Here is a 54,443-nt window from a genome sequence, read left to right on the forward strand (position 1 = left end):
ACGCGAGGAGAATACGACCATTCGCAGACCTTTTAAAACCGACGCGCCCGTGAAGGACGGACCGCGCTCGAACCGTGAAATCCGCATTCCCAAAGTTCAGCTGATCGGGGCTGACGGCGAGAATATGGGCGTCGTGCCTACCGACCAGGCCTTGAGAATGGCGGAAGAAGCCGGCCTCGATCTCGTCGAAATTTCCCCCAATGTCGAACCGCCTGTGTGCAAGATCCTCGATCTGGGCAAGCTGAAATATGCCAACCAGAAGAAGGCCGCCGAAGCGCGCAAGAAGCAGAAGATCGTCGAAGTCAAAGAAATCAAGATGCGCCCGAACATCGACACCCATGATTATGAGGTGAAGATGAAGGCGATGGGTCGCTTCTTCGACGAAGGCGACAAGGTCAAGGTGACGCTGAAGTTCCGCGGCCGTGAAATGGCTCACCAGGAACTCGGCATGAAGCTTCTGCAGCAGGTCAAGGCCGATACGACCGAGTTCGCCAAGGTCGAAGCCGAACCAAAGCTCGAAGGCCGCCAGATGATGATGGTGCTGGCGCCGAAATAAGCGCCAGGCAGTTTTTCGCCCCAAGGCCGTCCGCAAGGGCGGCTTTTGTGCTTTGGGCGCATGTGTTTCCGACCCTTGTGCTTCGAGGGCGAAGATTCCTCCGCGGCCCCGTTGCACTTTCAGGACGCTGCGGTTATAAGCGCGCGTCCGAACTGACCGGCAGGGCATGCCGTGGCAGTTTCGAATGCTTGCGGAACGGTTCGTCGCCGATGCCGCAGATCAACAACAAACGCTCCCGCACCTTGTTGCGACGGCCGGAGAACCGGACTTCGCGAGAGGGCTTTTTTGATAAAGCGCGCAGGGAGGACAGAAGGAGTAGCAAAATGCCCAAGATGAAGACGAAGTCCTCTGCCAAGAAGCGGTTCAAGATCACCGCGACCGGCAAGGTCAAGGCTGCCGCTGCCGGCAAGCGCCATGGCATGATCAAGCGTACCAACAAGTTCATTCGCGATGCACGTGGCACCATGGTTCTCGCAGAACCGGATGGCCGCAAGGTTATCAAGAATTACCTGCCGAACGGTCTCTGAGACTCGTCCGCGAACGCTAGATTTAAGGAGATCATGATATGGCACGTGTAAAAAGGGGCGTCGCTGCCCATGCCAAGCACAAGAAGGTTCTAAAGGCCGCCAAGGGCTTTTACGGCCGCCGCAAGAACACCATCCGTACCGCCAAGGCTGCCGTCGATCGTTCGAAGCAGTACGCCTACCGCGACCGCAAGGTCAACAAGCGCAACTTCCGTGCGCTTTGGATCCAGCGCATCAACGCCGCTGTCCGCGAATTCGGCCTGACCTACGGCCGCTTCATCGACGGCCTGAACAAGGCCGGCATCGAAGTCGACCGCAAGGTCCTCTCCGACATGGCGATCCACGAGCCGGAAGCATTCGGCGCGCTGGTCAACGCTGCCAAGAAGGCTCTTGAATACCTCAAGGAAGCCGGCACGGCGAACGAGTTTGAAGGCGCGGTCAAGTAACCAGCGCTTCCCAAGCTTTGAATTTATGATTTTGGGAAACCCGCGCTGGTTTGGGCTAGCGCGGGTTTTTCTTTCTTTATATTCCTGGCGCCGGCCGGCGCCGCCTGCCTCCCGATCGCCCGCCTGATACTGGACGGAAAGAAGTGACAATGTCAGATATCGACCAGCTCAACGCATCGCTGCTCGCCGAAATCGCCGCCGCCAATGACGAGACGGCGCTCGAAGCCGTGCGCGTTTCCGCCCTCGGCAAGAAGGGCTCGATCTCCGAACTCCTGAAGACGCTCGGCGCCATGACGCCGGAAGAACGCCAGACCAAGGGCGCGGCGATCAACGTTCTGAAGAACGCGGTGACCGAGGCTCTCGCCACCCGCAAGACGACGCTCAAGCAAGCGGCGATCAATGCCCGGCTGAAAGCCGAGACGGTTGATGTCAGCCTGCCGGTGCGCTCTTCGCCGGCCGAACGCGGTCGTATCCATCCGATCAGCCAGATCGTCGACGAAATCACCGCGATCTTCGCCGACATGGGCTTCTCGATCGCCGAAGGTCCCGACATCGAGACCGATTATTACAATTTCACCGCGCTGAACTTCCCGGAAGGCCATCCGGCCCGCGAGATGCACGACACCTTCTTCTTCAACCCGGATGAGAATGGCGAGCGCAAGGTGTTGCGCACCCATACCTCGCCGGTGCAGGTGCGCACCATGGAGGCGCAGAAACCGCCGATTCGCATCATCATTCCCGGCAAGACCTACCGCCAGGACAGCGATGCCACGCATTCGCCGATGTTTCATCAGGTCGAGGGCCTGGTCATCGACAAGAAGGCCAATGTCGCCAACATCCGCTGGGTGCTGGAGGAATTCTGCAAGACCTTCTTCGAGGTCGACAGCGTGACGATGCGTTTCCGCCCGTCCTTCTTCCCCTTCACCGAGCCATCCTTCGAGGTCGATATCCAATGCGACCGCTCCGGCCCGATCGTCAAGTTCGGCGAAGGAACCGATTGGATGGAGATCCTCGGCTGCGGCATGGTTCACCCGAACGTGCTGCGTTATGGCGGCCTGGATCCGGACGAATATCAGGGTTTTGCCTGGGGCATGGGCCTCGACCGCATCGCCATGCTGAAATACGGCATGCCCGACCTGCGCGACTTCTTCAACGCCGACGTCCGTTGGATGACGCATTACGGCTTCCGCCCGCTCGACATGCCGACGCTGTTCGGCGGTTTGAGCGCTTGAACGGAGAATTGAGACGATGAAATTCACGCTCTCCTGGCTGAAAGAGCATCTGGAAACGGATGCCGGCCTCGATGAAATTTGCACGCGCCTCACCGAAATCGGGCTGGAGGTCGAGGATGTCGACGACAAGGCGGCGTTCCAGCCCTTCGTCATCGCCAGAATTGTCTCGGCGGAAAAACATCCGCAGGCCGATCGCCTGAAGGTGCTGATGGTCGATACCGGCTCGGGCGCGCCGGTCCAGGTCGTCTGCGGCGCCCCGAATGCGCGTGCCGGTCTCCTCGGCGCCTTCGCCGCGCCCGGAACCTATGTTCCCGGCATCGGTGTGACGCTTGCCGTCGGCAATATCCGCGGCGTCGAAAGCCATGGCATGATGTGCTCCGAAAAGGAGCTTGAGATTTCCGACAGTCACGATGGCATCATCGACCTGCCCGAGGATGCGCCTGTCGGAAAGAGTTATGCTGCGTATGCTCATCTCGATGATCCGGTCATCGAGATCAACCTGACCCCGAACCGTCCGGACTGCACCTCGATCCACGGCATCGCTCGCGATCTCGCCGCCTCCGGCCTCGGCACGCTGAAGACGCGGCCCGCGCCGTCTTTCGCGGTCGAAGGCGAGACTCCGGTGAAGCTGGCGCTCGATCTCGACGATCAAAAACTCTGCCCGGGCTTTGCGCTGCGCCTCGTACGCGGCGTCAGGAACGGCCCCAGCCCGCGCTGGATGCAGCAGCGGCTGATCGCCATCGGCCTACGCCCGATCAACGCGCTTGTCGATGTCACCAATTACATGACCTTCGATCAGGGCCGGCCGATCCACGTCTTCGATGCCGCCAAGATCAAGGGCAATCTGACGGTGCGCCGCGCCGCCGAAGGCGAGACCGTGCTGGCGCTCGACCAGCGCGAATACAAGCTCTCGCCGAACAACGTCGTCATCGCCGATGAAGACGGCATCGAATCGATCGGCGGCATCATGGGCGGCGAACATTCCGGCTGCGACGAGAACACCGTCGACGTGCTGATCGAATCGGCCCTCTGGGATCCGATGAACATCGCCAAGTCAGGCCGCAGCCTCGGCATTATCACCGATGCCCGCTACCGCTTCGAACGCGGCGTCGATCCGGAATATATGCTGCCCGGTCTCGAACGCACGACGGAACTGGTGCTGGAACTCTGCGGCGGCAAGGCCGCCAAGGCCGAGATCGTCGGTTACCAAGGTTACGAACCGAAGATCGTCGATTTCCCCTATTCCGAGGTCAAGCGCCTGACCGGCCTCGACATCTCGAATGAGGAAAGCAACACGATTCTGACGCGTCTCGGCTTCACGGTTTCCGGTTCCGGCGAGCGTGTTTCCGTCGCTGTTCCCTCCTGGCGTCCCGATGTCGATGGCAAGGCCGATCTCGTCGAAGAGGTCATGCGCATTCACGGCGTCGACAATATCAAGCCGGCACCGCTCGAAAGGCATGCTGATGTCAACGGCAAGATCCTGACGACGCTGCAAATCCGCACCCGCCTTGCCAAGCGGGCGCTGGCCGCCCGCGGCATGCTCGAAGCCGTCACCTGGTCCTTCATTCCGGAAGACCAGGCAAAGCTGTTTGGCGGCGGCTCGCCGGCCCTCAAGCTTGCCAACCCGATCGCCGCCGAAATGTCGGATATGCGCCCCTCGCTTCTGCCGGGCCTGCTGACCGCAGCCCAGCGCAATGCCGACAAGGGCTATGCCGACGTCGCCCTCTTCGAGGTCTCAGGCACTTATGAGAACGACAGGCCTGAGGGTCAGCGCCGCGTGGCCGGCGGCATTCGCCGCGGCACGGCCTCGCTTGCCGGCGCCGGTCGCGCCTGGTCGAACGCCGCCAAGGGCGGCGGCAAGCCGGTCGACGTCTTCGACGCCAAGGCCGATGCGCTCACCGTCATCGAAGCCTGCGGTCTGCCGATGGGCAATATCCAGATCGAGCAGGGCGGACCGGAATGGTATCATCCCGGCCGCTCCGGCACGATCAAGATGGGGCCGAAGGTTGTGCTCGGCTATTTCGGCGAATTCCATCCGCTGACGCTGGAGGCGCTCGACGTCTCCGGCGCGCTCTGCGGCTTCGAGGTCTATGTCGACGCCATGCCGGACGCCAAGCGCAAGGCAACGCGCACCAAACCGGCGCTCGAGCTGTCGCCCTTCCAGATGGTGCGGCGCGACTTCGCCTTCGTCGTCGACAAGACGGTCGAAGCCGGCGCCATCGTCAAGGCGGCCACCGGCGCCGACCGCAAGCTGGTGACCGGCGTCAACGTCTTCGACATTTTCGAGGGCGCATCGGTCGGCGAGGGCAAGAAGTCGGTGGCGATCGAGGTTCAGATCCAGCCGGTCGAGCGCACGCTGACGGACGAGGATTTTGAGGCGCTGACGCAGAAGATCGTCGCCAGCGTTGCGAAATTCACCGGCGGCGTTCTCAGAAGCTGAACTCTCCCTGCCTTCCCGCGAAAACAATGGACCGGTCGCGAAAGCGGCCGGTCTTTTCACAGATGCAGATGGTAGAGTTTGCTGACGATCGTCCAGCGGCCGTCGATCTTCAGCAGCGAGAGATAGTCGGTAAAGCGCATGCCGGCGAAATCGTCGGTGACCTTGACGCTTGCCGCATCGCCTTCGACATCGACGTTCTGGATGTCCATGTAGGGCTGCGTGCCGGGCGGCGCCGGCTCTTCCGCCAGGATCGCCGTGATGAATTCGTCGCGCGTCAGCCATTCGACGGCATTTTCGTAATGGCCGATGATCGAGCTTTTTGGATGAAAGGCCTTTTTCAAGGCCGCCTCATTGCCGAAGGCCATGCCTTCGACATAGAGATGAACCGTCTGTTCGACTGCCTGCCTGTCTGACATGTTTTCATCCCGTTCTCCGAGATGGCGTTAGATAGTTTCGCCGGATGCGAAGGCAAGCCCGGCCGGTTGCATCGGGCCGGGCTTTTCCTGTCTCAGAGGTTCGTCATGGCAAGCGAGGCATCCGAGTAACGTTTGCCGGCAACCTGCCCGGCCGGAATGATTTCTTCAAGCCTTCCGAGTTCCGCCGGGCTCAGCGCGATATCGGCAGCAGCGGCGTTCTGTTCGAGATGGTGAAGCTTGCGGGCGCCGGGGATCGGCACGATGTCGTCGCCTTGGCTCAATACCCAGGCCAGCGCCAGCTGCGCGGCCGTCACGCCTTTCTCGGCGGCAAGCCGCTCGAGTGTCGCGACGAGGGCGGCATTGGCATCGAAATTTTCCGCCTGAAACCGCGGCACCTGCCGGCGGAAGTCGTCGGCGCCGAGATCCTCCGCTTTGCGGATCGCGCCGGTCAGGAAGCCGCGGCCGAGCGGGCTGTAGGGCACGAAGCCGATGCCGAGTTCGCGGCAGGTGGCAAGCACCTCCTCTTCGGGGTCGCGGGTCCAGAGTGAATATTCGCTCTGCAGGGCCGCGATCGGATGGACCGCGTGTGCGCGGCGAATGGTGGCGCTGCCGGCTTCCGACAGCCCGAGCGTGCGGACTTTGCCTTCCCTGACCAGTTCCGCCATGACGCCGACCGTTTCTTCGATCGGCACATTGGGATCGACCCGGTGCTGGTAGAAGAGGTCGATGGTCTCGATGCCGAGCCGTTTCAGCGAGGCCTCGGCGACCGCACGCACATGTTCGGGACGGCTGTCGACGCCGGCGATGGCGGCAATACCCGGCTTGCTGGCATCGATCTTGAAGCCGAATTTGGTGGCGATCACGACGCGGTCGCGGAACGGCTTCAGCGCTTTGCCGAGAAGAACCTCGTTGGTAAAGGGGCCATAGACTTCGGCAGTGTCGAAAAAGGTGACGCCGAGATCGATGGCGCGATGCAGCGTCCGGATCGATTCCGCATCGTCGCTGGCGCCATAGGCAAAGCTCATCCCCATGCAGCCGAGGCCGACGGCAGAGACGGTCAGATCGTTTCCGAGTTTCCGGGTTTTCATGATGTGCTCCTTTTCTGAGCCACCGCTTGAGGGATCGTTGCGGTGTGGATAGACCATATCGCCGCTGCATCAGTCAGAAAATACATGCGGTTTCTAACAGGCTGTTCTATAAATTCGATCAATGAACAGAACTCAGCTTTCGCAACTTGCCGTTCTCGCCGCCGTCTCGGAGCATCGCAGCTTCCGCGCCGCCGCCAAGGAACTCCTCGTCGCGCCCTCGGCCATCAGCCATGCGATCTCGAGCCTGGAGGAAAGCCTGGGTGTCAGGCTTCTGGCGCGGACCACCCGCAGTGTCGCGCCGACGGAAGAGGGCCGACTGCTTCTCGAAAGACTGCGTCCGGCGCTGGAGGAGATCGATATTGCCCTGGAGGCGGTCCGCGATACCCGCAGTAAGCCCGCCGGCAATCTGCGCGTCACTGCGCCGCGCTTTGCCTCCGACCTGCTGCTTGCCCCGCGCCTCGGCGACTTTCTCAACCTTTATCCCGATATCACTTTGGAGATCGCCAATGAGGACGGCTTCACCGATATCGTCAGGGAAGGTTTTGACGCCGGCATAAGGCTGGAGGAGAGTCTGGAGGCCGATATGATCGCGGTCAGGTTCTCGCCTAATCTGACGACGGTGATCGCCGCGTCGCCCGAATATTTCGAGTGCTATCCGAAACCGGAACACCCCCGCGATCTCGTCCATCACCGTTGCATCAAGCGGCGCTTCACCAATGGCTCGATCTATCGCTGGGAATTCGAAAAGGACGGGCAGGAACTCGTTGTAGCGGTCGACGGGCCGCTGATCGTCAGCGAAGACAGGCTGGCTCTGTTGGCGGCGCTGAACGGCGCCGGGCTTGCCTATCTCTTCGATATGCGGGTCTATGCCGAACTGGCGGCCGGTAGGCTGGTGCGGGTGCTGGAAGATTGGTGCGCGCCCTATTCCGGGCCGTTTCTCTATTATCCCACCCGGCGGCAGATGCGGCCGGCGCTGCGCGCCTTCATTGATTTCTTCCGATATGTCGAGACGGATACGGGCGGCCGCTAGGACTGAAGCCGCCGCCCGTTCTCAATCCGTCAGGCGGCCTTAGCCTTCTGGTTTGCTGCTGTGGTGGCGAGCTGCGAAAGCGTCTTGTCGGTCGCCGTTTCTTCCTGCAGCGTCTGGTCGAGCAGGCGGACGGCATCCTTGAGGCCGAGTGTCGCGGCCCAGGTCTTCAGCGTGCCGTAACGGGCGATTTCGTAGTGCTCGACCGCCTGGGCAGCCGAGATCAGACCGGCATCGAGGGCTGACGTGCCCTTGAATTCTTCCATGATTTCCTCGCCCTCGGCCAGAATGCCCTGGATCGCCTCGCAGGTCTTGCCCTGGGCGCGTTTGCCGATCAGTTCGAAAACCTGCTGCAGGCGCTCGACCTGAGCTTCGGTTTCCTCGCGGTGCTTTTCGAAGCCCGCCTTCAGTTCGGAGGACTGGGCGGCGCGCGCCATCTTCGGCAGGGCGCGCAAAATCTGCCGTTCGGCAAAGTAGATGTCCTTGAGTGTGTCGTGGAATAGATCTTCCAACGTCTTTTCCTTGGCCATTTTCTCGATCCTTGTTCTGGGAAAGGCCGCGAATGCGGCGACACACTAAGAAGCGAGGATCGCGCTAATTGTTCCCGATCGATTTCGGGTGGACGGGAAATCTGCGCCGGGTGATGATTCCGGCCGTCGATACAGGAGGAAGATAAACTCATGCGAAAGCCGAATTCGATGAAGGGGCTGGAGGATCTTGGCCGCGTAAGGTTGTCGCAGAATTTCTTCCTCCGTGATTTCCTGCATTCCGAGATCGCCGATTTCTACCGCATCCCCAATATCCCCGAAGATCCCGATCTGGCGGTCGAGGCGGGCAGGAGACTCTGCAAGGAGTTGCTGGAGCCGCTGCAGGCGACGTTCGGGCGCCTGCATATCCGTTCCGGCTATCGTTCGCCTGGGGTGAACAGGTTCGGCAACGAGAACAATCTGAACTGCTCGACCAATGCCGCCACATCAGCGCATCACATCTGGGATATGAGGGATTTTGACGGCTGCATGGGCGCCGCGGTCTGCATTGCCGTGCCATGGATGCTCGACCATTTCAGCGATGAAAGCGACTGGCAGCGGCTCGCCTGGTGGATTCACGACCACCTGCCTTACGCCTCGCTCTGCTTCTTCCCGAAGCTCTGGGCCTTCAATATCCAGTGGCACGAACGGCCGAAGCGGGTGATCCAGAGTTATGTCAGGCCACGCGGCATCCTGACCAAACCGGGCATGGCGAACTGGGAGGGCAATCACGCCGCTTTCTATGAAGGCTTTCCCCCGCTCAGAAACTGATGCCCATCTCAGAAACTGATGCGGTAGCGGATGTGGCCGTCGCTTTCGACATAGCTGTCGTAGAGCGCCCGGGCGGTCTTGTTCTCTTCGCTCGTATGCCAATAGAGCCGCGACCAGCCTTTGGCTTTGCAGATGGCGATGAGATCATCGATCAGCGCCCGCCCGACGCCCATGCCGCGCGCATCGGCATCGACGAACAGGTCTTCGAGATAGCAGTCCCTGCTGCGGATCCACGTGCCCTCATGGGTGAGATAGAGCGCAAAACCCATCATCCTGCCATCGACTTCGGCGATGCGCATTGAAATTGCCGAGGCCGGATCGAAGACCCGGCGCCATGTGGAATCGGTGATATCGGCATCGACCGTGACCTCGTAAAAAGCGAGATAGGCCGCCCAGAGTTGGCGCCAGCGCGCTTCGTCCTCGGGGCGGGCATCGCGGATCGTCACTGTCATGGGTGTTCCTTTCAGGCGCCGGCTTCGTCGAGCAGCGCCATCGCCTCATCGGAAAGCGCCAGTGTCGCCGATTTCACCAGGCTTTCAAGCTGCGAAAGGCTGGTGGCGCTGGCGATCGGCGCCGTCACGCCCTTCTTGCGCAAGAGCCAGGCGAGCGAGATTTCCGCAGGGCTGGCGCCGGTTTCGGCCGAGACCTTGTCGAGCACGGCAAGGATACGCAGGCCCTTGTCGTCGAGATATTGCGAGACGCGGCCTTCGCGGGCGCGGCCTTCAGTATCGGCCTTGCTGCGGTATTTGCCGGTGAGGAAGCCGGCGGCGAGGCTGAAATAGGTGATGACGCCGATATCCTGGGTAACGCAGAGCTCGGCGAGAGGCCCTTCGAAGCTTGCGCGCTCATAGAGATTATATTCCGGCTGCAGCACATCGTAACGCGGCAGCCCGGCTTTTTCGGCGGCGTCGAATGAGGCCTGGAGGAGGTCAGCATCATAGTTCGAGCAGCCGATGGCGCGGATCTTGCCCTGCTGCTTCAGCTTGGCATAGGCACCAAGCGTTTCCTCGTGCGGCGTATCGGCATCCGGCCAGTGCGAGAGATAGAGGTCGATATAATCCGTCTGCAGCCGACGCAGCGAATCCTCGACCGCCTTCAGGATATAGCTCGCCTTCAGCGTCTTTCCCTGTCCCATGTCCGAGCCGACCTTGGTGACGATGACGGCCTTGTCGCGGGAAATCTTGGCCTGTTTCAGCCAGCGCCTATGATCTCCTCGGAATCGCCGCCCTTGTTGCCGGGAACCCATGCCGAATAGACATCCGCCGTATCGATCGTGTTCAGGCCGGCATCGAAGAAGGCGTCGAGAATGGCGAAGGATGTTTTCTCGTCGGCCGTCCAGCCGAAGACATTGCCGCCGATGACGATCGGCGCGACCGAAAGACCTGTTTTTCCAAGCCGGCGCATTTCCATGACGCTCTCCAAAATCGTAAATTGATTGAAATCGCGGATACGGCAGAACGCCGCCCTCACGCAAACTTAGCGCGATCGACGCGTGAGGGAAACCAAACTTCCGTGATTTCGGGTCGCGCCATTGCGCCGCAGCGGCGGCCTGAATATGGTTCGCGGACATCAGTTTGGGGAGGCTTGGATCATGCTGCGTTTCGGTATCATTTCAACGGCGAAGATCGGCCGCGACAATGTCGTTCCCGCGATCCAGGATGCGGAAAATTGCGTTGTCACGGCGATTGCCAGCCGTGATCTCACCCGCGCAAGGGAGATGGCCGACCGTTTCTCGGTGCCGCATGCCTTCGGTTCCTACGAGGAGATGCTGGCCTCCGACGTCATCGACGCCGTCTATATCCCGCTGCCGACCGCCCAGCATATCGAGTGGTCGATCAAGGCAGCCGATGCCGGCAAGCACGTGCTCTGCGAAAAACCGCTCGCCTTGAAATCCGGCGATATCGACGAGGTGATTGCCGCCCGCGACCGTAACCGCGTGGTGGTCACCGAAGCCTATATGATCACCTATTCCCCGGTTTGGCAGAAGGTGCGTGCACTGATCGACGAGGGGGCGATCGGTTCGCTCCGGCATGTGCAGGGCGCCTTCACCTATTTCAACCGCGACGCCACCAACATGCGCAACATTCCCGAGCTCGGCGGCGGCGGCCTTCCCGATATCGGGGTTTACCCCGTCATGAGCACCCGTTTTTCCACCGGCAAGGAGCCGCTCTGGATCCAGGCGACCACCGAGCGCGATCCGGATTTCGGCACGGATATCTATTCGAGCGTCAAGGCCGATTTCGGCGATTTCGAGCTGAGCTTCTATATCTCGACGCAGATGGCCAATCGCCAGGTCATGGTGTTCCACGGCAGCGACGGCTATATCGAGGTCAAGTCGCCGTTCAACGCCAATCGCTGGGGGCCGGAGGAGATCGAGCTTGCCGATCGCAGCCACAATGAATCGCGCATCTTCCGCTTCCAGGACAGCCGCCAGTACAGGCGTGAGGTCGAGGCCTTCGCCCGGGCGGTGAAGGACGGCAAGGAAGAGATCGTCACGCTCGAAAATTCGAAGCTGAACCAGAAGGTGATCGACGCGATCTACCGGGCCAGCGAGAAGGACGGCTGGGAGGCAGTCTAGCGCATAACCCTGAAAATCGGGATCGATCTTCGGAAAGGATTGTGCGCCAATTTAAAGTGTTAGAGCGTCTTTCGCGCGTCCTTATGGACGCGCGGCGCTCTAAATCACTCGGCGCGGAAGACGAAGCGCGAATAGCCGAAGAAGCTGAAGACCATCGAGGCGACGCTGGCGATCACCATGGCCGCAAGCGGCTGAAGGGACGGCAGCGATAGCAGCAGCGCGGAATAGAGCCCGTAATTGACCAGCGCCGCCGTCACCCCGACCGAGCCGTAGCGGAAGCCTTCGGCGGCCAGCGAACGGCCGGAGCGATCGAAGGTGAAGCTCCGGTTGAAAGCCCAGGTCGCCGCCATCGCGAAGGCGATAGCGATGAGCCGCGCCAGAAATGGCCCGAGCGGTGTCAGGTCGAGCAGCGCCGACAGGATGCCGGCATCGACGAGGAAGCCGATGCCGCCGGCGATCGCGAAGCGGATGAGCTTTCTCATGCCGCATCCACCTTGCCGCGGCCGGCGCGCGACATCGGCCCTGTGTCGCTCAGCGGCGCCTTCATCGCGCTCGGCGTCTCCAGGCTCATATAATGGATACGAAGCTGTTCGGCGCGGGCGCGTGCGACGGAATCCAGGATGACGCCGGCGGTGAACAGCATGAAGGAGATCATCATCAGCGCCATCGACAGCACCCAGGTCGGCATGCGGCTGACCAGGCCCGTCTCGAAATATTCCGCCAGCACCGGCGCCATGAAGCCGAGGCTCGCCAGCATGAAGGCGGCGCTGATCGCGCTGAAGAAGGCGAAGGGCCGCGTCTCCTTCATCAGCATCGCGAACATCCAGAGGATCCTGGCGCCGTCACGGAACGTCGACAGTTTGGAATGCGAGCCCTCCGGCCGGCGGCCATAGTCGAGCTCCAGCTCGCCGACCGGCAGCTTCAGCCGGGAGGCGTGCACGGACATTTCGGTTTCGATCTCGAAGCCGCCCGATACCGCCGGAAAGCTTTTGACGAAGCGGCGCGAAAAAGCACGGTAACCGGAAAAAATATCGGTGAACTCAGGGCCGAAGATCATCCGATAGAGCAGGTTGAATAGCCGGTTGCCGAGCGCATGGCCCTGACGTCCGGCATCGTCATGAACGCCGCGCCTTGTGCCCACAACCATGTCGGCGCGTTCCAGCAGAAGCGTGCGCACCAGTTCCTCGGCATCGTCAGGCGCGTAGGTTCCGTCGCCATCGGCGACGATGTAGATGTCGGCCTCGATATCGGCGAACATGCGGCGCACCACATGGCCTTTGCCTTGGCGCCGCTCGCGCACCACATGCGCGCCGGCCAGCATCGCCTGCAGCGTGGTTCCGTCGGTGGAATTATTGTCATAGACGTGGATTGCAGCGTCCGGCAGCACCGCCCGGAAGCCCCGCACGACAGCGCCGATCGTCGCCGCCTCGTTATAGCAGGGAAGCAGAACGGCAATGTCCGGATGATGGGTACGCGATCGGGCCATGACTCCACTCGTTACTCTTAAAGCCGCGCCCAGCCTAAATGACCCGACTTAACAAGACCCCTATGGCGCCGGCGAAATCGGCGGCCGCGCAGATAGCTTTACACTTTCTTGATCGGCGGCGGCTAAGCTTCGGCCGTCCGGAAACGAACCGCTAACCACGATGAACGCCTTGCAGCCGATCGCTCATTCATCATCCGTGACCGCCGCACCCGGCGGCGGAATACGCGGCCTGCTGACATCTCTCCGGCCAACCGTCATCGCCTACAGCGTCGTTGTTGCTGCCGTCATCCTGGTGATCAATCTCACCGAGGCTGTTGATTACGTCGGTCCCGACAATGACGACGGAATGCGCCTCGTCGAGGTTCGCGATTTTCTCGCCGGGCAGGGCTGGTTCGATCTGATGCAATACCGCCTCGGCCTCGACGGCGGCACGCTGATGCACTGGTCCCGGCTGATCGATTTGCCGATCGCGTCGCTGATCTGGTTCTTCGGCCTGTTTGCGCCCCGCGAGACGGCCGAGGCGCTGGCGCTTGGCCTCTGGCCGATATCGCTCATCCTGCCAACCATGCTCGCCATGGCCGTTGCCGGCCGGCGCATCGGCGGCGTTGCCGGCATGCACATCAGCCTCGGCATGACCGGCCTAGCCATCTACACCGGCAGCCGTTTCGCTCCCGGCGCCATCGATCATCACAATGCGCAGCTGGCGCTGGTCGCGACGATGGTAGCGATGCTGCTCGATCCCAAGCGGCGCGGCTGGAACTATGCGGTCGCCGGCATCGCGGCGGCTGTCGCCATTGCCATCGGCGCCGAGACGACGCCATTTGTCGCTTCCGTCTGCCTGACCGTCGCCCTGCTCTGGGCATGGGAGGGCGAAAATTACGCCGCTGCCGCAAAGGCCTTCGGGCTGGGGCTGGCGATTGCGATCAGCATTCTCTTTTTCGCAACGGTGCCGCCCCGGCTCTATTCGACCGTCACCTCGGACAATCTCTCGCTCGGTTATTACAGCCTGGCGGCAATCGGCGGCGGGTTGCTGCTGTTTTCGGCGGTCTTTGCGAGCGGCCTGCACCGACCGTTTCGCTTTGCGGCGCTCGCCGTCGTCGGCGCCGGCGTTCTCGGTTCGGCGATGGTGATCGCGCCGCAATGCCTGAGCAATCCGCTGGCCGATCTCGATCCGATGCTGGTCGAACTCTGGTTGAGAAACGTCCCCGAAGCGAAGTCAATCTTCGCTCTCGGCCGCACCGACCCCTTCTCGATCGGCGCCTTCCATGCCGCCGGCCTCTTCGGCATCGCCGTCTGCATCTTCCGCATCATCAAGCGCGACCGCATGCAGATCCATCTGGTTCTGCTCTTCCTGCTGGCGACCAGCTGGGCAATCGCGTTGATCCAGGTGCGTGGCGCGGCTTTCTCGAACCTGCTCTCCATCCTGCCGCTTGCCTTGCTGATCATCGACGTCAGGCGCATCTCCAACGGCGACAGCGAAAATGTCGCGGCAGCCTTCGTCTATATCGTGACCGTGCTCGCAAGTGTTCCGGCCGCCTGGGCCGCCGCTGGCGGTTTTGTCTCGCTGCAGATGGAGAATGCCGCGCAGACGAAAACGGCCGAGCCGGCAAAAGAGATGTCCTGCACATCGAAGGAGGCACTGGCGCCGCTCGCCGGGCTTCCGGCGGGGCTGGTCTCCGCGCCGTCGGAAATGGGCGTGCCGATCCTCCGCTTCACGGAAAATCGGGTTCTCTCGGCGCCCTATCACCGCAACCAGGGCGGCATGCTGACGGAGCTGCATATCGGGCTGGCCGAGCCACGGGAGGCGGAAGCCTTCCTGAAGGGGGCTGGGGTGACGATGCTTGGGTTCTGCGCCGGTGACCTGCAGACGCGTGAGATCGCCAAGCTGAAGCCGGATGGCCTCTATGCCGAGCTTGGTAAGGGCAATATCCCGCCCTATCTGCAACCGCTTCCGAAGACCGCGGGCACGGGCGTTCAGTTCTTTCGCTATCGGCCGGCGGCGAATTGACGCCGTCGGCTGTTGGGCAATCTTTGGTGAGAAGCGCTTTAGTGAGAAACGCGCGTCGCGCGACGAAGACGCGTATTGGCATAGAGCCCGAGAACGAAGAGCATGAGGCCGGCATTATAGCCGAGGACGGCATAGGCGAATGCCAGGATCGACACCGGTCCGGGCGAGGTGATCGCCGCCACCGCGAATGTCATTCCGATCAGCGCGGCGATCAACGCGATCGCGGCGGCCGAGCGCGTTTGTCCGGCGCTGATGCCCAATGCTGCTGCTGTGAGAATAATCATTTTCAGCACCCTTCCCGAAGAACGAGGGGAAGCATAGGAAGCGCCAGCTAACAAAGATTTACCGGCCATCTCGGCAGAAAAGCCTTTGTATTGCGGTGGTTAGCAATCCCTTTCAGGTAAAACGCGAATTGTAACTATCTGTTCCGCAACCAAACGAATTTCAGTGAATTCGCTGTCGGCCGCCAAGCCGACCGAGCTAAATGGCGCGACGACGGCGTCGGCCCGTTGCTGATTTCAATAGCCGGGAAAACGGCCTCTGCATCGATGCCGACCTTCCCGTTTGCTGCCGATGCGCTAGAAAGAAGGAATGAGCAACGTCTTCGACAGCGATTCGCCGACCAACCTTACCGAATATTCGGTTTCGGAGCTTTCCGGCTCGATCAAGCGCACCGTCGAAACTGCCTTCGACCAGGTTCGCGTGCGCGGCGAAATATCAGGTTATCGTGGGCCGCACTCCTCGGGCCATGCCTATTTCGCGCTGAAGGATGATCGCGCCCGCATCGACGCCGTCATCTGGAAGGGCACTTTCTCGCGGCTGAAGTTCCGCCCCGAGGAAGGCATGGAAGTCATTGCTATCGGCAAGGTCACCACCTTTCCCGGCTCTTCCAAATATCAGATCGTCATCGAGACGCTGGAGCCGGCCGGCGCCGGCGCGCTGATGGCGCTGATCGAGGAGCGCAAGCGCAAGCTTTCCGCCGAGGGCCTGTTCGATGCCGCCCGCAAGAAGCGGCTGCCCTTCATGCCCCGCGTGATCGGCGTCGTCACCTCGCCGACCGGCGCCGTGATCCGCGATATCCTTCACCGCATCTCCGATCGTTTTCCCGTGCATGTGCTCGTCTGGCCGGTGAAGGTGCAGGGCGAGGGGTCCGGCGAGGAAGTGGCGAACGCCATTCGCGGCTTCAATGCGCTGGAGCCGGGCGGTGCCATCCCGCGCCCGGATGTGCTGATTGTCGCGCGCGGCGGCGGCAGCCTGGAAGATCTCTGGAGTTTCAACGACGAGATCGTCGTGCGCGCCGCCGCTGAAAGCCGGATACCGCTGATCTCGGCTGTCGGACACGAAACCGATTGGACGCTGATTGATTATGCCGCCGATGTCCGCGCCCCGACGCCGACGGGGGCTGCGGAAATGGCGGTACCGGTCAAGGCGGAGCTCGAGGCGCAGGCCGCCGCTCTTGCCGCGCGCCTGCAGGGCTGCATGAACCGCCAGATGGATCAGCGCCGCCAGTCGGTCCGTGCTTTGATGCGGGCCTTGCCGTCGCTCGATCAGCTTCTCGCCTTGCCGCGCCGCCGCTTCGACGAGGCGGCGGCCGGCCTTGGGCGTGGGCTGGAACTCAATACGATCAACAAGCGACGTGGTTTCGAGCGTGTCGCCTCGCATCTTCGCCCTGATGTGCTCTCCAATCGCATCGTCGAGCGGCGCCAGCTTCTGAACGAGCGGATGGCGCGGGCCGAACGCACCATCGAGCGCCTGCTTGACCGTTCGAAGTCTCGCATCGACCGCGCCGAGGCAGTCCTCACCTCGCTGCCCGGCCGGCTGAAGATCCAGACCGATCGCGGCCGCGAGCGGCTCGGCAATCTTTCGCGCCATGCCGATACGGCGATCCGCCATCAGGTGACTCGTGCTCGTGCCGAGCTTTCCGCGCAAGACCGTGTTCTCCAGTCGCTCTCCTATAAAAATGTGCTGAAGCGCGGCTACGCCGTCATCCGCGACGAGGACAATAGACCGGTCTCGCAGGCTTCAGCACTCTCCGCCGGCATGGGGATCGCCATCGAGTTTGCCGACGGCCGCGTTGGCGCCCTGACGACCGAAGGCGGTTCGGTGCCTGCCAGCGCCAGAAAGCGCAGTACGCAAACCGCAGAGCCGCCGAAGCAGGGAAGCCTGTTCTGACGATGCGAATCCTGCTGGTGCTGGCCCATCCGCTGCCGGAAAGCTTTGCCGCCTCGGTGGCGCGCACCGCTCGCGAAGCGCTGGAAGCCTCCGGTAATGTCGTCGATCTCATCGATCTCTACGCTGAGGATTTCGATCCGCGCCTCTCCGAGGCCGAGCGCCGTGGTTACTTCGACACGCCCTACGACACCTCGGCCGTTGCCGATATCGTTGCCCGGCTGAAGGCGGCCGAAGGTCTCGTTCTCGTCTTTCCGCAATGGTGGTTCAATTTCCCGGCCGTGCTGAAGGGCTTCTTCGATCGCATCTTTGCACCGGGCGTGGCCTTTACCCATGATGCCGCCGGCGGCCGCATCGTGCCTCAGCTCACCAATATCCGGCTGCTCTACGCGCTGACGACGACGGGCTCGCCCTGGTGGCTGGTGCAGCTCTATATGGGCAATCCCGTCCGTCGCCTGCTGAAGCGCGGCATTGCCGCTTTCTGCTCGAAGAAGCTCGTCTTCCGCATGCTGAGCCTGCACGACATGGACCGCGCGACGGAAGCCAGGCGCAAGGCGCATCTCGAGCGCGTCCGCAAGGCGCTTGCCATCGTCGCCTGACTATTCGAAATCCGACAAGAATTTCTTGAGCAGCCGGTCGAACTCGGCCTTGTCTTCGACTGTCAGATTGCGCGTCAGCCGCTGCTGGTTGGCGACATGGGCGCCGACCGCCTCTTCGACGGTCGCAAATCCCTTATCCGTCAGCGCGATCAGCACGCTGCGCCTGTCTTGCGGATTGACGACGCGCTCGACGAAACCCGCCTTCTCCAGCTGATCGATCCGGTTCGTCATGGTGCCGGAGCTGACCATGGTCATCTCCAGGAGCTCGCCCGGCGAAAGCCGGTAAGGCGTGCCGGCGCGGCGAAGGGTGGCCAGCACGTCGAAGGCGGAGGTGGACAGCCCGTGCTTCAGCAGCACGGCTTCGACTTCGCGGCCGAGATGGGTGCCGAGGCGCTTCAGGCGCCCGAGGATGCCCATCGGTTCGACGTCGAGGTCCGGCCGTTCGCGCCGCCATTGCGCCAGGATCCTGTCGACGTGATCTTGCTTCTCTACACCCATGCCACATCGATAGCAGTAGATATCTTGACGTCAAGATAAAATGCGCTATGCTGAATTTATCTTGACATAGAGATTCTTGATATGAAGACAAATTCGCGCTATTTCGCTGATGTGCTGACAACCGCCGTCGCGCCCGCCATCTGGGGCAGCACCTATTTCGTCACGACATCCTTCCTGCCGCAGGGCTACCCGCTCACGGTCGCCTTGTTGCGTGCTCTGCCGGCCGGCCTGCTCCTCTTGCTGCTTGTTCGGAAGCTGCCGACGGGCGTCTGGTGGGGCCGCGCCTTCATTCTCGGTGCGCTGAACTTCTCGTTCTTCTGGGCGATGCTCTTCGTTTCGGCCTATCGCCTGCCGGGCGGTGTGGCGGCCACGGTCGGCGCCGTGCAGCCGCTGATCGTCATTGCGCTCGCGCGCCTCTTCCTCGGCAAACCGATCCGCTTTCTCGCCGTCATTGCCGGCCTGATCGGCATGTCAGGCGTGGCGCTGCTGGTATTGTCGCCGAATGCGGCGCTCGATCCTGTCGGCGTCGCCGCCGGTCTTGCCGGCGCCGTCTCGATGGCCTTCGGCACGGTGCTGACCCGCCATTGGCAACCACCGGTCTCCAGCCTGACCTTTACCTCATGGCAATTGACTGCGGGCGGCATCCTGCTTGTCCCCGTCGCCTTGCTGCTGGAGCCGGCACTTCCCGTGCCGACCGCAGCCAATATCCTCGGCATCGCCTGGCTCGGCCTCATCGGCGCGGCCTTCACCTATCTGCTGTGGTTTCGCGGCTTATCCCGCATCGAGCCCTCGGCCGCGGCCTCGCTCGGCTTCCTCAGCCCCGTCGTTGCGACCCTGCTCGGCTGGCTGGCGCTCGGCCAGAGCCTGACGCCGGCACAGATTGCCGGCTTTGCCATGGTTCTTGCCAGCGTCTGGCTCAGTCAGCGTGTGATGATGCCGCTCAGGCCCATTCGCCCTGCCGCATCACCGGAACCCGCGAACCATCCGGCTTGATACCGTCGATATCGACCTTGTTGGAGCCGATCATCCAGTCGATATGGATCAGGCTGGAATTGCCGCCCTGCGCCTTGATCTGCTCCTGGCTCAGCGTCGCGCCGTCAAGGAAGCACTTGGAATAGCACTGGCCGAGCGCGATGTGGCACGAGGCGTTTTCGTCGAACAGCGTGTTGTAGAACAGGATGCCGCTCGCCGAAATCGGCGAGGAATGCGGCACTAGCGCCACTTCGCCCAGCCGGCGCGCGCCCTCATCGGTATCGAGCACCTTGTTCAACACCTCTTCGCCGCGCGACGCCTTCGCCTCGACGATGCGCCCACCCTCGAAGCGCACCTGGATATTGTCGATCAGCGTGCCCTGGTGCGAAAGCGGCTTGGTGCTCGACACATGGCCTTCGACGCGCAGCGCATGCGGCGTGGTGAAGACTTCCTCGGTCGGGATGTTCGGATTGCAGGTAATGCCGTTCTTGGCGGTGGAAGCGCCGCCGTGCCATTCATGCCCGTCGGCAAGGCCGACCGTTAGATCGGTGCCGGGTCCCTTGAAATGCAGCGAGGCGAAACGCTCGCCGTTCAGCCAGGCGGAGCGCTTGGCAAGATTGGCATTGTGTTCGGCCCAGGCGGCGACGGGATCGTCCAGATCGACGCGCGAGGCGGCAAAGATCGCCTTGGCGAGCTTGGCAATGGCGATCGGTTCCGGATCGTCGGGGAAGACCACCTTGGCCCAGGATGGGTTGGGATAGGAGACGATGTTCCAGTTGATGTCGAAATTCGAGATTTTTTCCAGCGCCGGCTTGTAGGCGGTGGAGTTGGCGCGGTTGGCGCGGCCGACCTTGCCGGCATCCTGCTCGGCAAGCAGCAGCGGATTGTCGCCGGCGACCGCAAGACGCGCCGCGCCGTTGGCATAGGCCTTGGCCATGCCCTCGTAGAGCCAGCCGGAGGCGCGGTCGAAACTTTCGTCGCTGCCATATTGATAGCGCGCCAGCGTCGTTTCCTCGTCGGAATAGAAGGTCGTCACCAGCCCGGCGCCGGCCTGGTAGGCATGTTTGGTGATCAGGCGCACCAGCGGCAGCGCCACGACAGGCGACGTAATCACAAGATCCTGACCCTTCTGCAGCTGCAGCCCGACCTTGACGGCGACTTCCGCAAGCTTTTCCAGCTTGACGGGATCAACGGTGTTCTGGCTCTGGGGCATGAAAGTCATGGTTCAACCTGCCTTCTGTCATCAACGGTTAGGGCTGGAAGACTTAGACCCGTTTGCGGCGAAAATGAAGCGCATCACCGCCGAATTGCCAGCGGCCGGATGGATGTCCAGCCGCTGGCGCGCGCTTCAGGCGGCCGCCGGCAGCCTGAGCAGGATCGAGTTATGTTTTTCGAGGAATTCGATCAGCCGCTGCGGGTAGTCTTCGCCAACCGCAGCCTTGACGCTTGCCCGTTCGGACAGCGCCTTGCGCCAGCGCTTCACCCGCTCCAGCCCCTCGAAGATGCCGCTGTCGCCGAGTGTGTCGAAGAGATCGAAATAACGAAAAACCGGCGCGAAGACGGCGTCGACCAGGCTGAAACCGTTGCCGCCGAAATAGAGCCCGTCCGTCAGCACCTTCTCGATCGTGGCGAATTTGGCAATGAGCGCCTTGCGTTTGGTCTCCAGCTGCGCAGCATCTTGCGCCGTCTCGTAGCCCCAGAGATCGGAAAGTACGGACGAGCCGAATTCCATCCAGCCGCGATGGCGGGCACGCGTCAGCGCGTCTGCAGGATGCAGTGCGACACCAATCTGCGTTTCCTCTAGATATTCGCAGATGACGCTGCTTTCGAACAGCACGGCCTCGCTGCCATCCTCCTCCTCGATCCCGAGCAGCGGCACCTTGCCGAGCGGCGAGATCTTCAGGAACCAGTCCGGCTTGTCGGCAAGATCGATGTTGACGCGCTCGAAGGCCACGCCCTTTTCGTGCAGCGCGATCGCGGCGCGCTGCACATAGGGGCAGAGGTGATGGCTGACGAGGGTAAGCTTGCTCATAGCAGTCTCCTTGGCGATGGTAGATGCAAATGCATATAATATCGCTTGCGGCGCCATTCAAGATAAATGTACTTGCATCTATGTCCGAAAAAACACTGAAACCAAGCGAAGCTGTCACCTCTGCCTGGACGAGCATCATGCGCGCCCGCGAGCGCTTGCTCGGCGCGATCGAAGCTGAGCTGAAAGCGGCAGGCCTCCCGCCGCTCGCCTGGTACGACGTGCTGTGGGAATTGGCGCGCTCGCAAGACGGCAGGCTGCGCCCCTACGAGATCGAGGAGCGGACCTTGCTGACGCAGTATAATCTGTCCCGGCTGATCGACCGGCTGGAAAGAGAGGGCCTGGTCCGGCGCGAGGTCTTCGCAGAAGATGGACGCGGCCGCTGGGTGGTGGTCACCGATGCCGGCCGAAAGCTTCGCGAGCGCATGTGGATCGTCTATGCCGGATCGATCGAAACCCATATCGGCTGCAAGCTTGCCGACAGCGAGGCGAAGACGATCGCTGGCCTGCTCGACCGCTTCTTATAGCAGGAGCATAATGCCGAAACCGCTTGCAGTTTTCGGCATCCGGCTCCGATCAGGCAATCAGCGGCGCAGCAACAGCTTTCAGCACCGTCAACGCATCCTTCGGATCGACCCGCACCTGCAGCCCGCGCTGCCCGCCATTGATATAGACCAGCGGCTCGGCAAGGGCGGCTTGCTCGATCGCCGTCGGCACCGCCTTCTTCTGGCCGAACGGGCTGATGCCGCCGACATGATACCCTGTCAGCCGCTCGGCATCGGCGGGCTTCATCATGTTGGCCGATTTGCCGTGAAAGGCGCTGGCAAGCTTCTTCATGCTGACTTCGCGATCCGACGGCACGACGACGCAGACCGGCTTGCCGTCCACCTCCGCCATCAGCGTCTTCAGCACCCGATGCGGCGCCTCGCCGAGCGCTTCGGCGGCCTGCAGTCCGACGCGCTCGGCATTGGGGTCGTAATCATAGGCATGGACCGTGAAGGCGACGCCTGCCTGCGAAAGAAGCTGAGTCGCGCGCGTGGTCTTGGACATCTCTTCCCCCCGTGAACTCAGCGAGGCCGCCTGTCAGCCGCCGAACGTACCGGCATACATCTCCGGCTTGAAGCCGACCAGCAGCTTCCCCTTCGCCTCCAGCACCGGCCGCTTGATCATCGACGGCTGGTCGAGCATCAGGGCGATCGCCTTTTCCCGGGTCAGGTTCTCGCGCTCGGCATCGGGCAGTTTGCGGAAGGTGGTGCCGGCGCGGTTGAGCACCGTATCGAGGCCGGCCTGGTCGATCCAGGTCTCGAGATGGGCGCGGTCGATACCGAGCGCCTTGTAATCGTGAAACTCATAGGCGACGCTGTGTTCTTCCAGCCAGCTGCGGGCCTTCTTCATCGTGTCGCAATTCTTGATGCCATAGATGGTGACGGCCATGCCCGATCGATCTCCCTGTGATGACAGCGAGATAGCATGCAAGCAGGCCTGCGCAAACGCCGTGCGGCGTGTTATCCCCCGGCTCGGCGATCACCGGCCCGGCTCAATTCTCCAGTGCGCCGGCCTTGCGCGAGACGCTGCTGGGGCTGTCGCAGGCGATCTTCATCAGGTCGCCGCGCCGCCGCACCAGCCGGTCGGATGTTCGGGTCAGGATCAACCCGTCCTGTGGGGCATGCAAGTCGATGCCGCCCGGTTGCCCCGGCCGGGTGATGATCGTCATGAGAAGATCGCCTTCCGCAATCCTCTCGCCGATATTGCGATGGAAGAGCACGGTGCCGCCTGCGGGGGCGCGAACAATCTCGACATTGTCGAGCGGCACGGCCGGGCCGGAAAATGTTACCGCCGCCGTCTCGCCGCTGACGATCCCCCGAGTCACGAGGAAACGCCAGAGCCCGTCCGCATCCTTTTTCGCCAGGACCGGATCGACATCGCGCTTGCCGCGCAGCTCGACGGTGACGGAAAGTTTGCCGGGCAGTCGGGACTGGCGTTCGCCCGGAACCTGATACTTCCATGCGAAACCGACAGCCTCCTCGAAGGCCGAGCTTTCGCCATCCGAAAGCAGCACGGCCTCCATATCGAGTGCGGCTGCAAGATCGGCGGCCTCCGGCCAGAAGGCCTCGTCGATATAGGCATATTGCAGGGACTCATCGTCGCAATGCAGGTCGAGCACGAGATCGGCGGCCAGCGCCATATGCAGCAGCTGTCGCTTCAATCTGTCGGTAGCCGGATAATCGTCGAGGTCTTCGATCAGTGTCGCCCGATCGACAAGGGAGATCAGCGGGAAATCGCGGTTGAAATTGGTGCGTGAGCCCAGGTCGAAACGACCCTGCAATTCGCCGAAATGCGATTGCGCCGCACCGATCGGATTGGCCTGCGGCACGATGGTGATATCGCCGGCGATCCCGCCTTCACTTTCTGCCTGCCGCAGCCGCTCGCAGAGGAAATGCAAGAGCACCGTTCCCGGCAGCTCACCGGCATGCAGGGCCGCCTGGATATAGGTTCTCGGCGCCTTCGGATCGCGGCCCTTAAAGCGCAGCACCGGCAGCCGCCACTCCGTTCCCGGCGTATCTCCCGGGATGATGATCTCTGAAACGTCCATGCTGTCCTGGCTCTCGTTTGTATCTCGAACAGGTTTTCCGAGTCTTATGCGTGGAAATTGCGCAAGTGCAAGCTCAGCCAGCAGCGGCCAGCGATCGACGATCCGGTGTTCGGTTTTTCCGAGGAGGCTGTGGATCAGCAGGAATTCATGCGCCGTCCATGAAACCGGCCCGGCGAGGGTCGTCGGCGGCACGGCCTTGCGGTCGTAGAGCAGCGTCATATGCGGCGTGAAATTGCGGCTGATATTGTGTGGTAATCCTGTATTGTGCATGCCGACGCCCAATTGGACATGCAGCCGCGTAAGCGGTTTCAGCCCGCCTTCACCGCAAAGTACCAGCGGCCGTGCCTTGTCCTCCCGCCGAAAGCTCATGATCCTGTCGAAGCTGATCGCGATCGGCGCGCCCTCCACCGTGGCGCCTGCCTGGCGCGCCGCAAACACCGCGTCCTCCGGCAGCTCGTCATAGTCGCCGACGCCGATAACGCTCACATGCAGCGTCGAAAGCCGCGGTTTTGCGGAAAGGGAGAAGGTCTTGCCATGGTCATCGGCGATCGCGGCCAGCCGCTGCTCAATGGTTGCGGGAGGACGGAGTGCGAAGAACAGCCGGTGTCCGCCGCTCCGCCGCCCAGGCTGGTTTGGGCCATGGCCGAAGTCGAAGGGAATCTGGTTCATGGCCTCTCAGCTCGTCATCACCCGCCTCATCGTTCCAAAAGAATGCCGAAGGATATCCCGAGAGAACGGAATATCAAGAACAAAAAAAGAACAATGGTGCAAGAAACGGGTTGAAACAGCGGCCGCCCCGTACGATTTTGTGGTATTCGAAAACGCGGAGGCTGTGTCGTGAGTGAGACAACGCACCACTATCTCATCTTCGAAACCGCAGGCGGTTTCTGCGGCATCGCCTGGAGCGACGCCGGCATCACCCGCTTCCAGCTACCGACCAAAGCAGCGGAAGCGACCGAACGGCTCTTGGTGCGCCGCCTGCCGGATGCCGAAGCCGGCACTCCGACGCCTGCTGTGCTGGAGACGGTCGCTGCGGTAAAGCGCTACTTCCAGGGCGAGGAGACGGATTTTTCCGGGGTCGAAGTCGATCTTGCCGGCCAGGATGCCTTCTTCCGGGATATTTATGCGGCGGCAAGGCGTATCGGCTGGGGCCGCACCACCACTTACGGCGCGCTGGCCAAGGAGCTTGGCGTCGGGCTGGAAGCCGCTCGCGACGTCGGCCAGGCGATGGCGAAGAACCCGGTCGCATTGATCATTCCCTGCCACCGGGTGCTTGCCGCAGGCGGCAAGATCGGCGGCTTTTCCGCTCCCGGCGGCTCGACTTCGAAGGCCCGCATGCTGGAACTCGAAGGCGTCAACCTCGCACCGCCGCCGCCTGCCCAGCAGTCGCTGGGTTTTTAAGCGGCGCAGGTGCTTTTTGATAGAGCCTCAACCGCTCAATGCGGGCTGGCTGTCGGCCGGATGATGATCTCGCTGACATCGACGTCATCAGGCTGGCTGACGGCGTAGAGGATCGAATTGGCGATGGCCTCGGGGCTGATCGTGATCGCCCTGAAAGCCTTCATGGCGTCCCGCGCCGTCGGATCGGTGATGGTGTCGGCCAGCTCCGATGTCGTCGTGCCGGGAGAGATGACGGTCACGCGGATACGATCGGTCTCCTGCCGCAATCCGTCCGAGATCGCCCGCACCGCGAATTTCGTCGCGCAATAGACAGCCGCCGTCGGCGAGACGCTGTGGCCGCCGATCGAAGACAGGTTGATGATCTGCCCCGATCCCTGCGCCTTCATGATCGGAAGCGCCGCCGCGATGCCGTAGAGAACGCCCTTGATATTGACGTCGACCATCCGGTCCCACTCGTCGACCTTGAGGGCCTCGAGCGGCGAGAGCGGCATGACCCCGGCATTGTTGACGATGACATCCAGCCGGCCGAATTCCGACCTGGCAAAGCCCGCGAAAGCCTCCACCTGGGAACGGTCGGTGACGTCAAGCTGTCGCAGGCGCACCGTCCCGCCCTTTGCGGCGATGTCGCCGGCGAGTTCCTCCAGGCGCTCGGTGCGGCGTGCGCCGATCACGATATGGGCGCCTGCGGCAGCCAGTACCTTTGCCGCAGCCTCTCCGATGCCGCTGCTGGCTCCGGTGATGGCAATGACTTTTCCTTTGATATCAGACATTTTAAGCTCCATGTGCACGCCGCTCGCCTGGCGACGCGGCTGAGGGTTTTCTTGGCAATCAGCTTGGGAAATCGGCGCTGAGCGTCGTCTCCGCCCAGGCATCGAAGTTTGCGCGCAGCGCATCGAGCCGTTCGCGGGCGATCTTCAGGGCGGGTGCGCCGAGCAGCAGGCGCAGCGGCGGCGCGTCCGCTTCGAAAGCCGATATGATCGCGGTGGCCGCGCGCGTGGGATCGCCCGGCTGGTTGCCGGAGATCGAGCGGGTGGCCTGGCGTCGCTTGCCGGATGTTTCGGCATAGTCTTCGATGATCGTGCTGGATTCGACCATCGACCGGCCGGCCCAGTCCGTGCGGAAGGCGCCGGGTTCGAGGATTGTCACATCGATGCCGAGCGGTTTGATCTCATGCGAAAGCGATTCCGACAAGGCTTCGACCGCGAACTTGGTGGCGTGGTAGTAGCCGGTTGCGGCAAAAGCGACGAGCCCGCCGAGCGAGGAGACGTTGAAGATATGCCCTTGCTGGCGTCGGCGCATGCCCGGCAGGACCCGCTTGGTGACGGCGATCAATCCGAAGACATTGGTCTCGAACTGAGCGCGTATCTCCGCATCGTCGCCCTCTTCGATCGCCGAGAGGTAGCCGTAGCCGGCATTGTTGACGAGGACATCGATCGCGCCGAAATGGGTTTCGGCATCATGAACGGCGCGGGCGACGGAGTTGCTGTCCGTCACATCGAGTGCAAGGGCGAGCGCGCGGTCGCCATGCTCTGCCGTGAGATCTGCCAGGCTCTCGGGTCTGCGCGCCGTCATGGCGGCGCGCCAGCCACGCGCCAGGACGGCTTCGGCGAGCGCCCGGCCGAGGCCGGACGATGCGCCGGTGATGAACCAGATGGGTGTTGGGGAAGACATGATCGTCATCCTTTCCGGCCGGCAAACGCGGCCTTCTCCTGTGGGGTATTGCCTTTCAGGCGGCGCGTCATTTGCGCCGAAGCACCATGCCGCCATGATGGAGGGTGTTACCGTCGACGAAATCGCCGTCGGCCGTAAAGCCCGTATCATCCCAATATTCGATGTGGCTTCCGGTGACTTCGTAGCGTCCCCGGTAGGCGCTTTCCCGGTTGCCGCGGGCTTCGTCGTAGCGGCCAGTGGGCAGAAGTTCGTGGCGGACGCGGCCATCATCCGTAACCCACATGCCGACATAGGGATGTTGCTGCATTGTGTTCTCGCTTGTTTGTTGCTGCTGAGTTTCTCGGTCGTTCACGGTATCGGCGGCGGACGAATCGGTCGCCGCGCCAGCCAGGGTGACCGCCGTGAAAAACTGCAGGACGGGGCTTTTGAAAATCCTTCGCATTGCCTTGCCTTTCGAAGCCTTCATGACCTCGACTGAAAGATAAGACGGAGAAGCCGAGCGATTAAGTTGCCAATCCAGGATGACGTGGTTAGAAATGCTAACCAATGGTCGGCGATCTCGAAGGCATTTCAGTTTTTCTTGCTGTGGCGGAGGCGCGCAACTTCCGGCTCGCCGGCGAGCGGCTTGGCGTCACCCGCTCCGCCGTCAGCCAGGCCCTGCAACGCCTGGAAGATCGGGTCGGCGTCGCCCTGGTCCGGCGCACGACGCGCAGCGTCAGCCTGACCGAAGCCGGCGAAGTGTTCTTCGAGGCGGTTCGTCCATCGGTCCGCCAGGTCAAGGATGCGATGCAGACGGTGCGGGAAATGCAGGCGCGCCCAAGCGGCTGGCTAAGGATCATGGTTTCCTCGATCGCCGAGAACTTCCTCTCCGGCACCTTGCTGGCCGGCTTCATGGAAGCCTGCCCTGACATCAAACTCGATATCACCATCACCGATGACGAATTCGATATCGTCGAGGCCGGCTTCGACGCCGGTGTCCGGCTGGGCGAAGTGATCGAACAGGACATGATTGCGATTTCAGTCTCCGATGAGCAGCGACAATGCGCGGCCGCATCCCCCGCCTATCTCGAGCGCCGCGGCCATCCCCACCATCCGCGCGAACTGCAGGACCACGCCTGCATCGGCTGGCGGCCACGCCCGGATACCGCGCCCTATCGCTGGGAGTTCACTGAGAACGATCGCGACTTCGACGTCTCCGTCGATCCCGCCGTCACGACCAACGACATGGGCATGATGATCCGCATGGCCTGTGCCGGAGCAGGCATCACCTTCGGCATGGTGGAGACCTTCCAGCCCTATATCGAACGCGGCGAACTCATGCCGCTGCTGGAGGACTTTTGCCCGCCCTTCCCGGGCTTCTATCTCTACTATCCCAGGCGCCAGAGGCAGCCGCTGAAGCTGCGCGTATTGGTCGATTATGTCGGCAGGTCCCGTAGAAGGTAGACATGGTCTCGGGATCCCCGGCTCAATGTTGCCGCTGCCACATGGTTTTGGTATTCCCGAGCCTCGCGGATCAGCGATCGTCTTCATGCCAGCTTTGCCGGTCGCCGCTCATCCCATTGCCGGAGAACATATGCTCGACGACGCCTTTCCCGTTCCGACCAGGGCCTTGGTCCGCCAAGGTGGGCGCGCCTGTTTTTATCGTCTCGTCAATACGAGTCCCCTGTTGATCCAGGTGCAATCGGGAACGAAGATCGTCATGGCGGATGATAAGGCTTTGCGCCTCGAAGCGGGCGCCTTTGGCTTGCTGCCCGACTATCGCCCCCTGACGATGGAGAACATTCCCAAGGCGCCGCAGAAGTATCAGACCTTGGCGCTACCTGTTCCGCGACGGCTTTTCGAGGATGCCTATAGCAGGATGGGATCGATTGCCGTTCCGTCGAGACCGGTCCCGGCAAGCACTTCGGAGCTGCCGGAGGAAGCTGCGGCATTGTTTGACTATTGCTGTCAGCCCGGCAATCTGACGAGGCTTCCCGGCGCCATTGCCAAGGCTCGTTTGATCGAACTGATCACCTGGTTTGCGCTCTGCGGCGCGGTGCTCGGCCAATGCCAAAGCCCTCGGCTTGAGGACCGGCTGCGGCAGATGATCGAAAGCGATACCGCTTTCGATTGGACGCTGGGGCAGGCGGCGCGCGCGTTCAACATGAGCGAAGCGACGCTGAGGCGCAAACTCGCCGCCGAGAATACCGGCTTCAGTGAGATCCTCAGCGACACGCGGATGAACCGTGCCCTGGGGCTCATCCAGACGACGACACTGCCGATGGCGCAGGTTGCCCTTGAGGTCGGTTATGATTCACCGTCTCAATTTGCGGCGCGGTTCAAGGAGCGGTTTGGTGTCAATCCACGCCATGTGCGGGGCGGCTCCGAGCATTTTGAGCGGATCGGGACAGAAGTTGAGCAGACCGGGGCAGATATGCTCCAGCGCTGACGATAGTTCTCCTGCATCATCAACCGCAGGAAAACAGAATGCGTTTCATCACAGCAGCACTTCTCGCCGCGTCCGTCTTCGGCGCGACGGCCGCCCAGGCCGAAATGAAGCTTACCTCGAAGGATCTGGTCGCCGGCAAGACGATGGCCGATGCGCAGGTCTTCAACAGCTTTGGCTGCTCGGGCAAGAACATCTCGCCGGAACTGACCTGGTCGGGCGCTCCCGAGGGAACCAAGAGCTTCGCCATCATGGCTTACGATCCGGATGCGCCGACCGGCTCGGGCTGGTGGCATTGGTCCGTGTTCAACATTCCCGCCGATACCGCGAAGATCGCCACCGGCGCCAGCGGTGACAAAAAGCTTCCCGCCGGCACCGTCGAAGGTCACACGGACTTCGGTACGTCAGGCTACGGCGGCGCATGCCCGCCGGCCGGCGACAAGCCGCACCACTACCAGTTCACCGTCTACGCGCTCTCGGTCGATAAGCTCCCGCTTCCCGATACGGCGCCGGCCGCCATGGTGGGCTTCTATGTCAGGGCAAATACGCTCGACAAGGCCTCCGTCGAGGTCACCTACGGCCGCTGAAGCCGCGCTCAGGATCGCATCATCCTTGCATGACAACGGCCGGCCGAGGTGACTGAACCTCGGTCCGGCCGTTCCTGTGCGGGCTTATCCGGCCGTCGCTACTTCCCAGCAAATCAACGGACCGTCTTCGGCATCGATACGCTCGCCGGCGCGGGTGAATCCATTGCGCTCGAGGACGCGCTGTGACGCGATGTTCTCCAACCCGGTCTCTGCAGAGATCAGCGCCACGCGAGGATCGTTCCGCGCCCACTGCAGCAATTGCCCTATCGCCCGGGTCGTGCATCCAAGACCCTGGCGGGACGGCGCAACCCCATAGCCGATATGGATGTTTCCATCATGTGGGACCCGAACGATGGAGCAGAGGCCGACGATCTCGCCATCCTCGACGATCATCCAGGCCGCCGGCGAAAATTCAGCGCCGATGTCAGCCGCGAGCCGGCTCAACATCTGCAATATCTCGGGAGGCGCAAGGGCGCTGTCTTCGACAAGGCGCAGATGGAGGGGCGCGATGCCCTTCAGCAGCGCTTCGAAGTCACGACTGGTTAGTTCGATGATCATAATCTTCTCGACATTAGACATGCGCCGGCATGGGGCGCGCTAAGGCCGAGCGGTAGAATGAGGATCAGCTCTCGGTCACGATGCCGAGCGCCTTCATCCCTACCGCCGCAGCCGGTGAATTCTGGTTCGTTGCGACGGCAGACAAAGGCATTCTCCTCTAAGACTTAAATGCGAATAGCAGTCCGATGCGAGGATCGCAAGATGCCGGCGACGGTAGAGCCGCCGATCGTAAATTGAACGCTGGCCGCGCAAATTTGCTGAAAACCCTGGTTCTGGCTATATTACTGGAAATAAGCCGGAGGTCATCATGGGAAGTTCACAGAAGCGCGCCATCCAAAATTATCGAGCCCGCCTTGGCGAGCGCGGCTTGGTGCGCTTCGAAGTGCTCGGCAAGGACGCTGATCGCGACCTCATCCGGTCGCTCGCCCGACGCCTGTCGGAGGACACGCCCGAGGCTTCGGAGCTGCGCGCGACCGTAAGCAAGTCGATCGTCGGCGAGACGCCAAAGCCTGGTGGGATTCTCGCCGCATTGCGTCGTTCGCCGCTGGTGGACGCCGACCTCGACCTTTCCCGCCCCCGGGAAGAGGGACGCAAAGTCGACTTGTGACGCGCTACCTCCTCGATACCAACATCATCAGCAATGTCGTCAAACCGCAGCCATCGGAATCGCTTCTTGCATGGATGTCGACGCAGCGCGACGAGGATTTGTTCATCTCCTCACTGACCGTTGCGGAGATCCATCGCGGAATTTTGGAGAAGCCACGCGGCAAGAAACGCGACGCGCTCGACAAATGGTTTTCCGGGCGTGAAGGACTGCAGGCGCTGTTTGCGGGCCGCATCCTGTCGTTCGACGACAAAGCGGGCCTGATCTGGGCACGGCTGATGGCGGAAGGGAAAGCGGCCGGCAAGCCGCGCAGCGGGCTCGACATGATCATCGCCGCTGTCGCCGCGGCGAACGAGTGCGTTGTTGTAACGGATAACGAAAAGGACTTTGCCGGACTCCAGATCGTCAATTCGATCCACGGAGCAGTCTGATGCGGCGGTCTCGGCTGTTTTCGTCCGCGTGCTGATGATCGTCTGAGAGGCAAGCGGGGTAGTCAAGAGAGCCCTCGGCTTCCGACCGGATTACGGCAAGCGTCGCCGGCCACCTGCCGGGCCGTCAGTCGCGCGATATAGATAGCCCCGCGAGAAGCGGAGCGTACGCCGCGAGCCTGCGGGATACGAACTCCGTGAAGAGCCGCACGCGCTTCGTCTTGCGTGTCTCCCCCTGTGTGAGAAGCCAGAGCGTCCCATGCATGGGCAGGTTGGTGCCCGGCACCCTCACCAATAGAGGGTCGGAATCGCCGACGAAGCACGGCAGTTTCGTCATCCCGATCCCTTGCTGTACTGCAACGATCTGCGTCTCGGCGTCCGGGGTCCTGAACGGAACTCCCGTGGTGTAAACCTCTCCCTCGCGCGCCCAGACCGGGAGTCCATGATTGTCTATGACGATCCACCGAATGGGATCAGGCGCGCCCGCACGCCACGCGGCTAGTCGATCGCGAGACATGTAGACGCCGCTGAACAACTCCGGTCCCTTCAGGCCGTGAAGATTGAGCGGCAGGGTCTTGCGGTCGGCGACAATGCGGATCGCGACGTCGGCCTCTCGGTTGGTCAGATTCGCGACCTCGCCGGTCGACAAGATTTCCATCTCGATGTCCGGATGCAGACGCGCGAAGTCGGCGAGATCCGGCATCAGCAGGTGTGTGGCGAGGAACGGTGGAAGCGTCACCCGCAAAAGCCCGCGCGCGCTCTGGTCGCGACCGAAGACGCGCGTCTCCAGCTGGTGCGACGACGCTTCCATCTGGTTCGCGAGCTCGAGGACCTCTTCGCCCGCAGCCGTCAGGCGGTAGCCCGAAGGCAGCCTTTCGAACATCTGCGCCCCGAGGCGTTCCTCGAGCTGAGCGATGCGTCGCAGCACGGTCGAGTGATTCACCCCGAGGCGCTTGGCGGCAGCCCGCACCGAGCCTCCGCGCGCGACGGCAAGAAAGTAGCGAACGTCATCCCAGTCGATCATGGTGCCAGCCGATCATGGTGCAATCCGGCACCGCGCGGTGCGCCTTCCAAAGCCCGTATCTAACGCATTCGTACAGCAGTACGGGCTTTCATCATAGCCTATGCCGACGAGCGCGGCCCAATTCCGAACGACGGACACCGATCGTCGCGGCTGACGTCAGTCGTCCAGCCGGATCGATTTTGCACCACCGATGTGCGCGCTTCCGCACTCAATGCCTGACTCCGGCGGACCTATTTTGAGGGTATCGGGGACCTCCCCGAACGATCACAGGCGGAGCCTGGAAGGAGAAGTCATGGGAAAGCTTGAGGGTAAGGTTGCAGTCATTACGGGTGGATCGAGCGGCATGGCGCTGGCGAGCGCCAAGCGGTTCGTTGAAGAAGGCGCCTATGTTTTCATCACGGGCCGGAGACAGGAGGCGCTGGACGAGGCCGTCAAGTTGATCGGCCGGAACGTGACCGGCGTGCGCGGCGACGCGTCCAATCTCGACGACCTCGACCGCCTGTTCGATACAGTCAAGCGGGAAAAGGGCAAGATTGACGTCCTGTATGCGAGCGCCGGCACGGGCGAAGCCGTCCCACTGGGCGAGATCACCGAGCAGCATTTCGATGCGACCTTCGGCCTGAATACGCGCGGCACGCTGTTCACGGTGCAAAAGGCGTTGCCGCTGTTCAACGATGGCGGATCGATCTTCATGACCGGATCAGTTGCTTCGGTGAAAGGTTTTCCTGGTTACAGCGTGTATGCAGCGAGCAAGGCGGCGCTGCACGCATTCGCACGCGGGTGGCTCAACGAGCTGAAGGGCAGGAATATCCGGGTGAACGTGCTGCACCCTGGGCCGATCGCCACACCGATGCAGGACCAAGTCCTCACCGAGGAGGCGAAGCAGATGTTCGAATCCCTGATCCCGCGGGGAAAGATGGGTCGTCCTGAGGAAATTGCGGCGGTCGCGCTGTTTCTTGCTTCAGACGATTCGAGCTTCGTGAATGGGGTAGAGTTGTCTGTCGACGGCGGCTTCTCGGCCATCTGAATTCGCGCCGGATCGCCGAAAGTGGCTGGCTGTCCGGCCGCGCGGAAGCCGTTCACGGCAGGACGCGCAATGGTAGCCACACAGCGGAACGAATACCCAGCGCCGTTGAAGGCCGGGGAACCAATATCTACACGGATTGGAGAAGCATTATGAGCTATGCGATTGTAGGATTCGGTAAGATAGGCCAGGCGCTCGCCCACGCCTTCGCACGTAAAAACATCGACGTGACCGTTGCGAGCCGCCGGCCGCCCGAGGCGTTGGCGCCGCAGGCTCAGGCGATTGGACCCACGGTCGTCGCCAAGTGGCTGCGGGATGCACTCGAGGCCGACACAATCATCCTGGCGGTCCCGTTCTGGGAGCATCGCGAGGTTGCGAAGGCCCTGCCGAACTGGGAAGGGAAGACAGTCATCGACGCGACGAACTCGTTTCCCCTTCCTCCCGAAGAGCTGGACGGCCTGCCGTCTTCCGCCTTCGTTGCGAAGGCGTTCACCGGCGCCAAGCTCGTGAAGGGTTTCAATCACCTGATTGCGGCCACCCTGGCTGCTGATCCGATCGTCGAGGGTGGGCACCGGGTCGTCTTTCTGTCGAGTGACGACGAGGACGCGATCGCTCATGTGGCCGCCTTGGCCAAACAACTCGGCTTTGCACCCGTCAAGCTGGGAAAGCTCGACGAGGGTGGCGCGCTGGTGCACGCACGCGGCCGCACTTGGGGCCAGCTCATCTTCCAGGATTTGTTCAAGAAGGAGCAGTAATCGATCTACGACCCGGGCGATCGGCGCCGAGAACTGGTCGCGCGTGCTAGAGCATTCCAGGAAAAGTGCGAAGCGGCTTTCCGTCCGGAATTGCGTGAAAACAAAAGGTTAGAGCGGTTCTGGCTTCTGTGAAAAGCTAAACCGCTCTAACGTCTTCGAGCAGCGCGCGACCGAATACTTGAAGGTCACAAAGTCGCGAAGGTTGGGGTGGGCCGGACGGCGTATGGGCGCCGTTCGAAGAGCGGGGAGACGCGCGACAGAGCCGCAGATCTGCGGGTCGCCTGGAATCTATCGACTGCTATCGATGGCCTAGGATTCGCCTGAGAGTCCTCTGCCCCCTTCACTCCCACTCGATCGTACCCGGCGGCTTCGACGTAACATCGTAGACCACGCGGTTGATGCCGCGTACCTCGTTGATGATACGCGTGGCGGCGCGGCCGAGGAATTCCATGTCGTAGTGGTAGAAGTCCGCCGTCATGCCGTCGACGGATGTGACGGCGCGCAGCGCGCAGACGAATTCATAGGTGCGGCCGTCGCCCATGACGCCGACGGTCTGGACGGGCAGCAGCACGGCGAAGGCCTGCCAGATGGCGTCGTAGAGGCCGGCCTTGCGGATTTCGTCGAGATAGATCGCATCAGCCTCGCGCAGGATCTCCAGCTTTTCGCGGGTGATGCCGCCGGGGCAGCGGATGGCAAGGCCGGGGCCTGGGAAAGGGTGGCGGCCGATGAAGCTGTCGGGCAGGCCAAGCTCGCGGCCGAGCGCGCGCACCTCGTCCTTGAAGAGCTCGCGCAGCGGCTCGACGAGCTGCATCTTCATGCGCTCCGGCAGGCCGCCGACATTGTGGTGCGATTTGATCGTCACCGACGGGCCACCGGTGAAGGAAACGCTTTCGATCACGTCGGGATAGAGCGTGCCCTGGCCGAGGAAGTCGGCGCCGCCGAGCTTCCTTGCCTCTTCCTCGAAGGTTTCGATGAACAGCCGGCCGATGATCTTGCGCTTGGTTTCCGGGTCGCTGACGCCTTCGAGTTCGCCGATGAAACGATCGGCGGCATCGACGTGCAGCAGGTGCAGATTGTAGTGCTCGCGGAACATGGCGACGACACCGGCCGCCTCATCCTTGCGCATCAGCCCGTGGTCGACGAGGATGCAGGTCAGCTGGTCGCCGACGGCCTCGTGGATCAAGAGGGCTGCGACGGAACTGTCGACGCCGCCCGAAAGCGCGCAGATGACGCGCTTGTCGCCCACCTGCTCGCGGATCTGCTCGACCGCCTTCTGGCGATAGGCTGACATCGACCAGTCGCCCTTGATGCCGGCGATGTTGTGAATGAAATTGCCGATCAGCTTGGCGCCATCAGGCGTATGCACGACCTCGGGGTGGAACTGCACACCGTAATATTTGCGCTTCTCGTCAGCAATGAAGGCGTAGGGCGCGTTGGAGGAGGTGGCGACGACCTCGAAACCATCCGGCAGCGCGGTGACGCGGTCGCCATGGCTCATCCAGACCTGATGGCGCGAGCCGGAGGACCAGAGGCCCTCGAACAGCTGGCAATCCCTGTCGACCTCGAGGAAGGCGCGGCCGAATTCGCGGTGATGGCCGCTTTCGACCTTGCCGCCGAGCTGCATGCACATCGTCTGCTGGCCGTAGCAGATGCCGAAGACCGGCAGGCCGCTGTCGAAGATGATCTGAGGCGCTCGCGGCGATCCCTCGTCCACCGTGGAAGCCGGGCTGCCGGACAGGATCACGGCCTTCGGCTGCAGGCGGTTGAAGCCCTCTTCGGCCGATTGGAAGGGAACGATCTCGCAATAGACGCCGGCCTCGCGCACGCGACGTGCGATGAGCTGGGTCACCTGGCTGCCGAAATCGACGATGAGAACGGAGTCGGGATGTGCTGTCTGGGTCATGGCGAGGCTTTAATGAAAAGCGCTTCGCCTGGCAATCCGGGAAATCGGCGGCATCAGGTTTTTATTGTTCCGATTGTCCCCGCGCGTCTGTAAAGACGCGCGGCGCTGGCAGGTTTTTGTTTTTACGCATGTCGTTATCGCAAAACCGCTGCACACTTTTGCGCGACATGCTCTAGAACCAGAAAACCCCGTCCTCCAGCGCCGTGAACAGGCTGTCGACGCCGTAGGAGAGCTTGCGGTCGACGATATGCAGATATTCGGTCCAGCCGGAAATATGCTGCAGCTCGACGGCGCCGTCGGAAATGCCGCGAAGGCCGATTAGCGGCAGCTTGTAGCCCTGGCAGGCGCGCAGCACCGCAAAGGTCTCCATGTCGACCATGTCGGCGTCGATATTGGTATAGGCCGCCCCTGAGATGACGTTGCCGCCGGTGGAAAGGCTTGCTTCCGGAATGCCGGGAATGCGCAATGGCAAATCGAGCACCGCCGGCAGGTCGAGGAAAGGTGTCTTGCCCTTTTCGAAGCCGAGCGGCGAGGCGTCCATGTCGCGGTAGGAAACCGAGGTCACCTGGTAGATTTCGGTCTGCTCCAGTTTCGCCGAGCCGGCCGAGCCGAGCGAAACGACGAGATCGGGCAGATCGTCGGCCGCATCGAGCCGCGCGAGCGTCTTGGTCAGCGCAACCGCTGCCTCCACAGGGCCGACGCCGGTCATCAGGGGTTCGATGCGCGACCGCAGGAAGGGACCGTATTCGGCCTCGGCCGCCATGACGAAAAGGATGGATTTTCCTGCGACCGATTTCAGTTCGAACTTCATCCCGTAATTCCTTCCCTGCCGCGGATCACCATCATCGTTCCGGTCATGGAGGCGATGAGTTTGGCCGGCCCGTCGCTGATCGCGTAGCCTCGCCCGTCGGCGACGATGATGGTGGAGCCGGGTTTGGTGATTTCCCCGCGAAACAGGAAACGATCGCCACGCCCCGGAGACATGAGATTGACCTTGAACTCGATCGTCAGGATCGAAGCTTCGGGGTCGATGACGCTGTAGGCGGCAAAACCGCAGGCCGAATCGAGCGCGGCGGAAATGATGCCCGCATGCAGGATGCCGTGCTGCTGTGTTAGTTTGACGTCGAAGGGAAGCTCGATCTCGACGACGCCGTGCTCGACACGCGTCAACTCCGCGCCGATCGTCTCCATCGCCGCCTGCCGCGCAAAATTGCGGCGAATTCGCGCGCGGAAATCGCCCCTGTCAGTCTCGCTCATGTCTGCCCCTCTTGCAGCGGCGAAAGTGGCATGGCGGGCCGGATTCGACAAGCTGCACATTGCTGAAATCGGTCCGGACCGCGGCGGAAAGCGCGCACCGTGTCGCCGGGGCCACCTTTCGACTTTTTGCCGCTGTGCAAGCCGGTGCGAAGACGATTGCAGCTTCGCGCCCAGCGCGTATTCTCCGCGTCATGTCTGGAAACGAAGGAGCGCCGGCGCATGACGACGATATCGCAATCGGTCCAGAATTTCGAGAGCTGGCTGGCCGGCGAACTCGGGGCCGATCTCGTCAAGGACGATCTCCGCGAAAAGCACGAGAAGATGCGCAGCGACGATTTCGTCTTCCTGCGCGCCACCTATTGGCGCTGGTGCGAGATCATCCTCGATATCTGTCCGGAACTTGGCTCCGCGCCGGAAGTGCTGGCGATCGGCGATACGCATCTGGAGAATTTCGGCACCTGGCGCGATGCCGAGGGCCGGCTCGTCTGGGGCGTCAATGATTTCGACGACGCGGCGGTGATGCCTTATGCACTGGATCTCGTTCGCCTTACGGCAAGCGCCATCCTGGCGCGGAACGGCGATGGCCCCTCGGTTCGGATGATCGGCGAAGTGATCCTTGCCGGTTATCGCAGGGGTCTTGAAAATCCGCTGCCCGTTATCCTCGAACGCGATCACAAATGGCTGCGCAAGGCGCTGATGCTGCCGAATTCCGAACGCCGCGAATTCTGGGAGAAATATGAAATGCTGCCTGCCGGCAGCAAACCGCCGCCATCAGCCTATGTCAAGGCGCTCACAGATGCACTGCCGCCTGGCTCAGGACCTTTCGTGGTGAAGCCGCGCAGCGGCGGCACCGGCAGTCTCGGCCGGCCGCGTTTCGTCGCTTACGCCGAATGGCAGGGTGGGCCGGTGCTGCGCGAGGCGAAGGCGCTGGTGCCGTCGGCCTGGTCGCTTCGCCACAGGCCGCAAGACCTGGCGATCCACGCGGGCGAAATCGCCGGCGGACGGGCGCGCTCCGCCGATCCCCATTATGGTGTCTCCGGCCGTATTCTCGTGCGCAGGCTTTCGCCGAACAGCCGCAAGATCGAGATCGACAAGCACCCAGAGGTGCTGCTTTCGCCGACGATGCTCGAACTGATGGGCTTTGAGATCGCCAATTGCCATTCCGACGATGCGGCGGCGGCAGTGATCCTGCGGGACCTGCAGACCAGGGGGCCTGAATGGCTGCATGAGGCGGCAAGGGCCGCCGCATCGAGCGTCAGTGCCGAGCAGAAAGCCTATGCGCGCGGCCGTTAAAGCATGACGCCGAAAAGTGTGAGCGGTTTTCGGACGGCGTCATGCTCTAAGAGATCCGCACGATGTGCTGGTCCCAGGCGACATCGCTGCGGGTCGACAGGAAATCGCCGTCATAGGAGGAGACGGCAAAGCCGCTTCTTGCCGGCGCGATGCCCGCGGCATCCGGAATGCTCGTCTCCGAGAGCACCTTGCCCGACCTTGCGTCGATGGTCACCGAGGCGCCGCCTTTCGGCGACGTCACGCCGACGAGGCCCTCGCTGCGGTTGACGGCGATTGCGCCGACGTAATTGGCAAGCCTGTGCGTCGTCTCCTCCGGCAGGTCGATGAAGGACAGATCCTCTCCCTTGGCGAAATGGCCGACAAGCGGCGGCAGGTCGTTACGGTGGCCTTCGTATTGGCAGGCGAACCAGATGCGGCCCTTGTCGTCGAGATCGACGTGGCGGGTGGAGAGTTGTGCCCATTGCGCAGGCAGCACATGTTTTTCGATCAGCGCCCCGGTCGCCGCATCGATCAGCACCAGCGACGGCTGCATCGCCCCGAGATTGAGCTTCGTGCGGCCGAAATCCGGATGCGTCTCGATGCCGCCATTGGCGACGATCAGAAGGCGTCCGTCATCGGAAACCGTCATGTCGTGCGGGCCGATGCCGTAGGTTTCGAATTCGCCGATGCGGGTGAAGCGGTCGGTGGCGTCGTAGAGACCGATCATGCCGCGATTGCCGTCGAAGTCGTTCTCGCTGGCATAGAGCAGACGACCATCGGGAGAGAACGCGCCGTGGCCGTAGAAATGCCGATCTTCCCTGGAGCTGATGACGATTGGTTCGCCCTTATTCCGGCCATCGAAAATCATCGCATAGGTGCCGGGCCGGCGGGCGAAGGCGACGGTCTTGCCGGTGGCGGCGCTGAAGGCCATGCCGTGCGCCCGGGACGGAAGCGCCACCTGATCGACGACCTCGCCGCGCTCCGTAACGGTCGCGACGGCATAGGAGCCATCGGCAGCACGAATGCCCGAAGCATAGACCGCATCGGCTTGCTCCAGGGCCATCAGCGACCTCGGCGTCAAGGCCGCAAGGAAACCGATCCCGGCTGCCTTGATGAAGCTGCGCCGGTCGATTGGGGCACTTCGCATCATCGCTTCAGTCTCCATCCGAAAAGGAAAAGCCGGCCGAAAGGCCGATCGCTGCGCCATATTCGTCGCTGATCCTGGTGATCAGGTCGCGACTCTCGGCAAGCAGCGTATCGAGCTTGGCCTTCTCCGCATCGCTTGTCGCCACGTCGATGTCGGGATTGAGCTTCGGCACGCTGTCGAGCAGCGATTTGAAATCCTCGTCGATCGAAGCGGCGATCGGCTGCTTGTCCGGCGGCAGAAGCTCGGCCATGCCGGCCTTCTGCCAGAGCGTGCGCAGGCCGTCGATGTTGGCGGCCATCGATTTCCAGGTATTCTTGGAGCGCCAGTAGATCGCCATGCGCGGACGCGGCGCGGTATCCTTGCCCTTGTAGAATTGCTCCAGCCGCTGGTCGCGGACATTTTCGGCGCCGTGGACGAGAATGGCGAGCAGCGCCGTCACGGCTTCCTTGTTGTCCATGAAATCGTTGCTTTGCGGGCCTGGATGTTTCCAGCTTGCCTGCACCCCGTCGGGCTTTTCCCAGGCGGCGACGACTTCGCCGGCCTCACGCTGGATATTGCCGGCGACCGCCTGGCCGTAGAGGCAGCGGAAGCCGCCCTTCTGTTTGACGAGATCGTCGGAGCCGTTGCCGTAAAGCACATATTCCAGCGCCGTCAGGCCTTGCAGCGCGACGCTCTTGCCGGCGATCGCATCGACCGTCGCATCTTTCGGGTCGCCCTTGGCGATCAGCGCCTGCACCTGCTTCAGGCCGACACCCTTGCGGTCGGGATAAAACAGGATGTGCTCGAAGAGATTGTCCTGGATGACGGGTCCGGTCTGGACGATCTCGATGATCGACCAGTAGCGGATCGTATCGTCGAAGGCGGATTTCGCCTTGTCGAGCGTCTGCTGCGTGCCGTCGGCGCAAAGATCCTTCATCGCCGTCGTCAGCCGGGCAGACGATTGCTGCATGTTGCGATAGCCGGGACGGATCACTTCGTCGACGGCGCGCTGCATGACGGCGGGAACGGCATCCTCGTTCAGCCCTGCCGGAGGAGCGGCGGTCTGGGCGGCCGCTGACGTGGCGAGGCCGAGCAGAGAGAGGCAGAGCAGGGGGTGCGGTAGGCGCATCAAAGTGACTCCAGGAATGTAATCAGGGCCGCCCTGTCGTCTTTCGACAGGGAGGAGAAAGCGTTGCGGGCCTTTTCAGCTTCGCCGCCATGCCAGAGGATCGCTTCGGTGAGATCACGCGCACGGCCGTCATGCAGGAAAAAGCTGTGTCCGCTGACAGTCCGGGTCAGTCCTATACCCCATAGCGGCGGCGTGCGCCATTCACGTCCGCTTGCAAGGCCGACCTGCTGCCCGTCGGCAAGGCCGTCGCCCATATCGTGCAGAAGAAAGTCGGAATAAGGCCAGATCAGCTGGAAGGACTGTGCCTTGTCCGGCGTATCCCGGCGGGTGACGAATTTCGGCACATGGCAGGACATGCAGCCGCTTTCGTAGAAGATCCGCTTGCCCCGCAGCGTCTCGGGAAAGCTGGCCTTGCGGCGCGCCGGGACGGCGAGATTTGAGGAATAGAAGGTGACGAGGTCGAGAATGGAACCGGGCGCCTCTTCCTTGCCCAGCCGTTTCTGCACACCGGTCGGCATAGCAAGGCATTTTTCTTCCGCCTTGGTGCAGTCGCCCTGCGCATTCGGCTGATCGGGCGTCGAGATGCCGATATCACTGGCAAAGGCATCGGCACTCTGGTCGCGCACCGTGGCGTTCTGCGCCTTCCAGCCGAACCGGCCGAGCGCGATCTTGCCGCTCAGGTGATCGCGCACCATCGCAGCCTTGCCCGAAATGCCGTCGCCGTCGGCATCGTCCGGATCGGCATGGGCAAGAATATCGGCTTCGGGAATGGCCTCGATCAGCCCGAGGCCGATCATCGCCGAGGCGACTCGCGGCGAAATCGTCGTTGCGGGATCGAGCGGCCCATAGGCGGGATTGACAACCGCATAACTCGGCCGGCGCAGCGACACGATCTCGCCGTCGCCGAGCGTCACCGGTTCTTCACGGTAGCTGATCGCCAACTTTCCCTCGGCGGCAAGGCCGGGAACGGCAAGATCCTGCAGCTGGTGGCCGTAGACCGGATCGGGAAAATTGACGACATCAGCACTCGCGATCGCCTTTTCTTCCTCCGGTGTCCCGGCCGCGCGGGAAAGCCGCAGCAACATCGAGGTGGCGCTGGGGCCTCCCTCCGGCGGCTTGCCGCGGCCGTCATTGACATGGCAGCTCATGCAGGAGCGGGCGTTGAACAGCGGCCCGAGACCATCGGAAGCCTGCGTCGAGGAGGGCGCGGAAACCCAGAGCTTGCGGAACAGCGCGTTGCCGAGCTTGAAATTCTGCTCTTCCTCGAAGGGGATGTTGGCCGAAATATGCGAGAAGCTGTCCTCGGTGACAGGGGCGATCGAGGTCGCAGCCCCCGCCTGCATCGCTTCGTATGGTTCTGCCTTGGAGAAATCCGTCGTCGGCCGGGTGACGTCGGCGACACGTTTCAGATCGGCCGCGGAAAGGTCGGTGCGTTTCGTCGGCAGATCGAAACCGGCAGCAATGCTGACGGAAAAACCGGCAAGCGTGGCGCAGAGCGTTGCGCTGGCGATCAATCGGCGGGCCGGGGCATGCGACATTTCAGGGTCCGGGCCGCTCCGGCTTTCGAAGCGGCCCGCCTTTTTACTTATTTGAAGACGGCGTTAGGATTATCCAAGCTGTCGGAACCTTCAAGCTGAACCGTACCGAGATCGAGTGCGGCAATAACGCGCTGTACCGATTTCGTCTGGTCGATCAGCCCGTCGATGGCGGCCTGGACGACGGCGTTGCCTTCCTTGTTGCCCTCGGCGATCATCTGGTCGTACTTCTCGACCGTCTCGCCGCGCTTTGCCATGGCGTTCATGGCATCGAGCGTCTTGTTGAGCTTGCCTTCCACTTCGGCGTCGAGCGCTTTGTCCTTGGCGGCCACCAGATCGTGCAGCGACGGGCCGCTGAGCTTGGTGCCGTCGACGCGGGTATAGTTGCCGGTATAGGCGGCGGCGATGCCGATCGCATCGTTGAGATGCGAGTTGTAGGTATTGTCCGAGAAGCAATCATGCTCTTCTTCCGGATCGTGCAGCAGCAGGCCGAGCTTCATGCGCTCGCCGGCAAGCTCGCCGTAGGAAAGCGAACCCATGCCCGTCAGGATCGCGACGAGGCCGGCCTTCGGATCGGCTTCGACGTTCTTCGTCGCCGCACCGTCCGGCGTCCAGTTGTCGGTCATTTCCTGCAGGTCGGAAACGAGCAAGGTGGAGGCGGACTTCAGATATTCGGCGCGGCGGTCGCAATTGCCGTGCGTGCAATTCTTGAGGTCGTAATCGGTGGCCGGGCGGTCGCCGGCGCCGGGGCCTGTACCGTTCAGATCCTGGCCCCAGAGCAGGAATTCGATGGCGTGGTAGCCGGTCGCAACATTGGCTTCGATGCCGCCGGCCTCGGCCAGCGTGCCGGAGAGGAATTCCGGCGTCAGCTTCGAGGCGTCGACATCCTTGCCGTCGATCTTGATCGTCTTGTTGGCGATGACATTGGCCACATAGAGCGAATTTTCGTCGCTCTCGGTACCGTAGGAGGCGTCGACATAGTCGATCAGGCCTTCATCGAGGGGCCATGCATTGACCTTGCCTTCCCAGTCATCGACGATCGGATTGCCGAAACGATAGACTTCCGTCTGCTGGTAGGGAACACGCGCCTTGATCCAGGCCTCCCTGGCGGCTTTCAGCGTCGCGTCATCAGGCGCCTTCAGGAAGGCGTCGATGGCGGCGTCGAGCGTCTTGGCCGTCGTCAGCGAGTCTTCGTATTTCGCATGCGCCACGTCGGCATAGTGTTTCACCACCGCGGCAGCATCGGTCTCGGCATGCGCGGGAAGGGCGAGCAGGGCGGCGGGGGCAATCGCCAGCACGGCTGCGCGGAATGTGTTGAGCTTCATGATCCTCTCCTGTGACGGATCTTCCGTCTAATCGGGCTCCGTCTCTTCGCGCAAAAGTAAACTGGTGTCAAACGCTCTAGTTTGGAATAATTTTAACATTGAGCAGTTGTTGCCAACCTGCCCTTTTGAACGGCATTTATGTGAAAAATCGGCGGCAATCGGACCGTTGCGCCGTGCTGCGCAGCGTCATTCCGCCGCGGCATCCATTGTCCCGGCCGCGTCAGCCCTTGCGCTGCATGCGGCAGAAGAAGAAACCGTCCGTGTCGGTGGAGGCGGGCGTCAGCGTCACCGTCAGGCCGTCGGAAGAGTGCGGACGCAGGCTGTCTTTTCCGAACAGCTGATCCCAGGCAGGCAGGGCGCTGACGATTTGAAAATCGGAATTCTCAGCCGTGAAGCGGCGCACCTGTTCCTCGTTCTCCTGAGGCAATACCGAGCAGGTGACGTAGATCAGTTCGCCGCCTGGTTTGACGAAGCCGCTCGCCTGCGCCAACGCGTCCTGCTGCTGGGTGGTGCGTTCGTCGAGGTTCTTTGTCGTCAGCCGCCATTTCGTGTCGGGGCGGCGGCGCCATGTGCCGGTGCCGGTGCAGGGCGCGTCGACCAGCACCTTGTCGCAGCGTCTGGCAAGGGCCGAAAGCGCCCTGGCGTCGTCATGCACCTGGACATTGCGCGTGCCCGCCCGCTTCAGCCGCTCGATGATCGGCGCCAGCCGTTTGCGGTCGGCATCATAGGCGTGAACCTGTCCCTTGTTTTGCATGGCCGCCGCCATCGCCAGCGTTTTGCCGCCGCCTCCGGCGCAATAGTCGAGAACCTGTTCGCCGTCGCTCGCCAGCACCAGATCGGCGACGATCTGCGATCCCTCGTCCTGAACTTCGAACCAGCCTTTCTGGAACGAAAGTTCGGCTGTTACGTTGGGGAGACGCGAGGCGCCTTCGCCGGCGTCAATCCGGATGCCGTAGCGGGCGATCTTGGCTGCATGCGCGCTGGCCCTTTCGAGCGCCTTGACGACCTTGTCACGGGACGCCTTTAGGCTGTTGGCGCGCAGATCGAGCGTCGGGCGGGCGGCGAGCGCCTGTGCCTCGGTAAGCCAGCCGGCGCCGAAGGCCTGTTCGAAGGAGGATTGGACCCATTCGGGAATATCGCCGCGGATATGCGGCGGCGCATCGTCAAGCGAGCGGCTCCCAAAGGCCGAGGCGGCCTCGGTCGACAGTGGTGTCGGCGCAAACTTGTCATCCGCCAGTTCGGCGGCAAGGCTGCCAGGGGTGAAACCCCATTGGCGGAACATCACGGCATGGGCGATGGCTGCAGCGCTGTCGTCATCCATCAGCCAGGCATGGGAGAGCCGCATGCGCAGGGCGTCATAGACGATGTTGCCGATCGCCGCGCGATCGCCGGAGCCGGCAAAACGATGCGCCAGGCCCCAGTCCTTCAGCGCGTCGGCGACGGGCCGCTTGCGGGCATCGATGTCCGCGAGCACAGAAATCGCCCCTTCGAGGCGGCCGCCCAGACGCATTCACAAATCTCCTGTTGCCGTGCCTGCGAAGGATCCTGGCAGCCGCGACGGTCGCGGGGCGGATTGTTCACAAGTCTCAACCGCGTGGTAACCGCGATTGACGGCAAGAGCAAGCGCCGCTGACAGCACAGCCGGTCGCAAGCTCCGGGCTTAGCTGATCACCTGGTAGCATACCTTCGCCGTGCCGGAGCTCACCATGCCGATATTCTGCGCGGCAGCCCGCGACAGGTCGAGCACCCGGCCGCGGATGAACGGGCCGCGATCGTTGATGCGGACGACGACGGTGCGGCCATTGTTGCGGTTGGTGACCTTGACCTTGGTGCCGAAGGCGAGCGAACGATGTGCGGCAGTCAAGACGGCAGGGTTCATACGTTCCCCGGAAGCAGTTTTGGAGTGAAGTGCGTACCATGAAGCACCACCACATCCATTTCCAGCAAAACTCTCCGCCGGAAGCAAGGAAGAGCAGGCTGCAATAGTTGCGGCAGCGATAATAGAACGACGTATTTTCTTCAAAACAGAGTACCCCTCAACTATTGAACTCACGCCCTTGCAGGCGGCAGGGCTTAAATCTGTTGAAAAGTGGCGAAAAAGTGCCACGCACGATCACGGAATATTACAGTCTGTAATATTTGTGATACCATTGATAAATTATGAGAATTGGCCGCGCATGGCGGAACATGGAAAAAACGCAATGAAAACAGCTAAAATTCAAATGATTTTTCCGACGAAGTTTTAAACTCCACGGCCTTCACAAAAATCACGAAATTTTTTTTCTGCTTTCGCCATATTTACCGCCACATTTGAGCAAATTCAAAGGCTGTTAACCATAATGTGCGGCGAGAATTGTTCTGCTCAAGGCGGAAAGTAGGAATTTCCTACTCATTTTGGGTTATGACCCTGGTCACAGGCAGCGGCCCGGATCTAACCGCGCCAGCGTCCGTCCCGCCACAATTGCGCTAGCGACATGGGATAGTCGGGGAAGGAGAATTCGAAGCCGGCCGCCTTGAGTTTCGCATTCGAAACCTGCTTGTTCTCACCGTAGAAGGAGCGCGCCATCGGCGTCAGCTCGGCGGTCTCGAACGCCTGCTCCGGTGGCGGTTCGACGCCCATCAGCCGGGCTGCCTCGACGATCACCTCCTGCGGCGGGCCCGGCCGGTCGTCGGTGACATTATAGATGCCGCTAAGGCCATGCTCCGACAGGAAGCGGGTCGCCGCGCCGATATCCTCGACGCGGATGCGGTTGAACACCTGGTTCTTCTTGATCAGGCGCCGCGCCGTGCCTCTTTCCAGATTGCAGAAGGCATTGCGCCCCGGCCCGTAAATGCCGGAAAGGCGGAGCACCGCCGCCGGCACAGAGCACGTCTCACCCATAGCCAGCCAGCCCGCTTCCGCCTCGAGCCGCTCCTTCGAGCGCCCGGACACCGGCACACACGGCGTTTCCTCATCGATCCAGGCACCCTTGTGATCGCCATAGACGCCGACGGTGGAGAGATAACCGATCCATTCGAGCCTCGGCAGCAGGCTTGCGCCATCTTCGCCGAGCAGCCGCAGCAGCGGATCGGCCCTCCCAGGCGCGATCGACTGCACGAGATGGGTAACATCAGCCAAAGCCCGGCGCAGCCCCTCTTCCATGGTCTCGCCGTCGAAAAGGAATGCGTCGATGCCGTTCTGGCGGAGCACGTCCATCTTATCAGGCGAACGCGTGGTGCCGGAAACGCGCATGTTCTCACCGGCGAAGGCCTTGGCGATTGCCGTGCCGGAATAGCCGCAGCCAAAGATCATCACATGCATCAGCCCACTCCTGCCAGCCGCCATTCGTTCAGCACGTCGTCATCGCGCTCATCAGCCCTTTGTGCGGCAAAGGCTGAAAATTCGTCAGCCTCCATCAGCCGCGAAAGCGCCCATATCGCCATGCCGCGGACGACAGGCGAGGCATCGCCCGAAAGCTTGCGACATTGCCCGATGAGCGCCGTCTCGCCGGAATTGCCGGCGGCGATCAGCACGTTGCGGATAAAGCGGTCGCGGCCGATCCGTTTCACCGGCGAGCCGCTGAAGAAGGCGCGGAAAGCGGCATCGTCGAGCGTCAGCAGAAAGGCGATCGACGGTTCCTTCAGCTCTTCCCGCGCCTTAAGTTTCATCTCGGAAGCGGAGCTTGCAAACTTGTTCCACGGACAGGCGGCAAGGCAGTCGTCGCAGCCATAGATGCGGTTGCCGATCAGCACGCGCAGATCGGCATCGATCGGCCCCTTGTGCTCGATGGTGAGATAGGAAATGCAGCGCCGCGCATCGATCTGGTAAGGCGCCGGAAAGGCAGCCGTCGGGCAGGCATCGAGGCAGGCGCGGCAGGAGCCGCAATGATCGGCCTCAGCTGCGTCGACCACGAGATCGGCGGTGGTGAACATCGTGCCGAGAAACAGCCAGGAACCGTGGGTGCGGCTGACGAGATTGGTGTGTTTGCCCTGCCAGCCCAAGCCGGCCGCCGCCGCCAGGGGCTTTTCCATCACAGGCGCGGTATCGACGAACACTTTCACATCGGCGCCGGCCCGTGCCGCAAAGCGCGTGGCGATCTCCTTCAGCCGGCCCTTGATCACGTCGTGGTAATCGCGGTTGCGGGCATAGACCGAGATCGCGGCCTTATCGGGCTTGTCGAGAATGCCGCGTGGATCTTCCTCCGGGGCGTAGTTGAGGCCGAAGACGACGACGGAGCGCACCTCGCTCCACAGTGTGCGCGGATCGCCGCGCCGGTCGCGCGTCTCCACCATCCAGTCCATCGTCCCATGGCGCCCGGCATCGATGAACTGGCCGAGACGCTCTTTCGCTTCGGGGATCGCATCCGGACGGGTGATGCGGCAGAGATCGAAGCCCTTGGCGGCAGATTCTGCCCGCACGAACGCGGTCAAATTGTCGCGGCGGCGGCGCTCTTTGTCATTGTCATCAGCTTCGGGCATGAAGAGCCCTCGTCAGAAATCCAGATCGGCATAATGCGAAACCGGCGTCAGGCCGCGCACGCGCTCGGTCAACATCGGCCGGAAGGATGGCCGCGACTTCAGCCGCTGGTACCAGTCCTTGACGACCGGCGCGTCCGCCCATTCGATCTCGCCGAGATAGTCGAGGATCGAGATCGAGGCGGCGGCGGCAAGATCGGCATAGCTCATCCGCTCGCCCGCAAGCCACTGGCGCGAGCCGGCCAGCCAGGTGAGGTAACGCATATGCTGGCGGATATTCGCGCGGGCCGTGCGCAAAATCTTCGAATCCGGCGCTCCGCCGCCCTGATCGGCGGTCATCTGCAACTTGTAGACACGCTCACGGGCGAGCGGCTTGGTCACGTCGTTTTCCATCTTCTGCATGAACCACTCGGCCAGCCGGCGGATTTCCGCCCGCTGGAAAGGGTCTTCGGCGAGCAGCCGCCGGTCGCGTTTCAACACGCCGTGCGTCTCGTCCAGATATTCGGAAATGACGGTGGCGCCGCAGAGCGCCCGCATGCTGTCGTCGACATAAACCGGCAATGTGCCGGCCGGATTGAGCGCCAGGAAATCCCGGCGCTTTTCCCATGTCTGCTCCTCGATCAGATCCGCCTGATAGCCGTATTCCGCCAGGATCAGCCGGACGAAGCGAGATGCGGATGACATGGGATGATGATAAAGCGTGGGCATCGATACTCGGGCTTTGTGATTGCTGTTACAGGACTGTGTGGCAGCTCGATTATAGCGCCCTAGTCATGACTCATTGGTTGAAGCTATAGGAGCTTGGCCCCGCCAATACAAGCGAATCGGATTTTACCCCATCTGACGATGGCGAAACACGGTCTAACGAACGAATGGAAGCGGCAGCCTGATCGACCCAAGCGCTCAGGCCCGGCCGAACTTTAAACCGGAGACAATGTATGGATTATATAAATGCTGCAATTCTCGGTGTCATAGAGGGGATCACCGAATTTCTGCCGATCTCGAGCACCGGCCACCTGATCATTGCCGAGCAATGGCTCGGACACCGGTCTGATATGTTCAACATCGTCATTCAGGCCGGCGCCATCCTCGCCGTCACCATCATCTACTGGCGTCGTCTGCTGGATCTGGTGCTCGGCTGGCGCGATCCGGCCAACCGCGATTATGCCGCCAAGCTGATCGTCGCCTTTCTCATCACCGCAATCCTCGGCCTCGTCGTCAAGAAGCTCGGTTTTGAATTGCCGGAGACGGCGACGCCGATCGCCTTGGCGCTGATCATCGGCGGTATCTGGATGATCTTTGCCGAATGGGCTGCGGCGCGTAAGGCCCCCCATAAGGAGATCACCTGGCTCGTCGCCATTCTGGTCGGCATCGCCCAGATCGTTGCCGGCATCTTCCCGGGAACGTCGCGCTCGGGCGCCACGATCTTCGTCGCCATGCTCGCCGGCACCGGCAACCGCGCCGCCGCGACCGAATTCGCCTTTCTCGTCGGCATTCCCACAATGTATGCCGCAAGCGGCTATGAATTGCTGAAGACCTTCAAGGATGGCGGCGCGGCAAACGAGGATTGGACTGCGCTCGGCATCGCCTTCGTCGTGTCGACGATCGTCGCTTTCGTCGCCGTCAAATGGCTGCTCGCCTATATCAGAAGCAACCGGTTCACGCTGTTTGCCATCTACCGCATCATTCTCGGCGTCTTGCTGCTCTGCATGGCCGCGACCGGCATGATCGCCTGAGACATGCCCACTGCATTGCATTCGCGTCCCCGGCGCGAATGCAAATGGACCTTATCGGAGTTGGCGATCCTGAGAAGCTTGCCTGGGCCGTTTGATCACGGGTCGAGATCCGTGATCAATGCCATGGTTCGATATCCGTATGGGCGAAGTCGTCGCCTTTGAAGAGGAGCGGAAGAGATAGGCTCTTCGCCAGCGCGTAGGCGGCACAATCGGCAAGGTTGAGTTTGGCTTTCGAATGAATTCCTTTGCCGAATCGTCCGAAAGCTATGGCCGCCAATCGGGCCTGCTCTCGATCGAAGGCAGCGATCTCGACCTGCGCTTCGTCCAGATAGATCCAGAGAGTTGATTGACCGCCGCTCGCCGCGGCGAGAGCGGAGAACCATCGCGGTCTCATAGACATTCAGCGCCGACATGACCAATCGCTCGGCGTTGGCGATCACGCCGGCATAAGTCGCCGCGTCGGCTTCTTTCTCGAAGATGGCGATCAGCACAGACGTATCGATGACGATCATATTGCGTTCAAGTCGTCCATGATCTCCTGCGGAGTGCGCGGATCGAGCACCGGCATGGCGGCAACCCTCTCTCCGAAGGCGAGCATCTCCTCCGCTGTCATCCGGTGCTTCGGTTTGTCGAGCACTCCGAAGGTGATGGCTTCACGCTGGATCGCGATGCGGACGGCGTCTTCGGCACTTCGCCCCGTGCGGTCGGCGACGAGCCGCGCGAGGCGTTCGGTCTCTTGTGGCACCTGCAACATCTTTTCAACCTCTCAAAAGCCATCCGACCACAGCTATTTGAAAGTGTATTACAAGAGGCGGTTTTGCAATGACCTAAGCGGCGCACGCCTGCGCCGTTTGATATTTGCGGGGCGGTACCGGCACTTCAAGCGCCCTGATTCAGGCGCTCGGGCTGACTGTTTGTCTTTGATTGGAATGGCGGCGCAGAAGGCCGGCCTGTCGTCAATGGCTGATCGAAGCCGTCGAGCAAGGATCGACGCCGTAGGCCGGCGAGCAGTCACCCTTGACCGCCGCGACAGAACCTGGCGCAACGAAAGAGCCTGCCAGGATAATTAGCGCCGCACACGCAAAAAGAAGCGCGATTGACTTGCCCATCGAGAAATGCCTTTCACAGTGATTGCCGCACGCGATCCCAAGCGTTGAGTCCGTTGGAAGACGCGCGGGTTTGGTAGTCAGTGGAATGGCAAATAGCAATAAATGTTCCTGCTAAATTTGGCGTTAATTCCACAAATTTTCCGATGCGTCTTTTATGCAACTGCACTTGATACGAGCAGCACAACAACATTTCAAACTTGCGCCGGCTTTGCTTGAGACGGCTAAAGCAATTCCAGCAAAAGTGTGCAGCGGTTTTGCGAGGCAAAGCGTGAAACGCTTTGCCTAGAGCGGTTCATTGCTTATCGGAATCGAGGTGGGATTCCCAAATCAGCAGAATTGTGATTCATCCTGGGTGCTGGAATGGAGGCCAGCATCGATGACGCGACCTTATTCGAATGATCTTCGTGAACGCGTAGTGGCTGCAGTTGCAGGCGGTCAGAGCTGCCGGGTGGTGGCTGAACGGTTCGACATTGCCGTCTCCTCTGTGGTGAAGTGGTCGCAGCGCCATCGGGTAACCGGCAGCGTCTCGCCCGGTAAGATGGGTGGCCATCGCCGGCGGGTGCTGGAGCCGCATCGCGCCTTCATTGTCGAGCGGATCGAGCAGATCTCGCACCTGACGCTGCATCGGCTGAAGGACGAACTGGCCGCCCGCGGTATCGCCGTCTCCCATAATGCCATTTGGCAGTTCATGCGCCGTGAAGGTCTGAGCTTCAAAAAAAACGCTATTCGCCCTTGAGCAGGGCCGTGCCGACATTGCCCGGCACAGGCAGCGCTGGAAGACTTGGCAAGCCCGCTTCGATCCGAAGCGGCTCGTCTTTATCGACGAAACTTGGATCCGCACCAACATGGCGCCGTTACGCGGCTGGGGACCGAGGGGCAAGAGGCTGCGCGGCTTTGCCCCACATGGACGCTGGCGCACACTCACTTTCCTCGGCGCTCTGCGCTGTGATCGGCTCACTGCGCCCTGCGTCTTCGATGGCCCAATCAATGGCGAGTGCTTCGAGGCTTATGTCCGCCAACAGCTGATCCCGACACTTAAGCCCGGCGACATCGTCATCCTCGACAACCTCGGCTCTCACAAAGCTAAGGCCGTCCGCGATGCCATCAAGGCGGCCGGCGCCAGACTATGGTTCCTGCCGAAATATTCCCCTGACCTTAATCCGATCGAACAGGCATTCGCCAAGATCAAACATTGGATGCGCCAGGCCCAAAAGCGAACCGTCGACGACACCTGGCGTCATCTCGGAGACCTCGTCGGCACCATCAAGCCTGACGAATGCGCAAACTACTTCACAAACGCTGGCTATGCTTCCGTCAAAACGTGAAACGCTCTAGAATTGCGTGAAAAGAAAGAGATAGAGCATTTTCGTGATTCGAAGAAAAACGGAAATGCTCCAACGAAAACGCCGTCCGCGTTATCCGCGAACGGCGTTGTTTCCAAGCTCGAAATTGTTCAGGCGGCCTTGCCGGTGCCCGTGTACTGGCCGTGCGGACGATACTGCACGAGATAGGAGCCGAGCACCGATGCCGGCATGGTCGGCGTGATACAGAGGCCCTTCAGCGTGCGGCCTTCCGCTTCGGCTTCTGCCGAGACGATGTTGTCGCGCTTCAGCATGCGCACCTGATCCGGCGTGATCGGCGGCGTGATGAAGGGGACCAGCGAGGCGATGCTGCCGATCAGCGAAGCGACGCCGAAGGGCAGGGAGACCAGCGGGTTCTTGCGGCTGGTCACCTTCAGCATCATCTCGAGACATTCGCGGAAGCTCAGCACCTCAGGGCCGCCAAGCTCATAGACCTTGCCGCCGGCGACCTTGCCGTCGACGGCGCGGGCGACGGCCTCGGCGATATCCTCGACATAGACGGGCTGGAATTTCGTCTTGCCGCCGCCGATCAGCGGCAGGATCGGCGACATGCGGGCCATGTCGGCAAACTTGTTGAAGAAGCTGTCCTCCGGCCCGAAGACGATCGACGGACGGAAAATCACCGCATCGGGCTTGATGGTGAGGATGGCGGTTTCGGCACGGCCCTTGGTGCGGCCATAGTCCGAAGTCGATTTGGCGTCGGCGCCGATCGCTGAAATATGGGTGAGCGTTGCGCCGGCGTTGCGCGCCGCTTCGGCGACTGCGCGGGCGCCGAATTCCTGTACGGCGTCGAAGGTGTTGCGGCCGGTCTCGTGCAGAATGCCGACGCAGTTGACGACATGGCTTGCACCGTCGACGGCGCGGTCGATCGAGTTGCGATAGCGCAGGTTCGCCTGCACGAAGGAGATCTGGCCGACATTGCCGAGCGGCTGCAGGAAGCCGGCGAGATCGGGACGGCGCACCGCGACCCGGATGTTGTAGCCGCGTTTGGCCAGCGCCCGAACCACGTGCCTGCCGACGAAGCCGGACCCTCCGAACACGGTGACGAGTGGCGGCAGGTTGGCAAGGGTCATGGCAGGCTCCTCGAAAGGCTTTGCGGGATGCTGTTCGGCACTCGTCTTAGCCCAATCCCGACGCGACGGGAAGGCCCATCGCGCCGTCAGTTTCTGGGGATGCGAGACCGTTCAGACGCCTTCGACGACGACCATTTCCGCATCCGCCGCTTCCTGGCGGATTTTCGCGGCGATCTGGTATTCCGGCGAATGATAGCAGTCGACCGCATGCTGCATCGAGGGAAATTCGATCACGACGTTGCGGGCGCGCGCCTTGCCTTCCAGTTCGGTGAAGGCGCCGCCGCGCGCCAGAAAATTCGCGCCGTATTTTTCGAAGGCCGGCTTGGCCGCCGCCACGTAATCCTTGTAGCGCTCGGCATCGCGCACGTCGACGCGGGCGATCCAATATCCCTTGGCCATGGTCTTCTCCCTTTGTTTTTTGAATTCAGCGGTTGGCCGGCCAGAGCGCGCCCACCATTTCGTTGAGCACCGCGCGGGCGGCATCTCTCGGATCGGGCGCTCTGACGATCGGCCGGGCAACGACGAGATGCGTGGCGCCAGCCTTCAGTGCGTCGAAAGGTGTCATCACCCGCTTCTGGTCGCCGTGGTCGCTGCCGGTCGGGCGAATGCCCGGGGTGACGATCGCCATATCGGGGCCGACGATCGCGCGCACCTCGGCCGCTTCCGCCGCCGAACAGACGATACCGCCCATGCCGGCGGCGCGCGCCTGTCCGGCCCGGCGCAGCA

The 54,443-nt window shown here is 62.0% G+C and carries 58 protein-coding genes and 4 pseudogenes (1 of these 62 cut by a window edge); 24 read left to right on the plus strand and 38 right to left on the minus strand.

Going from position 1 to position 54,443, the window contains the following annotated elements:
- The first annotated feature begins 19 nt into the window (after nt 1-19).
- From infC to pheT, 5 genes are all read left to right on the plus strand, one after another.
- Nucleotides 20-556 (plus strand): translation initiation factor IF-3, encoded by a 537-nt coding sequence (gene infC, locus PO860_RS21670; RefSeq protein ID WP_012559640.1) that lies wholly within the window; start codon nt 20-22, stop codon nt 554-556.
- Between the two features lie 323 nt (nt 557-879).
- A complete protein-coding gene (rpmI, locus tag PO860_RS21675) occupies nt 880-1,083 on the plus strand; it encodes a 50S ribosomal protein L35 (RefSeq protein WP_003570998.1) in 204 nt (67 codons plus the stop codon).
- A 38-nt stretch (nt 1,084-1,121) separates the two neighbouring features.
- On the plus strand, nt 1,122-1,526 hold the full coding sequence (rplT, locus tag PO860_RS21680) for a 50S ribosomal protein L20 (RefSeq protein ID WP_010067047.1): 405 nt from the start codon (nt 1,122-1,124) through the stop codon (nt 1,524-1,526).
- 149 nt (nt 1,527-1,675) lie between these two features.
- Entirely contained in the window at nt 1,676-2,758 is a 1,083-nt protein-coding gene (gene pheS, locus PO860_RS21685) for a phenylalanine--tRNA ligase subunit alpha (protein ID WP_183605332.1), read from the plus strand.
- 16 nt (nt 2,759-2,774) lie between these two features.
- A complete protein-coding gene (gene pheT, locus PO860_RS21690; protein WP_272782744.1) occupies nt 2,775-5,198 on the plus strand; it encodes a phenylalanine--tRNA ligase subunit beta in 2,424 nt (807 codons plus the stop codon).
- A gap of 56 nt (nt 5,199-5,254) precedes the next feature.
- On the opposite strand, the gene PO860_RS21695 is transcribed toward pheT, so the two are convergent.
- Both PO860_RS21695 and PO860_RS21700 read right to left on the minus strand, forming a co-directional pair.
- Complete coding sequence (locus PO860_RS21695) at nt 5,255-5,614, minus strand: nuclear transport factor 2 family protein (RefSeq protein ID WP_183605334.1); 360 nt, start codon at nt 5,612-5,614, stop codon at nt 5,255-5,257.
- A 92-nt stretch (nt 5,615-5,706) separates the two neighbouring features.
- Nucleotides 5,707-6,702 carry an aldo/keto reductase gene (locus tag PO860_RS21700; protein WP_183605335.1) on the minus strand — a complete coding sequence of 332 codons (996 nt, stop codon included), beginning with the start codon at nt 6,700-6,702 and terminating at the stop codon, nt 5,707-5,709.
- 121 nt (nt 6,703-6,823) lie between these two features.
- Here PO860_RS21700 and PO860_RS21705 point away from each other — a divergent pair, with 121 nt between their 5' ends.
- Complete coding sequence (locus PO860_RS21705; protein WP_183605336.1) at nt 6,824-7,732, plus strand: LysR family transcriptional regulator; 909 nt, start codon at nt 6,824-6,826, stop codon at nt 7,730-7,732.
- Nucleotides 7,733-7,761: 29 nt separating this feature from the next.
- On the opposite strand, the gene PO860_RS21710 is transcribed toward PO860_RS21705, so the two are convergent.
- Nucleotides 7,762-8,259 carry a YciE/YciF ferroxidase family protein gene (locus tag PO860_RS21710; protein ID WP_097617111.1) on the minus strand — a complete coding sequence of 166 codons (498 nt, stop codon included), beginning with the start codon at nt 8,257-8,259 and terminating at the stop codon, nt 7,762-7,764.
- 113 nt (nt 8,260-8,372) lie between these two features.
- On the opposite strand from PO860_RS21710, the pseudogene PO860_RS21715 reads away from it, so the two are divergent.
- Nucleotides 8,373-9,027: pseudogene (locus PO860_RS21715) on the plus strand (hypothetical protein).
- An 8-nt stretch (nt 9,028-9,035) separates the two neighbouring features.
- Here the strand turns inward: PO860_RS21715 and PO860_RS21720 are convergent.
- Nucleotides 9,036-9,479 carry a GNAT family N-acetyltransferase gene (locus PO860_RS21720; RefSeq protein ID WP_183605338.1) on the minus strand — a complete coding sequence of 148 codons (444 nt, stop codon included), beginning with the start codon at nt 9,477-9,479 and terminating at the stop codon, nt 9,036-9,038.
- 11 nt (nt 9,480-9,490) lie between these two features.
- Nucleotides 9,491-10,437, minus strand: a pseudogene (locus PO860_RS21725) (aldo/keto reductase).
- A 181-nt stretch (nt 10,438-10,618) separates the two neighbouring features.
- On the opposite strand from PO860_RS21725, the gene PO860_RS21730 reads away from it, so the two are divergent.
- Nucleotides 10,619-11,605: a Gfo/Idh/MocA family protein gene (locus PO860_RS21730; RefSeq protein ID WP_183605340.1), complete on the plus strand. Its 987-nt coding sequence runs from the start codon at nt 10,619-10,621 to the stop codon at nt 11,603-11,605.
- A gap of 104 nt (nt 11,606-11,709) precedes the next feature.
- On the opposite strand, the gene PO860_RS21735 is transcribed toward PO860_RS21730, so the two are convergent.
- Both PO860_RS21735 and PO860_RS21740 read right to left on the minus strand, forming a co-directional pair.
- Complete coding sequence (locus PO860_RS21735) at nt 11,710-12,087, minus strand: GtrA family protein (RefSeq protein WP_273883724.1); 378 nt, start codon at nt 12,085-12,087, stop codon at nt 11,710-11,712.
- A complete protein-coding gene (locus PO860_RS21740) occupies nt 12,084-13,091 on the minus strand; it encodes a glycosyltransferase (RefSeq protein ID WP_183605344.1) in 1,008 nt (335 codons plus the stop codon). Before PO860_RS21740 ends, PO860_RS21735 begins: the two co-directional genes overlap by 4 nt.
- 160 nt (nt 13,092-13,251) lie before the next feature.
- Between PO860_RS21740 and PO860_RS21745 the strand changes: the two genes are divergently transcribed.
- Nucleotides 13,252-15,099, plus strand: coding sequence for a hypothetical protein (locus tag PO860_RS21745; protein ID WP_183605345.1), 1,848 nt, complete (start codon nt 13,252-13,254; stop codon nt 15,097-15,099).
- Between the two features lie 38 nt (nt 15,100-15,137).
- On the opposite strand, the gene PO860_RS21750 is transcribed toward PO860_RS21745, so the two are convergent.
- Nucleotides 15,138-15,383, minus strand: a complete 246-nt coding sequence (locus PO860_RS21750; RefSeq protein ID WP_183605346.1) for a hypothetical protein — start codon at nt 15,381-15,383, stop codon at nt 15,138-15,140.
- A gap of 307 nt (nt 15,384-15,690) precedes the next feature.
- On the opposite strand from PO860_RS21750, the gene xseA reads away from it, so the two are divergent.
- On the plus strand, nt 15,691-17,271 hold the full coding sequence (gene xseA / locus PO860_RS21755) for an exodeoxyribonuclease VII large subunit (RefSeq protein WP_273883723.1): 1,581 nt from the start codon (nt 15,691-15,693) through the stop codon (nt 17,269-17,271).
- 2 nt (nt 17,272-17,273) lie between these two features.
- On the plus strand, nt 17,274-17,867 hold the full coding sequence (locus PO860_RS21760; RefSeq protein ID WP_273883721.1) for an NAD(P)H-dependent oxidoreductase: 594 nt from the start codon (nt 17,274-17,276) through the stop codon (nt 17,865-17,867).
- Here PO860_RS21760 and PO860_RS21765 read toward each other — a convergent pair whose 3' ends face one another.
- Complete coding sequence (locus PO860_RS21765; protein WP_273879342.1) at nt 17,868-18,365, minus strand: MarR family winged helix-turn-helix transcriptional regulator; 498 nt, start codon at nt 18,363-18,365, stop codon at nt 17,868-17,870. It lies immediately after the preceding gene.
- 81 nt (nt 18,366-18,446) lie between these two features.
- On the opposite strand from PO860_RS21765, the gene PO860_RS21770 reads away from it, so the two are divergent.
- Nucleotides 18,447-19,358, plus strand: coding sequence for an EamA family transporter (locus PO860_RS21770; protein WP_272782751.1), 912 nt, complete (start codon nt 18,447-18,449; stop codon nt 19,356-19,358).
- Here PO860_RS21770 and PO860_RS21775 read toward each other — a convergent pair.
- Both PO860_RS21775 and PO860_RS21780 read right to left on the minus strand, forming a co-directional pair.
- Entirely contained in the window at nt 19,306-20,559 is a 1,254-nt protein-coding gene (locus PO860_RS21775; protein ID WP_183605351.1) for an aminopeptidase, read from the minus strand. The two genes, PO860_RS21770 and PO860_RS21775, sit on opposite strands and share 53 nt — an antisense overlap.
- 126 nt (nt 20,560-20,685) lie before the next feature.
- Complete coding sequence (locus tag PO860_RS21780) at nt 20,686-21,369, minus strand: glutathione S-transferase family protein (RefSeq protein ID WP_272782752.1); 684 nt, start codon at nt 21,367-21,369, stop codon at nt 20,686-20,688.
- Nucleotides 21,370-21,449: 80 nt separating this feature from the next.
- Between PO860_RS21780 and PO860_RS21785 the strand changes: the two genes are divergently transcribed.
- A complete protein-coding gene (locus tag PO860_RS21785) occupies nt 21,450-21,893 on the plus strand; it encodes a MarR family winged helix-turn-helix transcriptional regulator (RefSeq protein ID WP_183605353.1) in 444 nt (147 codons plus the stop codon).
- Nucleotides 21,894-21,942: 49 nt separating this feature from the next.
- On the opposite strand, the gene ybaK is transcribed toward PO860_RS21785, so the two are convergent.
- The 4 genes and pseudogenes from ybaK to PO860_RS21805 all read right to left on the minus strand — a co-directional run.
- A complete protein-coding gene (gene ybaK, locus PO860_RS21790) occupies nt 21,943-22,416 on the minus strand; it encodes a Cys-tRNA(Pro) deacylase (protein ID WP_183605354.1) in 474 nt (157 codons plus the stop codon).
- Nucleotides 22,417-22,449: 33 nt separating this feature from the next.
- Nucleotides 22,450-22,800, minus strand: coding sequence for an ArsC family reductase (locus tag PO860_RS21795; RefSeq protein ID WP_183605355.1), 351 nt, complete (start codon nt 22,798-22,800; stop codon nt 22,450-22,452).
- Nucleotides 22,801-22,903: 103 nt separating this feature from the next.
- The gene (locus tag PO860_RS21800) at nt 22,904-23,959 is read right to left on the minus strand and encodes a M14 family metallopeptidase (protein ID WP_183605356.1); all 1,056 of its coding nucleotides are present in this window, start codon (nt 23,957-23,959) and stop codon (nt 22,904-22,906) included.
- Nucleotides 23,960-24,034: 75 nt separating this feature from the next.
- Nucleotides 24,035-24,628, minus strand: a pseudogene (locus PO860_RS21805) (2'-5' RNA ligase family protein); the annotation flags it as partial.
- Nucleotides 24,629-24,796: 168 nt separating this feature from the next.
- Here PO860_RS21805 and PO860_RS21810 point away from each other — a divergent pair.
- Nucleotides 24,797-25,360, plus strand: coding sequence for a methylated-DNA--[protein]-cysteine S-methyltransferase (locus tag PO860_RS21810; RefSeq protein WP_273879353.1), 564 nt, complete (start codon nt 24,797-24,799; stop codon nt 25,358-25,360).
- Between the two features lie 35 nt (nt 25,361-25,395).
- Here PO860_RS21810 and PO860_RS21815 read toward each other — a convergent pair whose 3' ends face one another.
- Genes PO860_RS21815 through PO860_RS21825 form a run of 3 tightly spaced genes read right to left on the minus strand, consistent with a single transcriptional unit; the run spans nt 25,396 to nt 27,473 of the window.
- Nucleotides 25,396-26,130, minus strand: a complete 735-nt coding sequence (locus PO860_RS21815; RefSeq protein ID WP_272782756.1) for an SDR family oxidoreductase — start codon at nt 26,128-26,130, stop codon at nt 25,396-25,398.
- 58 nt (nt 26,131-26,188) lie between these two features.
- A complete protein-coding gene (locus tag PO860_RS21820; protein ID WP_272782757.1) occupies nt 26,189-27,040 on the minus strand; it encodes an oxidoreductase in 852 nt (283 codons plus the stop codon).
- Nucleotides 27,041-27,098: 58 nt separating this feature from the next.
- Nucleotides 27,099-27,473, minus strand: coding sequence for an Atu4866 domain-containing protein (locus PO860_RS21825; RefSeq protein WP_273883759.1), 375 nt, complete (start codon nt 27,471-27,473; stop codon nt 27,099-27,101).
- Nucleotides 27,474-27,577: 104 nt separating this feature from the next.
- Between PO860_RS21825 and PO860_RS21830 the strand changes: the two genes are divergently transcribed.
- From PO860_RS21830 to PO860_RS21840, 3 genes are all read left to right on the plus strand, one after another.
- A complete protein-coding gene (locus PO860_RS21830; protein WP_273883720.1) occupies nt 27,578-28,474 on the plus strand; it encodes a LysR family transcriptional regulator in 897 nt (298 codons plus the stop codon).
- Between the two features lie 130 nt (nt 28,475-28,604).
- Nucleotides 28,605-29,459: a helix-turn-helix domain-containing protein gene (locus tag PO860_RS21835; protein WP_183605362.1), complete on the plus strand. Its 855-nt coding sequence runs from the start codon at nt 28,605-28,607 to the stop codon at nt 29,457-29,459.
- A 38-nt stretch (nt 29,460-29,497) separates the two neighbouring features.
- Nucleotides 29,498-30,043 carry a YbhB/YbcL family Raf kinase inhibitor-like protein gene (locus tag PO860_RS21840; RefSeq protein ID WP_183605363.1) on the plus strand — a complete coding sequence of 182 codons (546 nt, stop codon included), beginning with the start codon at nt 29,498-29,500 and terminating at the stop codon, nt 30,041-30,043.
- A gap of 84 nt (nt 30,044-30,127) precedes the next feature.
- Here PO860_RS21840 and PO860_RS21845 read toward each other — a convergent pair whose 3' ends face one another.
- Entirely contained in the window at nt 30,128-30,622 is a 495-nt protein-coding gene (locus tag PO860_RS21845) for a GNAT family N-acetyltransferase (protein ID WP_183605364.1), read from the minus strand.
- 286 nt (nt 30,623-30,908) lie between these two features.
- Between PO860_RS21845 and PO860_RS21850 the strand changes: the two genes are divergently transcribed.
- The gene (locus tag PO860_RS21850) at nt 30,909-31,208 is read left to right on the plus strand and encodes a hypothetical protein (protein WP_275037980.1); all 300 of its coding nucleotides are present in this window, start codon (nt 30,909-30,911) and stop codon (nt 31,206-31,208) included.
- Nucleotides 31,205-31,636 carry a type II toxin-antitoxin system VapC family toxin gene (locus tag PO860_RS21855; RefSeq protein WP_273883719.1) on the plus strand — a complete coding sequence of 144 codons (432 nt, stop codon included), beginning with the start codon at nt 31,205-31,207 and terminating at the stop codon, nt 31,634-31,636. Before PO860_RS21850 ends, PO860_RS21855 begins: the two co-directional genes overlap by 4 nt.
- 124 nt (nt 31,637-31,760) lie before the next feature.
- Here the strand turns inward: PO860_RS21855 and PO860_RS21860 are convergent, their stop codons facing one another.
- A complete protein-coding gene (locus PO860_RS21860; RefSeq protein ID WP_273883718.1) occupies nt 31,761-32,657 on the minus strand; it encodes a LysR family transcriptional regulator in 897 nt (298 codons plus the stop codon).
- Nucleotides 32,658-32,949: 292 nt separating this feature from the next.
- On the opposite strand from PO860_RS21860, the gene PO860_RS21865 reads away from it, so the two are divergent.
- Nucleotides 32,950-33,684, plus strand: coding sequence for an SDR family NAD(P)-dependent oxidoreductase (locus tag PO860_RS21865; RefSeq protein ID WP_183605368.1), 735 nt, complete (start codon nt 32,950-32,952; stop codon nt 33,682-33,684).
- A gap of 149 nt (nt 33,685-33,833) precedes the next feature.
- Entirely contained in the window at nt 33,834-34,436 is a 603-nt protein-coding gene (locus PO860_RS21870; protein ID WP_273883717.1) for an NADPH-dependent F420 reductase, read from the plus strand.
- 340 nt (nt 34,437-34,776) lie between these two features.
- On the opposite strand, the gene guaA is transcribed toward PO860_RS21870, so the two are convergent.
- The 3 genes from guaA to PO860_RS21885 all read right to left on the minus strand — a co-directional run bounded on the left by guaA (nt 34,777) and on the right by PO860_RS21885 (nt 37,596).
- On the minus strand, nt 34,777-36,339 hold the full coding sequence (gene guaA, locus PO860_RS21875; protein WP_183605370.1) for a glutamine-hydrolyzing GMP synthase: 1,563 nt from the start codon (nt 36,337-36,339) through the stop codon (nt 34,777-34,779).
- Nucleotides 36,340-36,511: 172 nt separating this feature from the next.
- Nucleotides 36,512-37,150, minus strand: coding sequence for a 5'-methylthioadenosine/S-adenosylhomocysteine nucleosidase (locus tag PO860_RS21880; RefSeq protein WP_183605371.1), 639 nt, complete (start codon nt 37,148-37,150; stop codon nt 36,512-36,514).
- Nucleotides 37,147-37,596, minus strand: coding sequence for a PaaI family thioesterase (locus PO860_RS21885; protein WP_003544704.1), 450 nt, complete (start codon nt 37,594-37,596; stop codon nt 37,147-37,149). Before PO860_RS21885 ends, PO860_RS21880 begins: the two co-directional genes overlap by 4 nt.
- A gap of 219 nt (nt 37,597-37,815) precedes the next feature.
- Here PO860_RS21885 and PO860_RS21890 point away from each other — a divergent pair, with 219 nt between their 5' ends.
- The gene (locus PO860_RS21890) at nt 37,816-38,889 is read left to right on the plus strand and encodes a DUF2252 family protein (protein WP_273883716.1); all 1,074 of its coding nucleotides are present in this window, start codon (nt 37,816-37,818) and stop codon (nt 38,887-38,889) included.
- A 46-nt stretch (nt 38,890-38,935) separates the two neighbouring features.
- On the opposite strand, the gene PO860_RS21895 is transcribed toward PO860_RS21890, so the two are convergent.
- The 9 genes from PO860_RS21895 to PO860_RS21935 all read right to left on the minus strand — a co-directional run bounded on the left by PO860_RS21895 (nt 38,936) and on the right by PO860_RS21935 (nt 49,146).
- Nucleotides 38,936-40,018: a DUF1513 domain-containing protein gene (locus PO860_RS21895; protein WP_272782762.1), complete on the minus strand. Its 1,083-nt coding sequence runs from the start codon at nt 40,016-40,018 to the stop codon at nt 38,936-38,938.
- Nucleotides 40,019-40,022: 4 nt separating this feature from the next.
- Nucleotides 40,023-41,123: an imelysin family protein gene (locus tag PO860_RS21900; RefSeq protein ID WP_273883715.1), complete on the minus strand. Its 1,101-nt coding sequence runs from the start codon at nt 41,121-41,123 to the stop codon at nt 40,023-40,025.
- On the minus strand, nt 41,123-42,661 hold the full coding sequence (locus tag PO860_RS21905; protein WP_275037981.1) for a di-heme oxidoreductase family protein: 1,539 nt from the start codon (nt 42,659-42,661) through the stop codon (nt 41,123-41,125). The genes PO860_RS21900 and PO860_RS21905 overlap by 1 nt, the downstream gene beginning before the upstream one ends.
- Nucleotides 42,662-42,708: 47 nt before the next feature.
- Nucleotides 42,709-43,983, minus strand: a complete 1,275-nt coding sequence (locus PO860_RS21910; RefSeq protein WP_273879457.1) for an imelysin family protein — start codon at nt 43,981-43,983, stop codon at nt 42,709-42,711.
- Nucleotides 43,984-44,203: 220 nt separating this feature from the next.
- Nucleotides 44,204-45,493, minus strand: coding sequence for an RsmB/NOP family class I SAM-dependent RNA methyltransferase (locus PO860_RS21915; RefSeq protein ID WP_275037982.1), 1,290 nt, complete (start codon nt 45,491-45,493; stop codon nt 44,204-44,206).
- Between the two features lie 150 nt (nt 45,494-45,643).
- The gene (locus tag PO860_RS21920) at nt 45,644-46,006 is read right to left on the minus strand and encodes a septal ring lytic transglycosylase RlpA family protein (protein WP_097612507.1); all 363 of its coding nucleotides are present in this window, start codon (nt 46,004-46,006) and stop codon (nt 45,644-45,646) included.
- A 408-nt stretch (nt 46,007-46,414) separates the two neighbouring features.
- On the minus strand, nt 46,415-47,284 hold the full coding sequence (locus PO860_RS21925; protein ID WP_275037983.1) for an SDR family oxidoreductase: 870 nt from the start codon (nt 47,282-47,284) through the stop codon (nt 46,415-46,417).
- Nucleotides 47,284-48,441, minus strand: coding sequence for a tRNA epoxyqueuosine(34) reductase QueG (queG, locus tag PO860_RS21930; RefSeq protein ID WP_183605379.1), 1,158 nt, complete (start codon nt 48,439-48,441; stop codon nt 47,284-47,286). The genes PO860_RS21925 and queG overlap by 1 nt, the downstream gene beginning before the upstream one ends.
- A 12-nt stretch (nt 48,442-48,453) precedes the next feature.
- On the minus strand, nt 48,454-49,146 hold the full coding sequence (locus PO860_RS21935) for a glutathione S-transferase family protein (RefSeq protein WP_183605380.1): 693 nt from the start codon (nt 49,144-49,146) through the stop codon (nt 48,454-48,456).
- Between the two features lie 230 nt (nt 49,147-49,376).
- Here PO860_RS21935 and PO860_RS21940 point away from each other — a divergent pair, with 230 nt between their 5' ends.
- Nucleotides 49,377-50,174 carry an undecaprenyl-diphosphate phosphatase gene (locus tag PO860_RS21940; RefSeq protein WP_275037984.1) on the plus strand — a complete coding sequence of 266 codons (798 nt, stop codon included), beginning with the start codon at nt 49,377-49,379 and terminating at the stop codon, nt 50,172-50,174.
- A 115-nt stretch (nt 50,175-50,289) separates the two neighbouring features.
- Here PO860_RS21940 and PO860_RS21945 read toward each other — a convergent pair whose 3' ends face one another.
- The 3 genes and pseudogenes from PO860_RS21945 to PO860_RS21950 all read right to left on the minus strand — a co-directional run bounded on the left by PO860_RS21945 (nt 50,290) and on the right by PO860_RS21950 (nt 50,928).
- Nucleotides 50,290-50,574: a type II toxin-antitoxin system VapC family toxin gene (locus PO860_RS21945; RefSeq protein ID WP_342467082.1), complete on the minus strand. Its 285-nt coding sequence runs from the start codon at nt 50,572-50,574 to the stop codon at nt 50,290-50,292.
- Between the two features lie 10 nt (nt 50,575-50,584).
- Nucleotides 50,585-50,686 (minus strand): annotated as a pseudogene (locus PO860_RS22270) (type II toxin-antitoxin system VapC family toxin); the annotation flags it as partial.
- Nucleotides 50,683-50,928, minus strand: a complete 246-nt coding sequence (locus tag PO860_RS21950; protein WP_275037985.1) for a type II toxin-antitoxin system VapB family antitoxin — start codon at nt 50,926-50,928, stop codon at nt 50,683-50,685. The gene PO860_RS21950 and the pseudogene PO860_RS22270, both read right to left, overlap by 4 nt.
- 731 nt (nt 50,929-51,659) lie before the next feature.
- Here PO860_RS21950 and PO860_RS21955 point away from each other — a divergent pair.
- Nucleotides 51,660-52,608, plus strand: a protein-coding gene (locus tag PO860_RS21955; protein WP_273885870.1) for an IS630 family transposase whose coding sequence is annotated in 2 segments (ribosomal slippage) — nt 51,660-51,995 and nt 51,997-52,608 — 948 coding nt in all. Because the reading frame shifts where the segments join, the coding sequence is not laid out codon by codon here.
- Nucleotides 52,609-52,736: 128 nt separating this feature from the next.
- Here the strand turns inward: PO860_RS21955 and PO860_RS21960 are convergent.
- From PO860_RS21960 to pyrF, 3 genes are all read right to left on the minus strand, one after another.
- A complete protein-coding gene (locus tag PO860_RS21960; protein WP_275037986.1) occupies nt 52,737-53,717 on the minus strand; it encodes a complex I NDUFA9 subunit family protein in 981 nt (326 codons plus the stop codon).
- 111 nt (nt 53,718-53,828) lie between these two features.
- Nucleotides 53,829-54,116 (minus strand): DUF1330 domain-containing protein, encoded by a 288-nt coding sequence (locus tag PO860_RS21965; RefSeq protein ID WP_183605383.1) that lies wholly within the window; start codon nt 54,114-54,116, stop codon nt 53,829-53,831.
- Nucleotides 54,117-54,141: 25 nt separating this feature from the next.
- A protein-coding gene (gene pyrF / locus PO860_RS21970) for an orotidine-5'-phosphate decarboxylase (protein WP_275037987.1) crosses the window boundary here: on the minus strand, nt 54,142-54,443 show its end. Its footprint extends 406 nt past the window's final position; the window shows 302 of its 708 coding nt (coding positions 407-708); its start codon lies off the right edge, out of view; its stop codon occupies nt 54,142-54,144.

Origin of the sequence: Rhizobium binxianense, assembly GCF_028994275.1 — a bacterium.
Taxonomy (GTDB): domain Bacteria; phylum Pseudomonadota; class Alphaproteobacteria; order Rhizobiales; family Rhizobiaceae; genus Rhizobium; species Rhizobium binxianense.

Bases quoted from the DNA above. Each gene is read 5' to 3' on its own strand.
- rpmI (WP_003570998.1), top strand. From the start codon at position 880: ATGCCCAAGATGAAGACGAAGTCCTCTGCCAAGAAGCGGTTCAAGATC.
- rplT (WP_010067047.1), top strand. From the start codon at position 1,122: ATGGCACGTGTAAAAAGGGGCGTCGCTGCCCATGCCAAGCACAAGAAG.
- pheS (WP_183605332.1), top strand. From the start codon at position 1,676: ATGTCAGATATCGACCAGCTCAACGCATCGCTGCTCGCCGAAATCGCC.
- pheT (WP_272782744.1), top strand. From the start codon at position 2,775: ATGAAATTCACGCTCTCCTGGCTGAAAGAGCATCTGGAAACGGATGCC.
- PO860_RS21695 (WP_183605334.1), bottom strand. From the start codon at position 5,614: ATGTCAGACAGGCAGGCAGTCGAACAGACGGTTCATCTCTATGTCGAA.
- PO860_RS21700 (WP_183605335.1), bottom strand. From the start codon at position 6,702: ATGAAAACCCGGAAACTCGGAAACGATCTGACCGTCTCTGCCGTCGGC.
- PO860_RS21705 (WP_183605336.1), top strand. From the start codon at position 6,824: ATGAACAGAACTCAGCTTTCGCAACTTGCCGTTCTCGCCGCCGTCTCG.
- PO860_RS21710 (WP_097617111.1), bottom strand. From the start codon at position 8,259: ATGGCCAAGGAAAAGACGTTGGAAGATCTATTCCACGACACACTCAAG.
- PO860_RS21720 (WP_183605338.1), bottom strand. From the start codon at position 9,479: ATGACAGTGACGATCCGCGATGCCCGCCCCGAGGACGAAGCGCGCTGG.
- PO860_RS21730 (WP_183605340.1), top strand. From the start codon at position 10,619: ATGCTGCGTTTCGGTATCATTTCAACGGCGAAGATCGGCCGCGACAAT.
- PO860_RS21735 (WP_273883724.1), bottom strand. From the start codon at position 12,087: ATGAGAAAGCTCATCCGCTTCGCGATCGCCGGCGGCATCGGCTTCCTC.
- PO860_RS21740 (WP_183605344.1), bottom strand. From the start codon at position 13,091: ATGGCCCGATCGCGTACCCATCATCCGGACATTGCCGTTCTGCTTCCC.
- PO860_RS21745 (WP_183605345.1), top strand. From the start codon at position 13,252: ATGAACGCCTTGCAGCCGATCGCTCATTCATCATCCGTGACCGCCGCA.
- PO860_RS21750 (WP_183605346.1), bottom strand. From the start codon at position 15,383: ATGATTATTCTCACAGCAGCAGCATTGGGCATCAGCGCCGGACAAACG.
- xseA (WP_273883723.1), top strand. From the start codon at position 15,691: ATGAGCAACGTCTTCGACAGCGATTCGCCGACCAACCTTACCGAATAT.
- PO860_RS21760 (WP_273883721.1), top strand. From the start codon at position 17,274: ATGCGAATCCTGCTGGTGCTGGCCCATCCGCTGCCGGAAAGCTTTGCC.
- PO860_RS21765 (WP_273879342.1), bottom strand. From the start codon at position 18,365: ATGGGTGTAGAGAAGCAAGATCACGTCGACAGGATCCTGGCGCAATGG.
- PO860_RS21770 (WP_272782751.1), top strand. From the start codon at position 18,447: ATGAAGACAAATTCGCGCTATTTCGCTGATGTGCTGACAACCGCCGTC.
- PO860_RS21775 (WP_183605351.1), bottom strand. From the start codon at position 20,559: ATGACTTTCATGCCCCAGAGCCAGAACACCGTTGATCCCGTCAAGCTG.
- PO860_RS21780 (WP_272782752.1), bottom strand. From the start codon at position 21,369: ATGAGCAAGCTTACCCTCGTCAGCCATCACCTCTGCCCCTATGTGCAG.
- PO860_RS21785 (WP_183605353.1), top strand. From the start codon at position 21,450: ATGTCCGAAAAAACACTGAAACCAAGCGAAGCTGTCACCTCTGCCTGG.
- ybaK (WP_183605354.1), bottom strand. From the start codon at position 22,416: ATGTCCAAGACCACGCGCGCGACTCAGCTTCTTTCGCAGGCAGGCGTC.
- PO860_RS21795 (WP_183605355.1), bottom strand. From the start codon at position 22,800: ATGGCCGTCACCATCTATGGCATCAAGAATTGCGACACGATGAAGAAG.
- PO860_RS21800 (WP_183605356.1), bottom strand. From the start codon at position 23,959: ATGGACGTTTCAGAGATCATCATCCCGGGAGATACGCCGGGAACGGAG.
- PO860_RS21815 (WP_272782756.1), bottom strand. From the start codon at position 26,130: ATGTCTGATATCAAAGGAAAAGTCATTGCCATCACCGGAGCCAGCAGC.
- PO860_RS21820 (WP_272782757.1), bottom strand. From the start codon at position 27,040: ATGACGATCATGTCTTCCCCAACACCCATCTGGTTCATCACCGGCGCA.
- PO860_RS21825 (WP_273883759.1), bottom strand. From the start codon at position 27,473: ATGCGAAGGATTTTCAAAAGCCCCGTCCTGCAGTTTTTCACGGCGGTC.
- PO860_RS21830 (WP_273883720.1), top strand. From the start codon at position 27,578: ATGGTCGGCGATCTCGAAGGCATTTCAGTTTTTCTTGCTGTGGCGGAG.
- PO860_RS21835 (WP_183605362.1), top strand. From the start codon at position 28,605: ATGCTCGACGACGCCTTTCCCGTTCCGACCAGGGCCTTGGTCCGCCAA.
- PO860_RS21840 (WP_183605363.1), top strand. From the start codon at position 29,498: ATGCGTTTCATCACAGCAGCACTTCTCGCCGCGTCCGTCTTCGGCGCG.
- PO860_RS21845 (WP_183605364.1), bottom strand. From the start codon at position 30,622: ATGTCTAATGTCGAGAAGATTATGATCATCGAACTAACCAGTCGTGAC.
- PO860_RS21850 (WP_275037980.1), top strand. From the start codon at position 30,909: ATGGGAAGTTCACAGAAGCGCGCCATCCAAAATTATCGAGCCCGCCTT.
- PO860_RS21860 (WP_273883718.1), bottom strand. From the start codon at position 32,657: ATGATCGACTGGGATGACGTTCGCTACTTTCTTGCCGTCGCGCGCGGA.
- PO860_RS21865 (WP_183605368.1), top strand. From the start codon at position 32,950: ATGGGAAAGCTTGAGGGTAAGGTTGCAGTCATTACGGGTGGATCGAGC.
- PO860_RS21870 (WP_273883717.1), top strand. From the start codon at position 33,834: ATGAGCTATGCGATTGTAGGATTCGGTAAGATAGGCCAGGCGCTCGCC.
- guaA (WP_183605370.1), bottom strand. From the start codon at position 36,339: ATGACCCAGACAGCACATCCCGACTCCGTTCTCATCGTCGATTTCGGC.
- PO860_RS21880 (WP_183605371.1), bottom strand. From the start codon at position 37,150: ATGAAGTTCGAACTGAAATCGGTCGCAGGAAAATCCATCCTTTTCGTC.
- PO860_RS21885 (WP_003544704.1), bottom strand. From the start codon at position 37,596: ATGAGCGAGACTGACAGGGGCGATTTCCGCGCGCGAATTCGCCGCAAT.
- PO860_RS21890 (WP_273883716.1), top strand. From the start codon at position 37,816: ATGACGACGATATCGCAATCGGTCCAGAATTTCGAGAGCTGGCTGGCC.
- PO860_RS21895 (WP_272782762.1), bottom strand. From the start codon at position 40,018: ATGATGCGAAGTGCCCCAATCGACCGGCGCAGCTTCATCAAGGCAGCC.
- PO860_RS21900 (WP_273883715.1), bottom strand. From the start codon at position 41,123: ATGCGCCTACCGCACCCCCTGCTCTGCCTCTCTCTGCTCGGCCTCGCC.
- PO860_RS21905 (WP_275037981.1), bottom strand. From the start codon at position 42,661: ATGTCGCATGCCCCGGCCCGCCGATTGATCGCCAGCGCAACGCTCTGC.
- PO860_RS21910 (WP_273879457.1), bottom strand. From the start codon at position 43,983: ATGAAGCTCAACACATTCCGCGCAGCCGTGCTGGCGATTGCCCCCGCC.
- PO860_RS21915 (WP_275037982.1), bottom strand. From the start codon at position 45,493: ATGCGTCTGGGCGGCCGCCTCGAAGGGGCGATTTCTGTGCTCGCGGAC.
- PO860_RS21925 (WP_275037983.1), bottom strand. From the start codon at position 47,284: ATGCATGTGATGATCTTTGGCTGCGGCTATTCCGGCACGGCAATCGCC.
- queG (WP_183605379.1), bottom strand. From the start codon at position 48,441: ATGCCCGAAGCTGATGACAATGACAAAGAGCGCCGCCGCCGCGACAAT.
- PO860_RS21935 (WP_183605380.1), bottom strand. From the start codon at position 49,146: ATGCCCACGCTTTATCATCATCCCATGTCATCCGCATCTCGCTTCGTC.
- PO860_RS21940 (WP_275037984.1), top strand. From the start codon at position 49,377: ATGGATTATATAAATGCTGCAATTCTCGGTGTCATAGAGGGGATCACC.
- PO860_RS21945 (WP_342467082.1), bottom strand. From the start codon at position 50,574: ATGTCTATGAGACCGCGATGGTTCTCCGCTCTCGCCGCGGCGAGCGGC.
- PO860_RS21950 (WP_275037985.1), bottom strand. From the start codon at position 50,928: ATGTTGCAGGTGCCACAAGAGACCGAACGCCTCGCGCGGCTCGTCGCC.
- PO860_RS21960 (WP_275037986.1), bottom strand. From the start codon at position 53,717: ATGACCCTTGCCAACCTGCCGCCACTCGTCACCGTGTTCGGAGGGTCC.
- PO860_RS21965 (WP_183605383.1), bottom strand. From the start codon at position 54,116: ATGGCCAAGGGATATTGGATCGCCCGCGTCGACGTGCGCGATGCCGAG.